At 35.7% G+C, this 57,671-nt stretch carries 45 protein-coding genes, 3 tRNA genes and 1 pseudogene (1 of these 49 running past the window's edge); 30 read left to right on the plus strand and 19 right to left on the minus strand.

Annotated elements, in window-relative coordinates; all coding sequences use genetic code 11:
• Nucleotides 1-1,430: carboxypeptidase regulatory-like domain-containing protein (locus K0B81_04980; protein ID MBW6515958.1), on the plus strand; the 1,430-nt coding region annotated here is incomplete at its 5' end.
• Nucleotides 1,431-1,509: 79 nt separating this feature from the next.
• The gene (gene priA / locus K0B81_04985) at nt 1,510-3,957 is read left to right on the plus strand and encodes a primosomal protein N' (protein MBW6515959.1); all 2,448 of its coding nucleotides are present in this window, start codon (nt 1,510-1,512) and stop codon (nt 3,955-3,957) included.
• 157 nt (nt 3,958-4,114) lie between these two features.
• Here priA and K0B81_04990 read toward each other — a convergent pair whose 3' ends face one another.
• Entirely contained in the window at nt 4,115-5,563 is a 1,449-nt protein-coding gene (locus K0B81_04990) for an MBL fold metallo-hydrolase (protein ID MBW6515960.1), read from the minus strand.
• 12 nt (nt 5,564-5,575) lie between these two features.
• Nucleotides 5,576-6,775, minus strand: coding sequence for an MBL fold metallo-hydrolase (locus tag K0B81_04995; GenBank protein MBW6515961.1), 1,200 nt, complete (start codon nt 6,773-6,775; stop codon nt 5,576-5,578).
• Between the two features lie 454 nt (nt 6,776-7,229).
• Here K0B81_04995 and K0B81_05000 point away from each other — a divergent pair, with 454 nt between their 5' ends.
• The 11 genes and pseudogenes from K0B81_05000 (at nt 7,230) to K0B81_05050 (ending at nt 17,109) form a co-directional block, all read left to right on the plus strand.
• Entirely contained in the window at nt 7,230-8,111 is an 882-nt protein-coding gene (locus tag K0B81_05000) for a CDP-glycerol glycerophosphotransferase family protein (GenBank protein MBW6515962.1), read from the plus strand.
• 150 nt (nt 8,112-8,261) lie between these two features.
• Entirely contained in the window at nt 8,262-9,326 is a 1,065-nt protein-coding gene (locus tag K0B81_05005) for a M42 family metallopeptidase (GenBank protein MBW6515963.1), read from the plus strand.
• The gene (murI, locus tag K0B81_05010) at nt 9,323-10,159 is read left to right on the plus strand and encodes a glutamate racemase (GenBank protein ID MBW6515964.1); all 837 of its coding nucleotides are present in this window, start codon (nt 9,323-9,325) and stop codon (nt 10,157-10,159) included. The genes K0B81_05005 and murI overlap by 4 nt, the downstream gene beginning before the upstream one ends.
• A 12-nt stretch (nt 10,160-10,171) precedes the next feature.
• Nucleotides 10,172-11,119 (plus strand): hypothetical protein, encoded by a 948-nt coding sequence (locus K0B81_05015; protein MBW6515965.1) that lies wholly within the window; start codon nt 10,172-10,174, stop codon nt 11,117-11,119.
• A 12-nt stretch (nt 11,120-11,131) separates the two neighbouring features.
• The gene (locus K0B81_05020; GenBank protein MBW6515966.1) at nt 11,132-11,293 is read left to right on the plus strand and encodes a glycosyltransferase; all 162 of its coding nucleotides are present in this window, start codon (nt 11,132-11,134) and stop codon (nt 11,291-11,293) included.
• Entirely contained in the window at nt 11,290-12,015 is a 726-nt protein-coding gene (locus tag K0B81_05025) for a glycosyltransferase (GenBank protein MBW6515967.1), read from the plus strand. The genes K0B81_05020 and K0B81_05025 overlap by 4 nt, the downstream gene beginning before the upstream one ends.
• A 46-nt stretch (nt 12,016-12,061) precedes the next feature.
• Nucleotides 12,062-13,905, plus strand: a pseudogene (locus tag K0B81_05030) (glycosyltransferase).
• Entirely contained in the window at nt 13,892-14,896 is a 1,005-nt protein-coding gene (gene waaF / locus K0B81_05035) for a lipopolysaccharide heptosyltransferase II (protein ID MBW6515968.1), read from the plus strand. Before K0B81_05030 ends, waaF begins: the two are co-directional and overlap by 14 nt.
• 144 nt (nt 14,897-15,040) lie before the next feature.
• A complete protein-coding gene (locus K0B81_05040; protein ID MBW6515969.1) occupies nt 15,041-15,364 on the plus strand; it encodes a hypothetical protein in 324 nt (107 codons plus the stop codon).
• Between the two features lie 30 nt (nt 15,365-15,394).
• Nucleotides 15,395-15,811: a nucleoside-diphosphate kinase gene (gene ndk / locus K0B81_05045; GenBank protein ID MBW6515970.1), complete on the plus strand. Its 417-nt coding sequence runs from the start codon at nt 15,395-15,397 to the stop codon at nt 15,809-15,811.
• A gap of 89 nt (nt 15,812-15,900) precedes the next feature.
• On the plus strand, nt 15,901-17,109 hold the full coding sequence (locus K0B81_05050) for an acetate kinase (protein MBW6515971.1): 1,209 nt from the start codon (nt 15,901-15,903) through the stop codon (nt 17,107-17,109).
• A 28-nt stretch (nt 17,110-17,137) separates the two neighbouring features.
• Here the strand turns inward: K0B81_05050 and K0B81_05055 are convergent, their stop codons facing one another.
• From K0B81_05055 to K0B81_05090, 8 genes are all read right to left on the minus strand, one after another.
• On the minus strand, nt 17,138-18,478 hold the full coding sequence (locus K0B81_05055) for a diguanylate cyclase (GenBank protein MBW6515972.1): 1,341 nt from the start codon (nt 18,476-18,478) through the stop codon (nt 17,138-17,140).
• Between the two features lie 166 nt (nt 18,479-18,644).
• Complete coding sequence (gene trmFO / locus K0B81_05060; GenBank protein MBW6515973.1) at nt 18,645-19,970, minus strand: methylenetetrahydrofolate--tRNA-(uracil(54)-C(5))-methyltransferase (FADH(2)-oxidizing) TrmFO; 1,326 nt, start codon at nt 19,968-19,970, stop codon at nt 18,645-18,647.
• A 20-nt stretch (nt 19,971-19,990) separates the two neighbouring features.
• Nucleotides 19,991-20,656: a 7-cyano-7-deazaguanine synthase QueC gene (queC, locus tag K0B81_05065; GenBank protein MBW6515974.1), complete on the minus strand. Its 666-nt coding sequence runs from the start codon at nt 20,654-20,656 to the stop codon at nt 19,991-19,993.
• Nucleotides 20,657-20,678: 22 nt separating this feature from the next.
• A complete protein-coding gene (locus K0B81_05070) occupies nt 20,679-22,202 on the minus strand; it encodes a DUF814 domain-containing protein (GenBank protein MBW6515975.1) in 1,524 nt (507 codons plus the stop codon).
• A gap of 3 nt (nt 22,203-22,205) precedes the next feature.
• Nucleotides 22,206-25,769 carry a tetratricopeptide repeat protein gene (locus K0B81_05075; GenBank protein MBW6515976.1) on the minus strand — a complete coding sequence of 1,188 codons (3,564 nt, stop codon included), beginning with the start codon at nt 25,767-25,769 and terminating at the stop codon, nt 22,206-22,208.
• 30 nt (nt 25,770-25,799) lie between these two features.
• Nucleotides 25,800-26,207, minus strand: coding sequence for a VOC family protein (locus K0B81_05080; GenBank protein MBW6515977.1), 408 nt, complete (start codon nt 26,205-26,207; stop codon nt 25,800-25,802).
• Between the two features lie 25 nt (nt 26,208-26,232).
• The gene (locus K0B81_05085; GenBank protein MBW6515978.1) at nt 26,233-26,703 is read right to left on the minus strand and encodes a ferritin family protein; all 471 of its coding nucleotides are present in this window, start codon (nt 26,701-26,703) and stop codon (nt 26,233-26,235) included.
• An 11-nt stretch (nt 26,704-26,714) separates the two neighbouring features.
• Complete coding sequence (locus K0B81_05090) at nt 26,715-27,632, minus strand: ChaN family lipoprotein (GenBank protein ID MBW6515979.1); 918 nt, start codon at nt 27,630-27,632, stop codon at nt 26,715-26,717.
• Between the two features lie 117 nt (nt 27,633-27,749).
• Between K0B81_05090 and argF the strand changes: the two genes are divergently transcribed.
• Together argF and K0B81_05100 are read left to right on the plus strand one after the other, a co-directional pair.
• The gene (gene argF, locus K0B81_05095; GenBank protein ID MBW6515980.1) at nt 27,750-28,748 is read left to right on the plus strand and encodes an ornithine carbamoyltransferase; all 999 of its coding nucleotides are present in this window, start codon (nt 27,750-27,752) and stop codon (nt 28,746-28,748) included.
• A 61-nt stretch (nt 28,749-28,809) separates the two neighbouring features.
• Complete coding sequence (locus K0B81_05100; GenBank protein ID MBW6515981.1) at nt 28,810-29,574, plus strand: phosphatase PAP2 family protein; 765 nt, start codon at nt 28,810-28,812, stop codon at nt 29,572-29,574.
• A 209-nt stretch (nt 29,575-29,783) separates the two neighbouring features.
• On the opposite strand, the gene K0B81_05105 is transcribed toward K0B81_05100, so the two are convergent.
• The 8 genes from K0B81_05105 to K0B81_05140 form a co-directional block, all read right to left on the minus strand.
• Nucleotides 29,784-31,175, minus strand: coding sequence for a hypothetical protein (locus K0B81_05105; protein MBW6515982.1), 1,392 nt, complete (start codon nt 31,173-31,175; stop codon nt 29,784-29,786).
• 15 nt (nt 31,176-31,190) lie between these two features.
• The gene (locus K0B81_05110) at nt 31,191-31,733 is read right to left on the minus strand and encodes a biopolymer transporter ExbD (protein ID MBW6515983.1); all 543 of its coding nucleotides are present in this window, start codon (nt 31,731-31,733) and stop codon (nt 31,191-31,193) included.
• Between the two features lie 15 nt (nt 31,734-31,748).
• Entirely contained in the window at nt 31,749-32,258 is a 510-nt protein-coding gene (locus K0B81_05115; protein MBW6515984.1) for a biopolymer transporter ExbD, read from the minus strand.
• A 3-nt stretch (nt 32,259-32,261) separates the two neighbouring features.
• Nucleotides 32,262-32,993: a MotA/TolQ/ExbB proton channel family protein gene (locus K0B81_05120; GenBank protein MBW6515985.1), complete on the minus strand. Its 732-nt coding sequence runs from the start codon at nt 32,991-32,993 to the stop codon at nt 32,262-32,264.
• A 27-nt stretch (nt 32,994-33,020) separates the two neighbouring features.
• Complete coding sequence (locus K0B81_05125; protein MBW6515986.1) at nt 33,021-33,290, minus strand: hypothetical protein; 270 nt, start codon at nt 33,288-33,290, stop codon at nt 33,021-33,023.
• Between the two features lie 11 nt (nt 33,291-33,301).
• Nucleotides 33,302-37,198 carry a hypothetical protein gene (locus K0B81_05130; protein ID MBW6515987.1) on the minus strand — a complete coding sequence of 1,299 codons (3,897 nt, stop codon included), beginning with the start codon at nt 37,196-37,198 and terminating at the stop codon, nt 33,302-33,304.
• A gap of 8 nt (nt 37,199-37,206) precedes the next feature.
• Entirely contained in the window at nt 37,207-39,240 is a 2,034-nt protein-coding gene (locus K0B81_05135) for a hypothetical protein (protein MBW6515988.1), read from the minus strand.
• Between the two features lie 177 nt (nt 39,241-39,417).
• Nucleotides 39,418-40,338 (minus strand): hypothetical protein, encoded by a 921-nt coding sequence (locus tag K0B81_05140; protein MBW6515989.1) that lies wholly within the window; start codon nt 40,336-40,338, stop codon nt 39,418-39,420.
• A gap of 627 nt (nt 40,339-40,965) precedes the next feature.
• On the opposite strand from K0B81_05140, the gene K0B81_05145 reads away from it, so the two are divergent.
• The 13 genes from K0B81_05145 (at nt 40,966) to K0B81_05205 (ending at nt 51,805) form a co-directional block, all read left to right on the plus strand.
• Nucleotides 40,966-41,040, plus strand: a tRNA-Lys gene (locus tag K0B81_05145).
• 7 nt (nt 41,041-41,047) lie between these two features.
• Nucleotides 41,048-41,123, plus strand: a tRNA-Glu gene (locus tag K0B81_05150).
• 11 nt (nt 41,124-41,134) lie between these two features.
• Nucleotides 41,135-41,210: transfer RNA gene (locus tag K0B81_05155), tRNA-Glu, on the plus strand.
• A gap of 275 nt (nt 41,211-41,485) precedes the next feature.
• Nucleotides 41,486-42,424, plus strand: coding sequence for an ATP-binding cassette domain-containing protein (locus tag K0B81_05160; protein ID MBW6515990.1), 939 nt, complete (start codon nt 41,486-41,488; stop codon nt 42,422-42,424).
• Entirely contained in the window at nt 42,424-43,140 is a 717-nt protein-coding gene (locus K0B81_05165) for an ABC transporter permease (GenBank protein MBW6515991.1), read from the plus strand. Before K0B81_05160 ends, K0B81_05165 begins: the two co-directional genes overlap by 1 nt.
• Before the next feature lie 10 nt (nt 43,141-43,150).
• Nucleotides 43,151-44,821, plus strand: a complete 1,671-nt coding sequence (locus tag K0B81_05170) for a GldG family protein (protein ID MBW6515992.1) — start codon at nt 43,151-43,153, stop codon at nt 44,819-44,821.
• Entirely contained in the window at nt 44,808-45,728 is a 921-nt protein-coding gene (locus K0B81_05175) for a DUF4340 domain-containing protein (protein ID MBW6515993.1), read from the plus strand. The genes K0B81_05170 and K0B81_05175 overlap by 14 nt, the downstream gene beginning before the upstream one ends.
• A 105-nt stretch (nt 45,729-45,833) precedes the next feature.
• A complete protein-coding gene (locus tag K0B81_05180; GenBank protein MBW6515994.1) occupies nt 45,834-46,505 on the plus strand; it encodes a DUF4159 domain-containing protein in 672 nt (223 codons plus the stop codon).
• A gap of 14 nt (nt 46,506-46,519) precedes the next feature.
• Nucleotides 46,520-47,266, plus strand: coding sequence for a UDP-2,3-diacylglucosamine diphosphatase (locus tag K0B81_05185; GenBank protein MBW6515995.1), 747 nt, complete (start codon nt 46,520-46,522; stop codon nt 47,264-47,266).
• A gap of 205 nt (nt 47,267-47,471) precedes the next feature.
• Nucleotides 47,472-47,750 carry an integration host factor subunit beta gene (locus tag K0B81_05190; GenBank protein MBW6515996.1) on the plus strand — a complete coding sequence of 93 codons (279 nt, stop codon included), beginning with the start codon at nt 47,472-47,474 and terminating at the stop codon, nt 47,748-47,750.
• Nucleotides 47,751-48,049: 299 nt separating this feature from the next.
• Complete coding sequence (locus tag K0B81_05195) at nt 48,050-48,697, plus strand: SagB/ThcOx family dehydrogenase (GenBank protein MBW6515997.1); 648 nt, start codon at nt 48,050-48,052, stop codon at nt 48,695-48,697.
• Between the two features lie 20 nt (nt 48,698-48,717).
• A complete protein-coding gene (locus K0B81_05200; protein ID MBW6515998.1) occupies nt 48,718-49,416 on the plus strand; it encodes a protein-L-isoaspartate(D-aspartate) O-methyltransferase in 699 nt (232 codons plus the stop codon).
• Nucleotides 49,409-51,805: a hypothetical protein gene (locus K0B81_05205; GenBank protein MBW6515999.1), complete on the plus strand. Its 2,397-nt coding sequence runs from the start codon at nt 49,409-49,411 to the stop codon at nt 51,803-51,805. The genes K0B81_05200 and K0B81_05205 overlap by 8 nt, the downstream gene beginning before the upstream one ends.
• Nucleotides 51,806-51,810: 5 nt before the next feature.
• Here K0B81_05205 and K0B81_05210 read toward each other — a convergent pair whose 3' ends face one another.
• Nucleotides 51,811-53,490, minus strand: coding sequence for a T9SS type A sorting domain-containing protein (locus K0B81_05210; GenBank protein MBW6516000.1), 1,680 nt, complete (start codon nt 53,488-53,490; stop codon nt 51,811-51,813).
• 367 nt (nt 53,491-53,857) lie between these two features.
• On the opposite strand from K0B81_05210, the gene K0B81_05215 reads away from it, so the two are divergent.
• Both K0B81_05215 and K0B81_05220 read left to right on the plus strand, forming a co-directional pair.
• Nucleotides 53,858-56,824 (plus strand): PD-(D/E)XK nuclease family protein, encoded by a 2,967-nt coding sequence (locus K0B81_05215; protein ID MBW6516001.1) that lies wholly within the window; start codon nt 53,858-53,860, stop codon nt 56,822-56,824.
• Nucleotides 56,824-57,671: the 5' portion of a UvrD-helicase domain-containing protein gene (locus K0B81_05220; GenBank protein ID MBW6516002.1), read on the plus strand. 2,464 nt of this gene lie beyond the right edge of the window; 848 of the gene's 3,312 nt are visible here — the first part of the coding sequence; its start codon is at nt 56,824-56,826; its stop codon lies off the right edge, out of view. Before K0B81_05215 ends, K0B81_05220 begins: the two co-directional genes overlap by 1 nt.

Consider the following 57,671-nt stretch of genomic DNA (forward strand, 5'->3'; position numbering starts at 1 on the left):
AATTATATCCGGCTAGAGGTGTAACAGACGATTATGCTTATGGTATGCATGGTATTTTTTGCTATACTTTTGAATTAGCAACAGAATTCATTCCACCTCCTGCAGCTGTACAACAGATCGTCTCCGATAACATGGAAGCTGCTCTTATTCTACTCCGTAGAGTACATCACTCTACACTGACCGGGATTGTTACCGATGCTGCAACAGAAGAACCGATTGTGGCAGAAATTTTTATCACGGGTATCGATGATACCGGAGAATTTCGTCATCCTTATACAAGCAATGAAGCTTTTGGAAGATATTATAGGATGCTTTTACCAGGAGAATATGAAGTTACTTTTTCTGCTTATGGTTATGTTGATTCTGATCCATATACTGTGATTATTACTGATGACGGACAGACCGAACTCAATGTTGAACTTTTTCTTGCTGGAACTGGCTCACTTAGCGGACTAGTCATCTCTTATAATGATCAAGATCCTATAGAGAACGCATCTGTTTCTTTACTTAATACACCTTTAGATCCAGTTTTTACTGACGAGGAAGGTCTTTTTTCATTTGATAATGTATCTTATGGTACCTATCTGTTACAAATAAGAGCAGAAGGTTACGGTACTTTGACAGAAGAAATCTCAATATATGATGAAGAAAACTATTTTTCATTTAGTTTATATACTCCATATGCACATGATTCTTTTGAAGATTTAGAAAACTGGATCACTACAGGGCATTGGGGTCTATCGAGTTATTACTCATATTCAGGAGAATATTCCTTAGCTGATAGCCCACAGGGTGAATATCAAGCAAATATGAGCAGTTATGCCAGATATATCCCTATAATTGACCTGACAACAGCTACTAATGCTTCGGTTGCCTTTATGGCTAAATATGCCTTAGAAGCCGGTTATGATTACTGCTACCTGCAGATAATGATAGAAAATAATAACTGGATAACCATTGGAACATTTAATGGGATCAGTGACTGGACACACAAAGAGTTTTCTCTGAATGATTACCTCGGTGAGGAGATAACTCTGCGCTTCTTCTTTACTTCGGATCAAGCTATTGAAGACGAAGGGATCTATATAGATGATTTCACATTGTTCATAACAGATCCGGTATCCAATATCAGCGATGATCTCAGCACTTTGCAGCAAGATACACTATTCCAGAATTATCCCAATCCTTTTAATGCTGAAACAACGATCAGTTTCGCTATCATAGAAGAGGGACAGGTTACTCTCGACATCTATAATATTATTGGACAAAGGGTTAGAAGACTCCTGCAAGAAGAATTGCAGCCAGGTTTGCATTCTATCATCTGGGATGGCAAAAATGACAGCAAACAAGAGATTAGTAGTGGTATCTATTTTTATAGATTACAACGTAATGACTCCTCAGTGGTTAAGAAAATGATCCTACTCAAGTAAAATTAATGTAATTCTGGTAATCAGCACAAAAGAAATCGAGTATGACTCGTTAAAATTATTAATATAGGTATAATTGCTAATGCCCTGTTACGGAATTGCATTGCCGTTGAATATTTCTAATCTCTATACTTACAAATGTGAGAAAGAATTACAACGTGGATGCAGAGTTCTGGTAAATTTTAACAACAACCAGCTGACAGGTTTTATCTGGACAACAGAAGACCTCCCCGGAGATAGCAAATCATATAACATCAAAGATATTTTAGAGATCATTGACGATCAGCCGGTACTATCTCCTGACTTATTGTCTTTAGCAGAATGGATGAGCAATTACTATCAATGTAGCTTAGGCACAACTATTCTGGCTATGTTACCAACTGCCATACAGATCCAAATAGCACAAGAGATCCGCCTTAGTGAAAAATATCTTCAAAGAAGAGAAGATTCTCTATTAACTACTCAAGAGCAAAAGATCTTGAAGCTGATCCATGATGATAAGTGGACTAATATAGCAACCTTAAAGGAAAAATTAAAGACCATACCAATTTTAAAAACTTTAGAAGAACTGGAAGATGCCGGAATAATTGATATTAAGCGAACCTACGACAGTAAGATCAAAAAAAAATACGCCAATTTTATTGTTATAAATGATCCTATTGCAGAATCTCCCGATCTAACTCCAAAACAAGAAAATGCTTGGAATCGGATCAAGGAGCTTGTCGGCATTTTTTCAGACAAAGACGCAAACTCTGTTCCTCTGGCAAGGTTAGCCGACGACTTTAGTTACTCTATCATTAAAGCTCTACGAGAGAAGGGGTTGATCAAAATTGAATCTCGAGAAGTAAAAGATCAGCCGGTACGAGCATCTTCAACGAGAATAGAAACTAACTTTACCCTTACCGACGAGCAACAAGCTGCATATAGCAGAATCAAAGAGCAGATAGAAAGTACTCGTTTTATGACCTTTTTATTATATGGAGTCACCGGAAGCGGTAAAACTGAAGTTTATATCAGATTGATCAGAGACTGTTTAGCCCTTAATCGTAACGCTATGATCTTAGTGCCGGAAATAGCTCTCACCCCTCAGATGGAAGAGCGGTTTTACAACGCTTTCGGAGAAAATATTGCCATCTTACACAGTCACAGAAACGACCGGGAACGATGGGAAGAATGGAAAAGGATCAAGAGGGGTCAATGCCGAATAGTTTTAGGTGCTAGAAGTGCTCTCTTTGCACCTCTGGAAAACATCGGAATAATTGTAGTCGATGAGGAGCACGAAAGCAGTTATAAACAGGATAAGAATCCGCGTTATAATGCCCGTGATCTTGCCGTCTTGCGTGGCAAACAAAACAATGCTGTTGTCGTCTTGGGAAGCGCTACACCTTCACTGGAATCGTGGTTCAACGCCGCTAATAATAGATATCAGCTACTAAAACTTACTCATCGCCCGTTATCGATACCAATGCCTCAAGTTAATATTGTAGATATGAAAGAAGAGGATGGTGATAGCCTTCTCTCCGATCTATTAAAAGAGAAGATCTTGGAACGCTTAAGCAATAAAGAGCAAGTGATACTCTTCCAGAACCGAAGAGGTTACGCCTCTTATGTCATCTGTATTACTTGTGGTAAGATCCATCGCTGCACTAAATGCGACGTTAGTCTGATCTATCATTCGAATGAACATATTTTAATGTGTCATTACTGTGGTTATCGGGAGAAAATGTTCCGTAAATGTCCCGATTGTGGTTCTTACGTCTTGGAATTCGGGATTGCCGGTACACAGCAGTTGGAGAAACAGTTACAGATCATGTACCCTTCAGCAAGATTGTTAAGAATGGATACAGATACTACTTCAGGTAAAGATAGCTATAATTCCATGTTCAAAAGGATGAAAGAGGGTACGGTTGATATTCTGTTTGGTACACAGATGATAGCCAAGGGTTTGGACTTTGCAAATGTCACTCTGGTAGGGGTTATCTCGGCAGATAATAGTCTTAACATCCCTGATTTTCGTTCTACAGAACGAACTTTTCAGCTTTTAACTCAGGTTGCTGGCAGATCAGGAAGAGGCGAACGAAAGGGTGAAGTGGTTATCCAGACCTTCAACCCTCAACATTATGCGATCTTAACGGCGCAAAAACAAGATTATGAGAGCTTTGTCGATTTAGAACTGGAAACAAGAAAAACACTTCTCTATCCTCCCTATGTCAGAAATGCCCGGCTCGTATTCTCTCATAATAATGAAACTTACTTACAAGATCAGATGAATTCCGTCAGACCTCTTATCAGCAGCTTAAAAAAGTATTATAGTAAGGATAGTAATTCTGATTCACAAACCAGATTCGATGTTCTGGGACCGGTTCCTACACCCATCCATAAAATCAATAATAGGTACAGATACCATATCATTCTTAAATCTGATTCGGTAAAACATCTACAATTAGCAGTCCAATACCTACAGAAAAATATCAAGATAAGCAAATCAGTAAAAATCGATATCGATATCGACCCTTCTTCATTAATGTAGTTTTTCCCTTTACAGTGAACAACAGTTCCTTCTTGTGTTTTTCATTTAATTATGGAATATCTTTAGGGAGTACACGAGTCGGATAGAGCCGACTCGTAGGGTGACTATTGATATAATTAAGATTAGTGGAGCTAAAATCAGTGGTTGGTATTCTATTCTAATAACTGACTATAATGATGTATCCGTCTGAATAGGTCTGAACATCACCTGTATTGAAGTGATAATTATCACCCTGATAAGGATTAGATGGTTGCCCTGTGCCAAAAACCTCGTAATCACTAAAACGATCCAAGCTATGAGGATGATTGTAAGGATTACCGGTGCCAAAGCTCATTACTGCTATTTGGGCATAGCGATTGAAAACAGCTTCAAGAAAATACTGCCGGGAAGATGTCTGGCTTCCGTGATGAGCAACTTTCAAGACATCAGCTGATAGATTAAAACCCTCATTAACAAGATAGTTTTCTAACACAGCTTCCATATCACCGGTAAAAAGATAAGCGATCTCTCCATACTCTACCCGTAAAACTATAGATCGGTTATTCTCATTGGTCGTATTGAGTCCCGGAGGAATATCAATATTCAGGATCCTAAATCTGACAGAAGAACTAATATTAAGATATGAGCCAACTGTATAATCCAGAGGTGTGTCGGGAGATAGATAATAATCATAAGGAATGCCTGCATCAATTATATCAGCCAAACCACCCCAATGATCCATATGATTATGAGATTCGATCAGAAAACGAAAGCGGGTAATATTTTCGTTGATCACGTAATTTAACATAAAGGGATGACCGGCACCATTCCAATAGGCGGGTTGTGAAAAACCGGGAACACGGCTACCATAACCACCATCTATAGCTATTGCTTGCCCCTCTGGGGTCTGAATCAAAGCTCCATCACCCTGCCTAACATCGACAAAATCTACCCTTAAAAGAGGATACTGACTACTTGTGGAAACAAAAGTCAATATAGTGTCTTTAACAGTAGTTTCGGTCTCTACTTGTAGAGTAAGCTCATAATCTAACCCACTACTTTCAACAATTAAAGGAAAATCAAGATAACTCCGTTTATTAGTTGCCGAATAGCCAAAATATTTAGTACCGGATTGACCTGCTCGCTGATATTGAAAATTCAAATTTACCGGAGAATTAGTTGTCATAAACAAACGGTTATTATGAATCAATAGATCATCTATCAGGTTGGAGGTAGGTTTATACAGAACCGTTATGAAATGATTGTGCTCATTACTTGTACTGATCATACCGGCTCTGTTTCTAACAGTGACACTGATTGTGAAATTTCCACTGTTACTATAAGAATAGGGCATCTCTAAAACCGAACCACTCGGTGCAAAATCTGTATATTCCGAATAAAAGCCATTACCCCAGTCAAATCTGGCTTGAACATCTAAACCCTGAGGATCTTCTACAGCGATAGAAGCTATAAAAAAAATTTTGCTACTCACTGTGTCGGGTGCACTGATAACTCCGATTATCTCCGGTGGCTCAACGTTGTTGTTAATACGATTATCCTGTCCACATCCAAATATCAGGATAAACAAGCTAATCGTTAAGATTATACTATATCTTTTTATTATCATCTATTGAACTCTTTAATATTTTACTATGATAACATTACCGTCTGAAAAGGTCTTTATTGTACCAACATCAAAATGGTAGTTACTACCTGCATAACTCAAACTGGGAATATTTGTTCCAAAGGTCTGGTAATTTTTAAATCTGACAAGATTTCGAGGATGATCATAAGGATTATCTGTTCCAAAACTTATAGTCGCGATCTTAGCAAATTGATTCAAAACAGAACCTAAAAAGACATTTGTAGATGATGTATTGCTCCCGTGATGACCAACCTTAAGTACATTAGCTGATAAATTATATCCACTATTTACTAAAAAAAATTCAACTTCTCTTTCAGCATCTCCGGTCAGTATATATTCAGTTGAACCATAAGTGACTTTAAGCACTATAGAGGTGTTGTTAGTTCCTGATCCTGCATCATTAGGGGGATAACCTATATTCAATATTTGAAAACTAACTGCTGAATCCAGATCGAGATAATCACCCCGATAATATCCCAAAGCATATAATGGTGATAAATAATAATCATAACCTATGCCGTCATTTATAATATCAGCTAAACCACCCCAGTGATCAGAATGACGATGTGTCTCTATCATATACGAAAAATGATCAACACCAACACTTTGCACATAGTTAAGCATCAAGGGTTCTCCCGCTCCGTTCCAATCATGATTTGGTGCCCATGAAGGAGAGAAAGTACCATAGCCACCATCAACAGCTATGGCATGTCCTTCTGGAGTTCTGATCAATGCTCCGTCACCTTGGGCAACATCAACAAAATCTATGCGTAAGAACTCATCATCTACCGCTTGGCTGTAAAAATATACTAATGTGTCTTTATAGGCAACTTCACTATAGACAATGATTTCCATCGAATACAATATACCTGCTGAAGATATCGGTACTGTATATGTCTTTATTCCGGTCTTACTATCTGTTGTATATCCTATATATCTTTCTTTGTTGTCATAAGTATTGAAATATGTGAACTTAAGGTCAACCGGATCTGTAGTTTTTACTTCAAAAGAATTATTATGGATGTTTATGTAATCAATTAGATAGGGATCGTAATTAGCTGAAGGGGATAGAAAGCTATTATTGCTACCACATGAAGTTATTATAAAAAACGATAACAATACTAACGAGAACAGGATTGTTACCTTTCCCTTCTTTATCAAATCTATCTTATTGATCCTTCTTACAGAAATCATTATCATCTTCCGTCTGAGTAATAACTATAACATAATTCATTTCGAAATAATTGCGAATTTTTATGACTTTATACCACTCTTTTTCTGTCAACTATTTCATTAATATATGGATCGTCTAAGTTTGAAAAATCTTTCAATAATTTTGCCTTAGTTTGAGACTTTTGATTAATATTAGATATCTCTGGAAAAAGTTGTTGACTACTATCGTTGATCCTAAAGAAGTTAATAGATAACATAATAAGTTCTGGGAGATAAATCTTTATTAGAGAAGTTAACTATGGTCATTTCATACTATCTAAGCTACTTTCCTTATCAACTAATCTGGAGAATTTTAAGAATACTCCGAAAGAAGAAGATAATAGTATTACATGTAGAAAGTGAGTTTGATTTATTCTTGTTTAAAAATATTCAAAAACATCTCAAGTCTATAGATATCGTAGTTTCAAAAAGAAACTTGATTAGTAAGATTAAAGATCAAATAGATCCTAACGCTTCAATATACTCCTATCCGGTTTTTCCTGATGCTATAATTATGTTTCGCAATGCAGCTTGGAAATACCCGGTAAAAAAAATAATCAAGATTGGATTAACTCATGGTGCCTATAGCTTTAAAAGAACTCCTAAGAGCTATTATTACAATATGTTTGATCTCTTCTTAATGACCAGTGAAGCAGATGTGTTAAGATCCAGAGAAAAAGGTGTTTATACAACAAAAACCATTGGATATCCGAAAAGTGATACACTTTTAGATGACACATATAATAAAGATATATTAACTGAACTCCGCACTAAGATCAACCTTAATGTAAAAAAATTAACTCTTTTATTTACAGCAACTTGGGATGGATCTGGAATGAGTGCTATTGATAAATGGTTTAATAGATTACCTGATCTGTATGATAATTACAATATACTGGTAAATCTTCACCATAAGATGAGTTTATACTATATTAACTACTTAAGAAGTCTTCCCGGTATCTATTTTATAGATCAATTAGACATTTATCCTTACCTTTTAATATCCGATGTCTGTATTAGTGATACCAGCAGCTTGATAGCTGAATTCTGCGTAGCTGATAAACCCATTGTGACCTTTACAGTTAGAAAAACTGACCGCACTACAGATGATATCTCATCAATAATTGATAAAGTATCGGTATCCATAGACAATTTCGAGCAGTTACCAGCAGCTATTAATGAATCTATTGCGAAAAAGAAGGAGATGTCAATAATTAGAAAACAAATTGCAAATATGCTGATTTCCCCTTTAGATGGTAAAGCCGGGTTCCGGGCTGCTAATGAGATTACAAAACTGATCCCGGATTTGAAAAAATAGCATGATCTTAAGAATTTATACTACCTATAGTAATCTTTCTATATTGTTCGATACTGCAGAAAAATTAGCAAGATATGTTAATCTTGACAAAAAAGATGATTGAGACGATTCATTTGTTTTATTAATGATAATCTGATAAAGGAGAAAAAAATGACCTCTTTAGAACTATTGATGAAATTAACCTTAACCCCTGGTGTATCTGGTTTTGAAGATAAGATAGCCGGAATCATGATCGAAGAATTAGGAAACAATGTTTCATACCAAAGAGATAAGCTTGGATCGATTGCATTTGAGTATATAGGTAAAAGTTCCGAACCTAAAATAATGGTTGTCGGTCATCAAGATGAGATAGGATTTATAACAACTAGGATAGAAAAAAACGGACTACTGCGCTTTCATAATCTTGGTGGTTGGGACTGGCGAACTCTGCTCTCCTCACCTGTAAATGTCATAAATGACAAAGGCGAGCTAATTAGTGGAGTTATCGGTTCTATACCGATTCATTATATAAAAGGTAATTTGAATGAGTTAAAATTAGAAGAGATGTTTATCGATATCGGGGCTAAATCAGACGAAGATGTTGTTAACAAATACGGTATCTCTCCTGGTTCTCCAATAGTTCCTACTACACATTTCGTTCACGAAGAACATAACAATCTTATCTTTTCCAAGGCATTTGATGACCGTGTAGGCATTGCCATAGCAATTGAAACAGGAAAATTTCTCTCTGAGAATGATCATGCTAATGCTGTGTATTGCTGTGGAAGTGTCCAGGAAGAGGTTGGTATCAGAGGTGCTCAAACATTAGCAAACATGATCAAACCTGATCTGGCAATAGTTGTGGAAGGGGTACCTGCAGATGATTTCCCCGGTAATGAAAGTAAAGCACAAAATAGACTGGGTGGCGGTGCTCATATTCGTCTTTTCGATCCGACAATGCTTGTTAAACCAAAGTTAACAAATTTAGCTATCGAAACTGCGAAGAAGTATGATATCCCATATCAAACATCGATTCGAACATCCGGGGGTACTGATGGCAAAGTCATTCATATCAGTAATATCGGAGTGCCTACAATAGTTCTGGGAGTTCCTGTAAGGTATGCCCATAGTCATAATGGCATCATATCTCTCGATGATTATAAAAACTGTCTGGAGTTAGTGAGAAGATTGGTTATGGCTCTTGATATAAAGACCTATAAGGAGATCCTCAGTTGAATAAGAGACCAATAGGCATTTTCGATTCTGGTGTTGGTGGACTAACAGTATTCTCTGAGATACGGAAAAAATTCCCTAATGAAGATTTGATCTATTTCGGCGATACTGCCAGAGTCCCCTATGGACCTAAGTCAAAAAATACGATAATAGACTATTCCATACAAAATACAAGATTTTTGAACAGTTTTCAAGTTAAACTCATCATCATTGCCTGTAATACTTCATCTGCTTTAGCTATTGAACAGCTTAAAGATCTATTTCCTGTTCCCATAATAGGTGTTTTAGAACCGGGTGCTGAACAAGCTGTTAAGACAAGCAAAAATGGGAGAATTGGTATAATCGGAACAGAGGGTACTATCAGTAGCATGGCTTATCCTAAGGAGATAAAGAGATTAAATACCCAAACAGAGACGTTTTCTGTGCCTTGTCCTCTCTTTGTACCTATAGTTGAAGAAGGATGGCATAATCATCCTGTAGCTCTTACAATAGCTAAGGAATATCTCTCACCGCTTTTAGCAGAAAAGATCGATACACTTGTCTTAGGTTGTACTCATTATCCGATGCTGAAAAAAGTCATTCATCAAGCAGTTGGAGAAGAGATTACTTTGATAGATAGTGCGGAAGCCATTACAAAAAATCTGGAAAAATTTTTAGCTACCTTAGTTGATGAAGTTAGTATTACAGGGTTTTATGAAAACAATAATATTACGGGAAAGGACTACTTCTATGTCAGTGATAATGAAGACAAATTCCAAAACATTGCTTCCCGAATATTAAATTTGGAGATCACTAACTTGAAACGAGTTAAATTAGCTGAAAGCTGGTTTATTTAAGAGGATCTATTTATGAAGATCAGTGGTTTCTCCTTTGTTCGAAATGGAATAAAGCTCTACTATCCTGTAGTTGAATCAATACTCTCCATACTTCCGATTTGCGATGAATTTGTTATTGCTGTAGGAAAGGGTGATGAGGATGATACTACCCGTCAACAGATTGCTCAATTAAACAATCCAAAAATTAAGATAATTGATACAATCTGGGAAGAAAAGTATTTCAAAAAAGGAATTATCAATTCTATTCAGACCGATATCGCAAAAGAAGCCTGTTCAGGTGATTGGTTATTCTATTTACAGGCAGATGAAGTGGTACACGAAAAGTATTTACAAATAATCAAACAAAGGTGTGAAGAGCTATTACTTAAAAAAGAGATTGAGGGCTTGCTGTTTAGTTATAAACACTTTTGGGGTGACTATGATCATTATCATAACGGACACGGATGGTATCCATTTGAGATCAGGATCATTAGAAATTTACCAGAAATACACTCCTATCAAAGTGCTCAGTCTTTCCGCTTTTTTTCCTATTATGATAACCCCAGACAACCGGAAGGAACTAGAAAATTGCGAGTTGCAAAAGTAGATGCTGAGATATTTCATTACGGTTGGGTTAGACCTCCACATTTAATGCAGAATAAAAGTCGGGCTTTGAATACTGTTCATTGGGGTAAAACCCGAGCAGAAGAATACTATGAAAAGGCACCCAAAGAATTTGACTATGGTCCATTAGACAGATTAGCTTTTTTTAAAGATACTCATCCCGAAGTAATGAAGGAGATGATTTCCAGAATGAACTGGCAAGATAGACTCCAGTATCAAGGGAAACCAAACCGCTATCGAGCTCTACATAAACATGAGACTTTCAAATACAGGTTCTTGAGCTTGATTGAGAAGATCTTCAACAGAGGTAAGCAGATCGGATATTTCAAAAACTTTGTCTTGATAAAGAAACCTTAAGATTTTACTATAATGACCTTTTCTGTTATAATCCCCTTTTACAACGATATAAAAGCGTTACTGACAACACTTAAGAGCATAAAACTGCAAAGAACTCAACCCGATGAAATAGTGATATCTGATGACGGTTCAACCGTCTCTATAAATGAAGTAATCGATTTTGCAAAAACATGAAACCGGCTATCAAATACGTTAAACAGGAACATAGAGGTTTTCGGGCTGCTAAATGCCGGAATAACGGTATAAAGTTAGCAACGTCTGACTATTTGATTTTTAATGATCAAGATATTGTCGGGACAGTCGATTATTATTCGACTTATCTTGATTATGCCAGTAGAGGAGAGTTCCTTGTTGCTTATCCCATACGTTTAGATGATAAAGAAACAAATACTCTAAGGGCTTTGATTGAAAATAGATCAATTGTATCAAAATCTTCGCTAGAGACGGATAAGTACAATAGATTAGTAAAACAGTATAGAAAAGAGAAACTCTATTATATTCTCAAAAAGTATTTGCGGGAGAAGGGATATCATCCAAAGTTACGAAGTGGTGTATTCGGTATCTTTCGTGAGGATCTGCTCAAAGTGAATGGTTTTGACGAATCATACCAGAACTGGGGCTATGAAGATGATGATCTGGGACGAAGATTATATGCTTCGGGAACTATCGGGAGAAATGTATTTAAGCATGATTTCCCCTTTCATCAATACCATGTTTCATTGGCAATAAACAGAAGCAAATCTAATCAAGATCATTACCGTCAAAGAATGCAGGAAGTATCAAAAAATAATTATCAGGCAGTAATAGGTATTAATAACTCTAATACAGTTGATATTATAACTACTCAGACCATCAAAGAAAAGACTGATGAAAAAGATATACTTTTTAAATCTTGATTTGATATATCAATTTTGATCAATAATCAGTAGCATAAAGATAATCATGAATAGCAATAAACTATCGGTCACTATCATAACAAAGAATGAGGAATTTAACATAGCAAAATGTTTAAATTCAGTTTCTTGGGCTGATGAGATTGTAGTAGTAGATTCGGGATCAACAGATAATACTCTGAATATTTGTCAGGATTTTAAATGTAAGATCATTCAAAGTGATTGGCTTGGATTTGGGAAAACAAAGCAATTAGCAGTCGATTCTGCTTCCAATGATTGGATTCTTTCTGTTGATGCGGATGAGGAATTAACGCCAGCTCTGCAAAAAGAGATTCAGAGTTTATCTGTGTGCAGTTATAATAATATAGCTTACAGAATCAGACGTAATTCGTTCTACTTGGGGAAGTTGATCAGATATTGCGGATGGCAATTTGATGCTCCATTACGCCTTTTTAATAGGGAAATGAGTAGATTCAACGATAAACCTGTTCATGAATCGGTTGTTACAAAACAACCTGTTGCAATATTAAAGAACAGTATGAATCACTATACCTACCCGACGATAGAGTCTCATTTCAAGAAAATGGAATTTTACGGAGAAATAGCTGCTCAACAAATGCTGACCAAAGGGAAAGGATCTAACTTATTGTATGCCTATCTTCGTGCTTTAGTTAAGTTTATTAAAATGTACTTTTTGCAGTTCGGTCTCTTGGATGGTGTTATAGGTTTTAAACTCTGCAAGAATTCTGCTTATGGTGTTTGGTATAAGTATAAACGCTTAAGAGATTTGAGAAGATGAAAATATTACATGTGGATACTGAAAAAAGCTGGCGTGGTGGTCAACAGCAAGCTGTATATCTTTATGAGGCTATGATAAAAAAGGGTATAGATTCTGGGTTTGTTTGTCCGAAAAAAACCAAAACTTATCAGTACTTAAGAGAAAAAAATCTTCCGGTTTATCCTCTTTCTTTTTTAGGTGAGTGGGATTTCATTCATGGTATCTCATTAGCTAAATTGGCTAAGAAAAACCAATATAGAATATTGCATCTCCATTCTGGTCATGCTCTCTCTTGGGGATTATGGGCTAAATTATTCCTTCCATCTTTGAAGTTAATAGCAGTCAGAAGAGTTGACTTCTCAATTAACAAAAACCCTTTCTCCCGGATTAAATACAATAACTCATTGTTAGATATGATTGTGGCAATATCAAACAATATTCAGCAGGTATTAAAAACTGATGGTATCCCAGAAGAAAAAATCTCAATAATTCATAGCGGTATAGATCTAAAAAAATATCATAATGTGGAAGTACCTTTTGATTTTAGAAGAAAATGGCATATTCCAGAAGATGCTATTATCATTGGTACTATTGCTGCTTTTGTCGGACATAAAGATTATCCGACATTAATACAGGCAGCATCAATAGTTGTTAAACAATGTCCTGAAGCATACTTTATAGCTGTTGGCAGTGGTGAGTTATATAAGCATATAAGAACCCTTGCAGAACAATCAGGTTTAGCGAAAAACTTTGTATTTACCGGCTTTCAAAAAGAGGTGGGAGTTTTTCTGAAATCCTTTGATATATTTGTTATCTCATCTAAGTTGGAAGGTTTAGGAACATCAGTTTTAGATGCTCAAGCAGCAGGTATACCAGTAATAGGCACGAGGGCAGGTGGTATTCCTGAGATGATTGAGAACGAAATAAATGGTTTGCTTGTCTATCCTCAATGCCCTGAAAGAATGGCTGAAGCAATAATCAGACTTGTTAGTGATAAAGATCTAAGAGAAAAGTTGTCAAAAAAATCGCTGGAAACTGTTCAAAAGTTTAGTATCGAAAACACTGTAGAAAAAAATATCGCTTTATACAAGGAGTTATCTATTGAGAGAGATTAAAAGAATTTTGATAGCTCAGACAGCTTTTATTGGTGATGTAATACTAGTTACTCCATTAATTCGCGAAACAAAAAAACAATTTCCTGCTGCTAAACTGGATGTTCTTGTAATACCCGCAACTAAAGCAATTTTAGCTAATAATCCGCACCTATCCGAAGTATTGGTCTTTGATAAAAAGGGAAGCAAAATTAGATCTTTCTTTTCAGTTCTGAGAAAAATAAAAGAGAGAGATTATGACCTCGCACTGATACCTCATAGTTCATTTACTACAGCTCTTATTGCTAAATTAGCAGGGATAAAAGAAAGAATAGGATTTAGCAAAAAATTACGCTCTCTGTTAATGACAAAAACTGTGACTCCGGAAACAAATATATACCGTATTGATAAAAATCTATCTCTGTTACAACCAATGGGAGTTCTGAAAGGAGATCGCCAAACTGAATTGTTCCCTTCGAAAGAAGATAAGAAGATAGCTGATGATTTAATACAAAGTGTTTATAAACCACTGGTAGCTGTAGCACCAGGTTCCGTTTGGAAAACTAAATGTTGGCCTAAAGAGTATTATATAGAGTTAATCTCATTAATAAAAGATAGAGCAAATTTTGTCTTTATAGGTTCTCAAGAAGAGAATGCTTTATGTGATACAATATTAAAGAACTCAGGGTGTGTAGGTATTAATATTGCCGGTAAAACAACTATTTTGCAATCTGCTGCTGTGATAGATAAATGCAAATTTATCCTCTGTAATGATAGTGGTGCTCTTCATGTTTCCAATGCTGTGCAAACTCGGGTTGTTGGCTTTTTCGGCCCTACAGTCAAAAAATTTGGATTTTTCCCCTTTAGAGAAGGCGATCTTGTTTTTGAAACCAATCAGGATTGTCGACCCTGTAGTCATCATGGTCCTATAAAATGCCCCTTAAAGCATCACAACTGTATGAGATTGATTAAACCTCAAGAAGTTTTTGAGAAAATTAATAAGTTTTTATCTTGATTCATATCTCGATATTGAGTAGCTCTAAAAGCACTTAACTAAATAGAATATTTATACACAAAAAACTAATCAGAGCCAAAAGAAAAAATTGTTTGCCAATAATAGCGAGACCATTTTTATGTCTCGGTTATCAGGAGGTTTGATATGGACAAAAATGAAGTAGTAAATGAACAGATTAACTTCGAAAATCTCTTAAAGAACGGATATGCTGTAATCGATACCCGTTTTATGCAATATGAAGTATGTCCGAATTCTGCTAGTAAGTACGTAATAATAAAGGTCTCTAATCGAGATACCTTCTATCAGGAAATGATGAAACAATATTTTGGCATTGATATTAAAGAAAAAGATATCTATGCTCTCTGGCAGAATATACTTGATCACAAATTAAAAATGAGTTCTGTTCTGGGTCGTGATGTCTCAATTAAAGTTGCTGCTCTTGATTATTTCAATATATACGGTATCTAATTTAATAATTTAATGGAGTCTAGTTCGAAAATGATTGAAAAAACGCTTATGATCATAAAACCAGATGCTATTAAAAAAAGAAAAATTGGGGCAATCCTTGATATCATCGAATCTAATGGTTTTGATATAATCGAATTGAAGATGTTTCATATGAATAAGAACATGGCTGAACAACTCTATGCTGTACATCAAGGAAAGTCATATTATAATAAACTTATCGATTTCATGATTACCAGTAATGTAGTCGCTGTTATCTTACAGAGAGAAAACGCAATTTCTAAACTGAGATCAATTGTTGGTAATACTGACCCAGCAGAAGCTGCAATGGGAACTATTCGTCATATCTATGGAAATACAGTGTCCTATAATGCTGTTCATGCTGCCGACTCTCCAAAAAATGCTGAAGAAGAAATCACTATAGTCTTTCCTGAGCTTAAGCAAAGCTGATTTTTTGGATTAATTTATTCTACTACTTTTTTTGAGTCAATTCACGTAGCTAGATATTGTTATAGAATTATTAAGTTAAAGAGGAATATATGAAGATTTTGACAATCAACTGTGGTAGTTCATCTATCAAATTTAGTTTTATCGATACAGAAAAAGAAATTGTTCTTGCAGAAGGAATCGTTGAAAAGATAGGAGAAGATATTGGTCTTTTTACTTATATCAGTGAAAAATACACTAAGAAAAAGAGAGAAATAATTGTAGATGACCATGAGAAAGGAATTCAATTAATACTTGATGCTTTATTAGATAAAATTCACGGTGTGATAGAGAATGAGTATGAAATTGATGGTGTTGGACACAGACTGGTTCATGGTGGTGAGTTTTTCTCTGACTCTGTTATCATTGACCAACGAGTAGTAGAAGTATTAATTCAATGCTCAGATTTTGCTCCACTACATAATCCCGCCAACATCAAGGGTGTTGAAGCTATAACACATCAATTACCGAGCTTACCACAGTGTGGTGTCTTTGATACCGCTTTTCATCAAACAATGCCTTCTTATGCGTATTTATATCCGCTACCAATGGAATTTTATACAGAACATCAAATACGAAGATATGGGTTTCATGGCACATCGCATAAATATGTCTCTTTGAAGGCAGCAGAGTTTATGAAAAAAGATATTTCCGAACTAAAAATAATAACTTGCCATATCGGTAATGGAGCTTCAATTACAGCAATTGATAAGGGTAAATCTGTTGATACTTCTATGGGATTTACACCTTTAGAAGGTTTGATGATGGGAACTCGTTGTGGTGATATTGATCCTGCTATCCCTATCCTTTTGATACGCCAATTCAACTATTCGGTAGATGAAGTTAATTCCATTATTCATAAAAAAAGTGGTATGTTAGGTCTCTCACAAATCAGCAATGATATGAGAGAGATTGAAGAGGAAATTCTTGAGAAGAAGAATCCTAAAGCAATTCAAGCTTTTGAGGTTTATGCATATAGAATTAAGAAGTATATTGGCGCTTATGCTGCTGTGATGGATGGACTTGATATTCTTGTCTTTACCGGTGGTGTGGGTGAAAATATGCCTATTCTTAGAGAAGAGGTCTGCAAGAATATGAATTACTTGGGTTTGAAGCTGAATTTAAAAGAGAACAATCAGTTTACTAAAGATTTCTTAGTCTTAAATGAACCTGATTCTCATGTTGCTGTTTATAAAATACCTACTAATGAAGAACTTATGATTGCTTTAGAAACAAAAAGACTTCTATCAGAGAGGAAATAAGAAAAGATTTAATAGGATAAACTAAAGGTTACCGGCTTTCTCCATTGATTCTCTTGGCATTCTTCTCTTCATACATTTTCTGATCGGCGATCTTTAAGAGAGTATCTATTTTATCTCCATCGTCGGGATAAATACTAAATCCTAAACTGAATTCAATAGTTATTTCTTGATTGTTTATATTAAATGGTTCAGTAATTCCTTTCTTAAGTCTTTGAATTATCAAATTCAATTCATCAGATGACTGTATGCTATTAATGGCTAACATAAACTCATCACCACCAAAACGAGCTATAACATCCATTGGTCTGATCAGACTCTTTAATCTCTGAGCTACATCCTTTAGTACTTTATCACCAACTTGGTGTCCTAATGAATCGTTAACAACTTTAAAACTATCCAGATCTAAGAAGAGTATGCCTATTTTCTGTGAAATTCTCTGAGTAGCCGCCATCATTTTCTCAGTGAAATCATAAAATAATACTCTGTTTGGCAAACGGGTGAGATTATCATACAGAGCCATTTTCTCAAGATTCATCAACTGCTGCTTATGATCTGTTATATCAGTATGAATGCCGATCAATCTGATTGCTTTCCCTTCTTTATCCCAAAGTGCGTGCCCGCGATATAGAAACCAACGATAGGTACCTTCCTTACATTGCAACCGTACATCGGATTTGAATTCTGGCTCAATTTTGTTTAGATAATCACTGATCGATTTACGAAACCTCTCTTTATCAGCTGGATGTATCAAAGCAAAGAAGAAAACTAGTTCATCATCTATTTCCTCATCTTCATATCCAAGAAGTTCCTTCCATTGACTCGAAATGTGAATCTTATCCTCTTCTAAGTCCCAATCCCAGATACCACCAACGATGTAATCAAGAATAACTTGCCATCTTTCTTCCTGTTCACTTAACTCTTTACTCTGTATAGTTACTTTGTTCTTCAAAATATCTCGTTCATAACGGAGTTGATCTTCTGCCTGCTTAAGTCTTAACAAGGCTCTAATCTGAGCAATTAACTCAGAATCATCGAATGGCTTATTGAGAAAGGCATCTGCTCCCATTTCCAGAAACTTTATTTTCAAATCCCTATGGTCACTTAACCCAGTTATTACGACTATCGGTATATTTGCTAAGTTATCTTGATTCTTAATAATCCGACATACTTCACAACCACTCATATCCGGCAATTTAATGTCTAAAATAATCAAGTCCGGTATCTCTTTTCCAATTAACTCTAATCCTTGTTTTCCTGTGAAGGCTTCTATTACTTCAATACCAGGTTCGTAAGCAGTGATAAGTTGGTTGATCATTCCGGTAACACTAGCTTCATCATCGATCACAACAATCTTCAAATCCTTAAACATCAAGACCTCTTTTTGTCCTTTTCATTACTTTTCTTTAAGTATTGCAACTATATTTAATGACACAATTATATAACAATTTTGTCAAGATTTCTTTTTGCATCTCAGCTTAGATATCTTCAAAGTAGAACAAAAATTAGCAGAAAATCACAAAATTATTTAGAGACTATTAAGAGCCAAAGAAATCCTTCAATGCTTTTATTGATCTTGCTGCTAAGAGCTCTTTCTTCTTCTGTTTACCCTTAATAATCTCTTGCATGGGTGGTAATAAACCATAGTTAGCATTTATAGGAACGAAAGGTTGATTTTCTTCATTGGTCAATCTTCTCCAAAGCTGACCGATGATTGTTTCTTCAGGTAAAGAAAAAAACTTCTTGCCTACAATAAGAGATACAAGTAGACCTGAAGCAATAGATTCTACATATCCTTCCACTCCTGATAACTGTCCTGCAACATAAATACTACGTTTCTGCTTTAGAGTTAAATCATCAGCCAGTAAGTGAGGTGAATTGAGATAAGTATTGCGATGTATGGAACCAAATCTATAGAATTCAGCATTTTCTAACCCCGGAATAAGCCGAAAGACATTTTTCTGACTGGCTTGAGTCATCATGGTCTGGCAACCGACAAGATTATAAGCTGTCCTATCTTTGTTTTCTATTCTTAATTGCAGTACAGCATAAGGTCTCTTACCAGAAGCAGGATCCTCCAAACCAACAGGCCTCATAACTCCGTATCGGAGAGTATCTTCTCCTCGTCGGGCAAGTTCTTCTATTGGCATACAATTCTCGTAAAACTTTAAATCCTTACTCTGCCTTAAATCGTTAAAATACTCTCGCTCAAATTCTTTACCGATATACTTTTCGCTAACTATTAATGCTTCTACAAATCTTTGATACTCTTCTTTAGAGAATGGACAATTAAGATAATCAGCTGATCCCTTATCATATCTCGCTTTATAATAGACTTTATCAAGATCAATACTCTCAGTTGATATGATAGGAGCTATCGCATCGAAAAAGAACAGATCTTCTGATCCAACAATTTGCAGTAGACTTTGAATAAACCAATCCGAACTCAACGGTCCGGTAGCAATTATAGTCAGATCATCATCTAAAGTTGTTACCTCTTGATAAATAACTTTTATATTGGGGTTATTATTTATTCTATCAGTTACTTCAGAAGCAAAAGCATTTCTATCAACAGCTAGAGCATTACCGGCTGGTAGTTTGTTATTCTCAGCAATTTTTAACAATTCACAGTCGAGTAGTCTTAATTCTTCTTTTAATAATCCGGATGCAGTACTAAGTAGTTCTGATTTTAAGGAATTACTACAAACCAGTTCAGCCAGAAATGGTGTTTGATGAGCTGACGTCATTTTATTAGGTCTCATCTCGTATAAATCTACCAGCCAATCTAATTTTGCTAATTGTAAGGCAGCTTCACAGCCTGCTAATCCACCACCGATGATCTTTATACTCTTTTGTTCAGACATTTGAAAATGTATTGACTGTATTACCTATAAGGTAATGGATCTTTCACGTTTGCTTCGTGAAATGCTTTTAATCTTAGCTGGCAACTAGCACAGATACCACAGGATAGTTCATTATCCTGATAACAACTCCAGCTATATTGAAAAGGTACGTTTAATTTACAACCTTTAAGAACAATTTCTTTCTTGGTCAGATGTAAGAGTGGTGCTTCTATAATAATTGGTGTTTTCTTTTTAGTCCCTAAGTGAACAGCTTCGTTAAAAGCCGTAAGGAAAACTTCCCGGCAATCGGGATATCCTGAACTATCCTCTTCAACTGCTCCTATATAAACTCTATCTGCTTCTATCGAATCTGCCCAAGATACTGCAATAGCTAATAAATGAGCATTTCGAAAAGGTACATAGGTATTGGGTATTTGACCAGATCTTATCTGGTTATCTAAGATCATTGTCCTGTCTATCAAGCTCGAATTTCCAATCTGTTTTAAATACTCAATATTACATATCATATAATCAACAGGATTATAATGGTCTCTTATCTTGTGAAAAGACTCTAATTCTCTCTTTTCAGTTCTTTGCCCGTAACTTACGTGCAGAAAATAAGTTTCAGAACACTCCTTAACAGCAACTGCTGCTGTTACCAAGCTATCCATACCACCACTGACCAATACGATTCCTTTATTTTTCATACCAATGCCATGTTTTATTTTTTTACTGCCAAGTTCCCACCAACTTAACTCCTTCTCTAAGAGACAAAGGATTAACATATATGGTTTTCTGGTTTTTATAAATAACATAACCTGCTGGACTTCCATGCGGTTTAGTCACATAACGTATTTGAGTATAATCAACCGGTACGTTCTCTGAATTCTTTGCTTTGCTATAATAAGCAGCTAAACGAGAGCACAAGTTAATCAATTCGGGGGTAATATCCAGCTTGCTATAATTTCTTAAAATTATATGAGCACCATGAAATATTCGTGAGTGAAACCACCAGTCATCAGGTCGTGCCATTCTACAAGTCAGTTCATCATTTTCTTTATTAGTTCTTCCAATAAAAACTTCCCAATCTTTATTAATCTTTAGTTTTCTATATTTATCACTCTTTCTGATTTTTTTTGATTTCATAGTAGAAGTTTTTTGATTGAGAGTTTGCTCTTTATAATCTTTGATATCAATAGTTCTATTTTCAATATCAAAAATCTCTTTATCGATTTTTTCTATCACTTCTTCGGTTTTATTTATTTGCTGTTTAATTGCCTCTTTCCCTTTGATCCCTTTACGATACTTCTTAAAAAGGAGTTTCATATTGTCTATCGGTGTAAGTTCTTGTTGTAACGGGATAATGATCTTGCTTTTATCTTCTGAGTAATAATCAATTACCTTAACACTTTCCATTCCTTTGCGAACATGATGCAAACTCACCTTAAGTAATTCTGCCATTCTTTTATAGTTCTCGAATTCTTTGCTCTCCTCATATTCTCCGATGAGTTTTACTAATTTCTTCTCTTTCTTAGTCTTCTCTTTGTTTAACAGTTTGATTCTATCACTTATGATTCTGTTCTGTTTTGGGGGGAGAATATACTCATAAAAAAAGGTCTCAAAAAGTGAATTAATATCGTCAAATTTCCTGCTGATAATATTATCAGCAAAATCTTCTTTTTTTGATATCAGTGATTCAATTTGCAGTGGATATTTCACGGCAGATAGATATTTTGTATTCTGTTGTTTTGATTCTATTACTTGCCGAGTTGGAAGAAGATAAACCGAACCGGGTAAAATTTGCCGGGAAGTCTTATCAGCCAATGTAAAATATTTCCAGCAATCGATTACAACTTCTTTTTCAGCGCTCTTTTTTGTCAGGATCATATTTGTCTTATGGGGTATAAATTCGCAGTAAAGTCTATATATTTGAATTTGGTTATAAATATCGGTTTTTTGTGTTTCAAAGTAAATAATACGCTCTGATTCTATTATTCCTATGCTACAGATAAGAGAATGATTGAGGTGTTGATTAAGAACATCGACCTTTGAGTCCTTTTTTGAAGGCAACATTTTTATTGTAGTAAAAAAGAGAAAAGGATTTGAACTATCGAGTACTATCTGGAGTTGTTCTAATTCACCTTTAAAACCGATGAATATATTCTCCTGATATCTCTTTACATCTGATATAATAAGTCTATTGTTAGTTTTTTGGTTATGGTCAACCCATTCCCTAAGATACCTGTAATCCATTAGTTATATCTGTTCTAAGTAGATTAATGCCTGTTTACCCCAATCACTATCACGACCATACTTTTCTATTACTGTATTCAGAACACCACGAGCATTTTCATATCGTCCCTGACGAATATATGCTTCTGCCAGTTTAAGCTCTGAAATGGCATTCCATTGCACAAACTCAGGATAGAAATATCCGACCTTTAGATATTCTGTGGCAGCATTATCAAACTGATTCATGCTGAAATAACTCTCCCCTATCCAGTATTGTGCCTCTGCTTTCATCTCCCTATCAGATATAAGCGGTAATGCACTTTCAAAGGTTCTGATAGCATCCAGATACTTTCTATCCCTGAACTGACAATAGGCAATATTAAAGAGAGTTTCTCCTGCCTCTTCTCCATCTCCCCAACGCTCAAGAATTATCTCATATGCTTCGATCGCTTGTTGCCAATCCTCTATTGTTTTACAAACTATAGCATAGTTCTTTGCGGCATCGTAAGCCAAATTACCGGTCATATCGGTTTGAATTACAATATGATAATGCTCCAATGCCTGTTGAAATTGTTGCTCGGAGAAATTAATCGTTCCAAGTTTGAGATGTGCCTGACTTAATAACTCTTTATCTGTAGTTCGTAAAACATTTTGAAAATCAGCTTTTGCTTCATTGGTTTTTTTGTTTTCTAAATGGTTCACACCTCTCCAGAAGTATGCCCGCATTCGCAAATTTTCAGGGAGATTATGATTACGAATTATATCACTAAATCCTCTCTCAGCTCTACTTCGATTAACAGTCATTTGATATATTGATTCATTTAACTCTATTTCCGCTAATACAGTATTATCTGTTCGCAAGATGTTTTGAAAACGTTGTTTGATATTATCTGCTCTTGGTCGGTTTTGTACTCTATAGTTAGAGATAACAGACTCTTTACTGATTTGAACAAGATCTAGATACTGATATTGCTCAATATTAATATTATCCCCAAGTTCATTGATAACAGGATCATAATAGTTGATGGCTTCGCGCCAATTTTCACGAGTAAAGTAAATATGAGCAAGTCCTGATTGAGCTCTTAAGCGATCTTCTTTATTTATCTGATTTTTTAGAATCTCTGTATAGGTTAACTCTGCCATGAATAAATCGCCTGTCTGATAATGTAACTCGGCGAGGTTTAAGAGAACCGGGGTATCTTTGTCGGTAATATGCATTAAAGATTCTTTTGAACGAATTCTGTCACCAATCTGCAGATAATCATGAGACAATTGAACAAAGTAATCTCTATCTCTTTCTGATTCAGGGTACATAAGCATATAGGTAACTACTGTTTCATATGCATCTAAAGTTCTATAATGATCTGTTATTATATCAATAGAACTGCTTTTACTGGCAAATATTGAACTATTTTTAACTAAAAATTCCAATTTGTTTAAGCCATGTGTTGTTTCTCCTGTATTAATTAAGGAAACTGCATAGCGGTACATTTCCTCTGCTCTGTTAATAGTTATACCACTGTCTATCTTATTGAAGTAATTTATTACCTGTTCATATTCTTCATTATCAAAAAAATAATTACCCATCATGATCAATGCTTGTTCATATTGAACTAGAGGTAATTCTCGATCCTTAACTACTCGACTTAAATATTGATCTGCTTCCGCATAATTTGCATCTCTAAGATAATATTGACCTATCAAGAAGCGGAAACGATTGGTTGCAGATGCTTCTGGATAGTCACTAACAAAACTTTCTGCTTTTGTTAGATTTTCAGCAATTAAAGTGTAATTATTGATGATATAATCCCTATCTATCTCCAATTCTTTGACATACATAGGATGAAGTTGCCTATTAATACTGCTTATCTCATTGTTCAGCTGATCAAAATAATTTCTTCTATCACTTGTTCTCTTTTCAAGGTCAGCTCTGTGAAGTAACTTAACATTAGCTCTACCCCGCAAATACGTTGCTTTAGCAGTTTGATCTTGTTCAAGGAGAACTAATACTCCCTCAGCATCCTTCATATCAACCAGCATAGTAGTTATCAATCTATCACGTAAGTTGTCCTTATCATTGGTATCAATATATTGATAGAGGGAACTTATCAGTTTAGAGGTTATCGTCTCATAATCAACTTTCTTGAATTGACTTAGTATCTCAAGTCGTCTAATTATTTCATTTTTTGTCATTTCATTATCGATATAATCTAAGTTTATCTGTTGTAGTGTGTTATACGCTAAAGAATAGTCGCCTAATAATTCATAACAGAGCGCAGCTTTATACAATGCTGTCCAATGATACTTACTGACAAAGCTAACACTGGTGCTAATTTGATTATAATAATTTATTGCCGTCTGATACATCTGCATCTGTTCGAAATAGATATCTCCAATTCTCATCAGAACTTCATCCTTCTCCACTAAAGAAGGATAGTTAGTAATCAACTGATGATAACTATTGATGGCATCTAATAATCTCCCCTGTTGTTCTTTCAATCTGGCATTCCAATAAACAACAGCATAAACATGATTGTCTTCCTGAACATCAAATAAATATTCATTAATAATCGTATCAGTGGCATCAAATTTATTGAGATAGTAGAAAGCTCCTGCAACTTTGATCAAATAGTCATAGTACAAAGGTGTATCTATTATATCAAGAATATCGGTTTTTTCATAAGAATCAACAATAGGTTGATATCTCATCAGTTTTGTATTAGCATAAGAAAAATAAAAAAGATACTCGGCTAACTGCGGAGAACGATCATACTTGTTGATAAGTAATGATAATGGGATAACTGCTCTAATATAATCATTGCTCGTTAAATAGAGTGTAGCAAGTTGATATTGTATCTTCTCTTCGAACAAACGGGGAATAACATAGTTCATTTGCTCATTATAATGATCTATCGCTGCTTGGATTCCCCTCTCTTTTTGTATGATATCTCCCTTAATTATAACTGACTGCCAACGAGCATCTGATTGAGGGTAATCACGAATAATCATATCAAGAGTATTATAGGCATCATTGATAGTATCTGATCTCACATAAGAAAGTGCCATGAAATACATTATATCCGGCACAAGGGAATTATTAGGAAACTCTCTTATAAATCTTTGCCCCTGGCTTATTACAGATTGATGAGCAGATATATTATGGTAGCTATTCATCAAATAATAGTATGAATTGGCTTTATTTGTCGAATTTGGATAAGCTTCGATGAATCCATTAAACAGCTCTATTGCCAAAGAATATTTTTCCTGTTTATATGTACTAAATGCCCAATAATATAAGGCATTCTCTCTGAAAGGACTGACTTGATAAGCTTCATAGAATCGCCGATAATGGTTCTCAGCTTCTAAGAATTTATCCTGCATCCGATAAATTTCTCCTAAAAGATAGAGAGATTCTTCTGATTCAGGGGATTGTGGGGCAACATTTGTTATCCTTTCGAAAACAAGTAGGGCTTCTTGATAGAAACCGTCTCTATACATCCTTTTACCAAATTCAAAACTCTCTTGTTGACTGGCTGTCAATCCTATTGTTATTAACAATAATATCAAAGTTGTTATTCTCTTTATCATATGTCCCTCTAGTTTTTATATATTACTGATTTATATGTGTTTATCATGACTTGCTTTGGGCGCTAATACTACTTCTAATTTGATTCTATCCGGATCCTCAAAATAGACGGCATAATTATCTTCTCCACCGGCATAAGGATGTCTTTCTTCATAGAGAATTGGAATCCCTTTTCTTCTTAACTCTTTAGTAAATCTATCTATGTCAGTTTTATCGTCAGCAAAAAAAGCTATATGATTAAGACCGGTATGACATCTATGATAGGGATATTTTTGGTATCTGTGCTCAGTTTGTACTAATACTATATAAGTCATGCCTTTAATCCAGCTTTTACCCCTCTCCCATTCTTGATGAACCTTATAACCCCAAAACGCTAGAAACCAATCCCAAAAAAGAGTTGATCTCTTTAGATCACTAACATAGACCTCTATATGAGATATCGTACCATGCAAAGAACTCGGCAAATCAGTATTCCATCAATCCGGTTAGTTCCGATTCGTCAAACCAGATTGCAGTACCGTGGATTCTATCCATCTCTGTTTCAAGTAGTTCTTTATGGTCTTTCTCTTCCTTGACTAATTTTAGGAAGAAACTTCGTAATTCATCGTCTTGACATCCTGCTGCCATATCCTCATATTGATCAGCCATGGCTAATTCCCGATCCATAGCAAATTCCAAAATATTTTTAGGATCTGATAAGTTCCTTCTTATATCTATCTTTGGAGGCATATTAGTATCAAAAGCAGTTTCGGAGATATTAAACTCCTTTTTCAATGCTTCGATCAGTTTTTCTTCATGTATCTTTTCCAATGACTCAAGAAGATGAAAGGTTTTTACAATCTCTTCATTTTTAAAGCTTCTAGCTAATATCTTATAGAGATTCTTTGATTTAATCTCGTTTTCTATTGCAAAGATATATGCTTCTTTTCGATTCATTTATCATCTCCTTAGTTTTTATCATCCTGATCATGTATAACGATCAGGAAATTACTTATATTACTCATTTCTCTCTTATATGAGAATTTTTCATCACTTCCAACCTGATAAGGGCTGATTACTGCAATCCTCAAATCCGGATTTAATCTATTTAACTTCGTTACTACACCCAACCTGTATCTGCTATGGAAATCTCCATTAAAATGGATTACTTTAGTGTCAGGTACATTGTTCATAAATTCGATTATACTTTCAGCCATCGTATCATCCTTGAGTGATTGAGCTGCGTAGAGATTAATTAGTCTCTGCTCTAATGTATTAGGATCAATTAAATCTAAATGGGGTGTATCAAGTATTGTTTCATAAAATTTATCTTTGTAGTCATCTTCAAGAATGACTAATTCTCTAGCCAGATATACCTTTTCATCTTCCGGTATCATATCTAAAGAATCTGTACCAAACCTGCTGATTGCTGCTGCATACATTCTCGGCACATTAGAAGCGATGACATAAATTTGATTTTCTTGGGCAAAGTCAACGATCGGTTTATAGTCAGACTTATAATTTGGCCAAGCTCTGGCATTTGATAAAAATTCCTCTTCATCAATATTACCTTCTAAAAAATAATCCAATAATTCTTGATCATCCCGTTCAAACATCTCCATAGAAATAGCAATATTTTCAGCATAACGCAAATAATATGGTAATAACTCTGCTTGTAGTTGGTGAATCATTGCGTTACCGTGATATTCTCCAAACATTACAATATCATAATTAGATAATTGCTCTGCCATCCTACTTAGAGATATTTTCCGTCCGGTTGTGGTATCATATATTGTGTAGTCTTCACTTTGCTTCGAGCAAGAAACAATATTGAAGATAACAAGTAATATCATTAATAATCCCAAGATCAGTCTTTTTTTTATCATATTTACCTCACTTCAAAGTTTAGTAACAAAATCTCGGTAAAGTTTTTCAGTCAATAAAAACCTTGCTATCAGAACTGTTTGGGAAAAAATGACGCAAAAATCAAAAAGGAGTATCAAATGGCTTTTAATCTTAGAAATCGAAACTTACTTACCTTGCTCGATTTTACACCTCAAGAAGTTAATTTCTTATTGGAGCTTTCCGCAGATCTGAAAAAAGCAAAGTATAATGGTACAGAAAAACAACTACTTAAGGGTAAAAATATCGCTCTGATCTTTGAGAAGGACTCAACCAGAACCAGATGTGCTTTCGAAGTTGCTGCTTATGATCAGGGAGCTCATGTGACTTATCTCGGACCAAGTGGAAGTCAGATCGGTAATAAAGAGACGATGAAGGATACGGCTCGTGTATTAGGAAGATTATATGATGCGATAGAGTATCGTGGTTTCGGTCAAGAAAAGGTACAGGAATTAGCAGATTATTCCGGTGTACCTGTTTGGAACGGCTTGACTAATGAATACCATCCAACACAAGTCTTAGCGGATTTCTTGACTATAAAAGAACATATCAAGAAATCTCTAAACGAAGTCGTTTTAGTATATGTTGGTGATGGTAGAAACAACATGGCAAACTCTTTAATGATAGGTTCAGCTAAACTCGGTGTCGATTTCCGTCTTTTAGCACCAAAATCTGTTCAACCGGATAAGAACTTAGTTAGAAAATGTCAAACTATAGCAAAAGAAACAGGAGCAAAGATAACAATTACCGATAAGATCAATGAAGGTCTGAAGGGAGCAGATGCGATCTATACTGATGTTTGGGTCTCTATGGGAGAAGCCGACAGTGTTTGGGAAAAGAGAATTGCTCTATTAAAACCATATCAAGTTAACAAAGCTATGATGAAGAAAACCGGCAAAAAAGAGACCATATTCCTGCATTGCTTACCTTCCTTCCATAACAGAGACACAAAGGTCGGAGAGCAGATCTTCAAGAAATTTGGTATCCCTGAGATGGAAGTAACAGACGAAGTCTTTGAAAGCTCACAATCTGTTGTTTTTGATCAGGCAGAAAACCGTATGCATACTATAAAAGCTGTTATGGTAGCTACTTTAGCTTAAATAGATCATGAAGAGCAACTTTTGATCAGATAATTAAGGGTTGCTCTTTTCTTATCCACTAATGAAAAAACCAATCATCGGATTTATTCTAATCGCTCTCTTAACTGCAACCCAGATGTCTGCTCGTGTATTTTACATCAACGATAATAAAGCTTATACTAATATTGCTTTGGGAATAGCACTCGATCTGGCTAATAGCTATTATAACAGTAAAAATGTCAATAGTTTGACAGAGGATCAGATTATAAAATCTGGCTCTTCAGATGTACCCTTTTTCGATAGATGGGCGATAAATAATGATAACCAACAATTAACCGATGGAAGTTCTTACCTGACCTTAATCTCCTTAGGTTCTACAATCTTATACAATGCGTGGGATGATCCATATACTTGGGATAATTTGCTTGTCTTGAGTGAGATCCTTGTAGTACAAAATGCTCTTAACGGATGGAGTAAGAGTTTGACTCTCCGGAAAAGACCTTACGTTTATGATGAAGATACCGTCTTAGAAACCAAATTAGATAAAGATGCCAGATTCTCCTTCTATTCCAACCATACCTCTTTCGCCTTTGCCCTTGCTGTTTATAGCCATTATTATCAACATCATACCCTGAAAAACCCTTATGTTGTTACCGGTTCCTACGCACTCGCTACAATAGTCGGAGCAAGCAGAGTAGCTGCAGGTCAACATTTCCCTTCTGATGTAATCGTCGGTATGGTCGCCGGCAGTGTAAGCAGCTATCTGATCTGCAGATCACACCGAGTGAGCAGAAGAACTGACATTTATCTGGGAGTAAATTACTTGCAATTCACGATCAATTTCTGATTTGTTCGCTACTGCTTTTAGAAAACTTCTCTTTTATCTTTCTCATACCATAAGGGAGCACACGAGTCGGCTAGGACCGACTCGTGTGCTCCCTTATGGTAAAACTCAGTTAAAAAATACTAAATCAAAATGAGTTAAATTAGATTTAAGTGAACAAAGTTAAAAACTAAGAACTCAACCCACAGTTAAAAGACTATTCTAACTTGAAGTTAATTTCTAATAAATCTTACCTGGAATGAGTAAGCAGGCAGCTGCCTAGTAGTTGGTACACGCCATTGCATCATGATAGCTACTGCCTGAGCTATAAAACTGTCAGTAAAGAAGCTGCCAGGTCTGGGATCTATATTAACCCCCTCGACTTGTCCATTAGGTCGAAAGTAGAGAGTAACTTGGATAGATCCATAGATGTTACGAACTTGTGACTCTTTGGCGAAGAGTTCATGAAGCTGCCGAATATTCGGTTCAACATATTGTCGGATATTTATGGCATCTTCTCTTAATCCTATTGGAGTAGTATCAATTGCTTGTTCATCAACTGTTTGTATCCCCTCTGATAATGCTCTTCTTCTGGCTCTGGCTAAAGCATTGAGCTGCTCTGTGGTAGTTATTTGAGTAAATTCAATATCACCAGTTTGTCCACCTAAGATACTTGGATCGATATCTCTCATTGATATACGATCCCTTACTGCATCAATATCACCCCTGAATATATCACCCGGGGTGACTGAGCTCTGATGAACATCGCCAACACTAAAACTCTCCCCTGCTCTACCCCCGCTTACCGGTCCATCTGTTCCCGGACCTGTACCGGGACCACCACCAGTTCCTGTTGCTACTATTTGCTCACTGTAGGTAATGCTGGCTGTACCTTTCGGTATTTGCGCAATTGGTCCGGATACATCACCCGGATCAAACCCAAGAATATCCCTTGCTCCACCGGGTACACCTACTATATCGACTTCACCCTCTTCAACAGGTATATCTTCAGGCATAATCCGCTCTTCAAATACTAGTGTCTCTTCAGGAATAATGGGTTCAATTTCAACTCGGTGGGATAATGTTCTAACATAAACCGGAGGAGTATAGAATTTTTCAAAGAGATAAGCACCAATTAAAGTTAATAAAATTACAAGAATGATAGAATTTCTACTTATCTTTTGCTGACCTGTTAAAGGTGGACGACGATGATACGTCTGGATCATTCTTCTATCTTCTTCAGTCAGGACCTTTGGATGTGCTTTTACATATTCATAGGCTATACTCCAATCACGAGCACAGGTTACATATCCGGTTGTCTCTTTATCAAGAAAAAGCTCATTTCGCTTCAGTAAATTTTTAGACCGCAAAGCTTCTTCAGTCAAGATCTGATTCCCTTTCTTTACCGTCAACTGCATCCCTTTTAAAAGAAATAACTTGAATCCGTCCTTTGCTTTCTTGATCAAAAGATGCTTTTTGGGAAATGTTTTGTCCAAGATCTGCCATTGGATGTACTTATCGCTACCAATTACAAATTTATCTTTTATATCCCTAATTTCTTTAGCAGTATCTAAATTCTTTCCTTTGTAATAAAACCTTAAGCTGAGTATCGTATCTTGTGTCATCAAGCCTCCCTTTTATTACAATCCATAAAGAAATTGCGGATCATCAACTTTGATAGTCGAAAAATAGATATTGGAAAAGCCAGCTGTAGCACCTAAAGCAACTATATCGGTAATATATCGACAGTAGATACCTGAGTCAGCTTGAAGAAGCAAGAGTGGTGACAAATCGGGATTTTGAATGACTATCAAATCTGCTTGTTCTCTCATATAATAGAGTAGCTGGCTTCTGACTTCTTGATTCGTCATAAAATCTTCCGGTGTTCCGACCAATATGTTATCTGTTCCGACAAGAATTTGATCAGGAAAGACTTTGAGGATAACCGACATACCGCTTCGTTCCAGTTCTTCCGTAATGAATGTTGCCGGCAAATTCATTTTCTCCGGAATAGTCACCCTTTGAGCATCAATCGAGACATTTTTTATCAGGAAAACAAGCAGAATCGTAAGAATATCGACCAGAGAAGTTATATTTAAACTTTTAACTTTTTCTATGCGGTTTCTTGCTTTTCTCGGTCCTTCATTGTATGCTCGGTTAACTTTATTTGAGATTCTTTTCATTATATTCTCCCAATTCTATATTGTGCCTACTCTGATGCGCTCATATTTTACTTCCGGAAACCCTCGTAATTTACAAATGTCGATGGCACGGATCAGTGTCCCATAATAAACATCAGGATATGGTGCTATCCGAATTTCATTAATGTCCATGTTTCTATTTTTGATATCCTCAATAAATAGATCCAAAGCACGATAATCATGTCTTAGCTCTCCATCTTCGAAAATACCTGCTGGGATCACAATCGGTTCTACATTCCCTTCCTCGAATAACTCAAATCGATCAACATAAAGAACAAGTTTAATCTCCTTTACCTTATCTCCGGTTCCTGAAACTCCTGACCCCTCACCAGTACCGCTCATGCCACTTGCTGTTAGATTAAGTGATAATAATGCCATATGTACTGTCACTGTTATCATCAACAGCATTGGAATTATGGTTATAAAGAGATTCATTATCGGTATGAGATTAATCTCCTGAAGATGAGAACTCTTTTGAATTCTTCTTTTTGATGCTCCGAAAGCCATTTTTTATCCCTTGATTGTGTTACTGATTTGATTGATCATTTTCACACTATACTCATCTATATCATTAATGATCTTTTCAGCTCTAGATGATAAGAATCCTTTGATGAACATAGTTGGTATAGCGACGCTTAAGCCCATAGCTGTAGTTCCCATTGCTTGTTGAATACCTTGAGTAAGAACTCTTTGCTGATCAACTGGAGCAGCAACAGCTAATCCCTTAAATGCTACCATTAAACCCCAAATTGTTCCCAACAAACCTAACAAAGTAGCAACCTGAGCAATAATATCGAACCAGAAAAGTCCACCATCAATTTTATGTATTGTTTGTAAGCCTGCTTCATCAAAAGCGTTTTGCAGTGTATTTTTTAAATCCATGCCCTTGACACCAGTCTTGCGTGAATCATTGAAAACTGACAATCCGCTCCAGAAGATAAAGCCCAAAGTTGAGTTTTTAAAATGCTGGCTAACATTTATTGCTTCATCAAAACTTTCGTTTTTGATATATCCTTTTAATTTCAAGTAGAAGGCCTTGGCATCTAACTTCTCTCTGACGGCTAATTGGACGAATCTTATAATTCCAAGAACTATTGCACATAAGAAAAGAAAAGCTATAAGATGGGAAAACCACCCACCATTCTTATAGATTTCAGCTACACTTATTCCAACATCATTCGTCTGAGCGAAAAGTGAAACCCCAATCAGGGTGATGCTCAAAGTCATTATGGTTTTTTTCATATAAAACTCCTTCTTTCTTTGATCTTTTTAATAAAGCTGTTTATTAGATTCAACTATCAGTAGTCTAAGATAATTGAGGGTAAAATCAATCTCTTCTGTTCTTGTGCGAGGCTGAATTGATGCTTCAGGCACCCTGATTATTACTTCAGTATCAATAATATCATCATCAATAATTATATCAACAACCTCTGTTTCTTGGGTTGACGGTTGTCCTGAGGTCTGCCCCATTATAAAAGGGATAAATAACAATGATAGGACAATTATCATTGCAAAATTCTTGGTTAACTTTATCATCATCTTTAGTCCTCTTATTTTACCTTCACTATCAGATCAAGGTTTAAGACAATCGCTTGATTATCAGCCGAATTTTCAGATCTAATCAGTATAATGTTATCGCCGTTAGTAAAGTAGTTGGCTGCGATGCTGACATTTCTGGCATAATAAATGGTATCATTCTCTTCTGTTAAAGAATCGGTATATAAATTTACCGGATTACCGTTTATCCAGATAGAACTATTGCCATATGAAACAAAACTTAGCATGGCATCTCTGACTTCCCCATCTAATCTGAATCTACGCATAAAAAGAGTATCTTCGATAATTGGCTCAATTTCAGTGTATAAAGTATCTGCAACTACAGTTTCCTCTTGGGGTATCATTAACCAAATAGGTGCAACATTAGTTCTATCCAAGCCAATCAAATCCTTCAGTCCGTCTTTTTCATAAACTATCGACACTGCACTCCAATCCAATCTATTCAAGTTTTCAGTATAAGTAGAACGGGTAGCTAACCACTCGGAATTTGTATAAAACGAGATTTTTTCAGTCAATAAGCCCCAATCAGCAAGACGATTTTGTGCAGCTATAGTATAGCTATCATGATGATCGAGATTATGCACAAAAGTAGTTACCAGCAGATCATACCATCCGGCACTTTCCGTCCTCAGATATGTTGCATAAGGTACTTTATAACTCTCATTAATAAAATGAACGATACTCCAGTATTCATCTTCATCATAATTTCGTAATTCTACGAGTTGATTAGAGACTTCAAAAAATCTATCCAGCTGAATTTCAATAACGTCAGCTGTATGATCGTAAACTTTAGCAATTAAAAAGAGAGCTTTCGTATTTAGCTCGATCTCAATACCCTGTTCATAACCTCTTGCTTGTTGTAACATTTTTACTATATCATCGCGATAACCATCTGCTCTATTTACTATTCTTTCTAAACGATTATCTCCCCCCGCTAAATTTTGCTGCCACCTCGTTAGTGGATTAACTCTTAAGAGTTCTGCAGGGTTAGCGTTAATAAAATTTTCTTCCATTTCATTGAGTTTGGTTTCCAAATTTGCTATTAATCTTCTATATTCTAACACTCTGTTGGCTGCATATTGATAGTCCTCGAAATCAAGGTAGAATTCATCTAATGGCAAATAGAGGTTTTCTTGCTGATATGCTCTGTCTAATTCTTCAAATTCTCTTATCTGACTGAACATTTGATCGTATTGCTCAGAAAGGAATAAGTCGGTTATGTGATTATACTTCTCTAATACCTTATTTCGGGCAATGTTTTCATAAAGTGTTGAAGATGAATTTCTTTGATATATATGCCGGGCTAATCTTTCAAATTCATCATTTCTACCCATATCGGCATATTTCAGTGCTACTAATTCAAGTATATCGAGAGTTCTGGGATCATTGGGATATCTATCTGTAAATCCCAACATTACTGATACTAAGAACTCATTATCATAATGATCATGATACAATTCTAAGGCATCATAATATATATTCGCTGTACTGTCTTCTCCATAATCAATTCTTCCTGCTTCAGCATCCTCGTGCAGTTCAAGTAGAAGCTCTGATGCTAAATACTTCGTTGCCGGATTTCGAGCATAATCTTCAATAATACTATAACGTGTATTGTATGCTTCGTATGATGAAGGATATTTAGCTATATATTCGTTTTTAAGATCTTTCGTAAGTTGCTGATCATACATTAGTGTATCAGCAATATTCCAAGCTCTGGAGTATAATAGATACGCTTCTTCAGGACGTGATCTGTAAATAGATAACGCTGTTAGGTGTTGTACCGCTCTCTCATAGTCGTGTGCTTTAATATAAGCATCTATTGCTTCCCTTGTAAAGCCGACGTATCTCTCAATATCGGTTTCACGATATTCATACGCTAAACGCAGATACTCTGCTGCTGCCTCGAGATAAGCATTATCTATAACCAAAAGGTTGGCTTTTGCTTGCATTTGCGAACGGTAGTGGTTCTTTATATTCTCGCGGTCAGTTTCGTCTATAGAATAATCTGCAGCATTGCGGTAATATCTTTCAGACAGAGTATAATTATCTAATTTCTCATTGATTTGAGCTAAATATATATATACGGCTCTTCTTAAATCATTGGAAACGTCAAAATCAAGAATAAGTAACAGATCTCTTTCTGCTTCAGTAAATTGTTCATCTTCAATATAAACAAGACTTCTTTTATAGAGAGCTCGTACAATATCTTCAGTATAATACTCAGAAAACTCTGATTCAGAAAATAAGGAGAGGAATTGATTCGTGTTTTGAATAAACAGATTTTTCAGTTCTGATTCGGTAATGATCAGATCATGGGTCTCATCTCGGTACGGTTGATCTTTTAGATCAGTGTATATTTGATCAAAGAGGGTTTCAATTGCCAAAAACTTTCTAAACTCATAATCAAGATGATTATTATTATCCGGATATTTCTCATTAAAATCACTGATCATTTCATGCGCTTTCAAGTAATAATACGGTTGCTCCCTAACTTGTGCAATCTCAATAATAAAATCTACTTTGTTTTTACTTTTGGTTCTAACCCATACCAGACCATCTGTATCCATAAATTCCGGAAATTCACTATATTTGGTTACAAGGTCACTATAAGCATTAAAATTATCATCACTTTTATCATTAACAAAGCGGTTATAATATCTTGGCTCCATAAATTCGTATGCTTCTTTGATTATCTCCAATTGCTTGCTAATATCATACTGTGAGTTGTACTGATACCACTCTGATTTAGCATGGAAATGCTCTATCATCTTCTCTTTTTGAGCTACCACGAGATCTCTGACCTTTTCTTCGTCAGAAAGCATAAAGGCATAAACTCGATAAATTGTGGCGGTTGTGTCGACAATGGTGGGATTATCTATGCTTAAGGGAAACATTGTCAAATAAGCTTCATAATAATCTACTGCCTGAAAGGGAGCATTAAGATCCAATTTCAAGCTTATAGCTCTTTGTATTATCCTTTTAATATGTTGTTCACTTTCAAGCATTTCTGGTAAATTATCTTTAGCAAAAACTACTGATCTGGATGTAGATAAATAATCCCCTTCATCCATTCTTTCTAAACTATAAGCAATATTCTCTAAAGCATCTTCTTCGAAATAAGCTCTTAGTAACCTCTCGTCTTTAACCAGATTAAGTATTTTGGAAAAATCCTCTATCGCATTAGCATAACGATTAGTGCTGAAGTACGCCCAACCTCGCTGATATAAACCTAAGTATTGATAATCATCACCTTCATGACCAGCAATAAAATCTAACAGATCTTTAGCTTTTTGATAGTAAATTATCGGTTCCTCAGCATCAAGACCGATCTCATAATACAAAACCGATAATCTGTAAAGCGTTTCTGAATAGTACCTTGATTCAGGAAAATCTGTTAAAATTTCACGATAGGCAGATATCGACTCCGCTAAAGCATCTTCAGTTAAGCGAAACTCATCTCCCCACCTAATTATTGGCTCTGTGGCTCGATCTGATATCATGCGCTGAATATAGTCGTAACGCCTCTGGTCTCTCTGTTTCTTAACATAGTCCGCTGAATAATAACCAATGTTATAAAGCACAATATCCCGTAATGGATATTCCGGATTGAACTCAAGAACTTTTCTGAAATTGTTTAAAACTAAATCAGGTTCAGAAATAAATAGTTCTGCACTCAATTCTGCTAATTTGAAGTAAAGATCATCTAATCTATAAAAATCAGGATTACGCTCGATAAAAAGTTGCATCGATTCATAGAGATTGCTTTTATATGCAAAATTTTCTTCATATAGTTCTTGGAGATCCCCATTTGATAAGATCCCTAAAATAAAAGTTACATAGAATGATAATAAAAAAGCTAATATGAGGAGAACTATTTTTCTCTGGGTCATTTGTCCCCCTACCTATTGCCTTCATCTTCTAACTGCTGTATCAATGAGCGATATTCTCTATCTCTTCTGACATTTTCTTGGAATAAAATATCCAACAAGGCATAATCATATTTTCTGTTTATTTGATCAAGATCCCTTCTGGTCTTGTTCATTAATTCAACCGTTAATAAATATGTAATATCACCACCCTGAAATGAATTTCTGTTTGATCTTTTCATTCTTGTAGCCACTTTTTCATGAAAACTGCTGGCAACCAAACCCTTGATTCCTGACAAACCATTACGAAGTTGCGTTAAACTTGCCAATTCTTCATTCAGTAGAATCAAATACTCATCTTCTTCATCTATAGTTCCAAACTCTCTCTCTACTTCATTTAGTAAATAAACAATTCTGTTCCTAAGTTGAGCTTTTTCATTAGTGGTCAATCCAGTAGCAGGATCTTCTAATTGATTCTCTTGCCTAACTATTTCTCTAGCTATATTAAGAGCTTTCATATATTGATCCGATCCTACTCGATAGGACTCAATCATATTCAGATATCTTGAATAAAAGCTGTATTGGTCTCTTCTTACATCCTGCTGCTGAATAGTGACATTTGTTAAACTATAGAGAAACTTTGAAGTAAGAAGATCAACTCTCAGAGTATCAATATCGGATATTTGCCTTTCAATTTGTGCAACCCGTCGATCATTTGGTAAACTACTTATCCTCAGTGCTACATCATTTATATCTGTAATCAGTTTCAACAACATGACATACTCTTCATTGATCAACTTGGTATATTCTTGTTCTTCTCTATTCAAACTCGAGAAATCAAGTAAGAGATTCCTGTCTAATAGCTCTTGTAATTCATTATACTGCCTGTTTAGCTCTATCCTCTTGTTCGCAGTTGGTTCATTAATATAACTCTCAACATCATTTCTGAACTTTGCTAATAACTGCTGTTCATATTCTAATATCCCACCATAAGCTCGGTTTGCCCTTAAAACATCATTGATCAAAGAGAATGAACTATCGTATCCTGTTTGATTGGCCTTTATACTAGCTATCATTACTATCGCATCATCATAAAAGATACTCTTCTCAGGCATCTCAATAATCTGATTCAAGTAAAACAACGCCATCTCATTGTCACCAAAAGCTCTATTTATTAAAGCAATTTCATAATACAATTCATCTGTAACTTCATTCGAAGTTATATCGAGATATTCATTGTAATATAGTAAAGATGATTGAAAATCTCCACTTTGCCCTAAGATGCGAGCCAATGAGAGAATTACAAAATCATAATAAGGGAGCAAAGAACTGGTATTCAAGGACAGTTCAATAAAATGATCAATTGCTTTCTCTGTTTGAAAACTACTGAATAAAATCAACCCGATCATTATTCTGGATCTTAGTCCATAATCATAATCATGGATCAACCTTTCAAATAATGACTTCGCCTCAGCTAATTCTCTGATGTTATAATAAGCTTGCCCTAAATAAAACCTGCTTCTGGCATCTGCATATTGAGAAAATTTATTATGTAGAAAGATGTATTCTCTATTGTGACCATTCATTATATAGATAGTTCTTAATAGTGCTACACTTTGTCTGATCTTTGCTGAACTGGCAAAATTTTCCGTAAAATATTCCAGTTTCTCTCTCGACCTGTTAAAATCTCGCCGGTAGTAATCATACATGGCATCATAAAACAGATAGTGATCTCGAACTATTACTGTATCTTTAAAAATATACCTGATCTCTTGATGTTTGACATCTATTTGATATGTGTCGGATTCAAGGTATGCGGACTCAAGTTCAGTAACTTTCTCATTAAATAAATCCCAGATGAGATCATTTTGATTATTTTGCTGAAATAGATTTATCTGTTCTTTTTGCGAGATTATCTCTTTCAGACGCTCGAGCTCTTCCTCAATAAGAAAGAGTAATGCTCTTTCTTGTGCAATGTATTCTTCTATCGTTTCGGAGTAAATAATTACCGGCATTAATACTAATCCTAATAATAGGATTGATACTAACATATATATGTATTTCATAGATTGTTCCCTATGGAAAAATTGTTACTGATGAATATGATAAGCTATCTGACATAAATTTAAGTCCTTGCATCAGTAAAATAGAATCTATCAACCAGAAAGGCTCAACGATTGATGTATTGTGTTGAAGGATTGATTGGCATCATTAACTATAGTCTCTACTTTATTATGAGGCAATTATTCTTCCTCTAACAACTTCCTGATCTCTTCTAGTTCCTGTTCAGCTCTTTCTCTCTGTCGTCTTATTCTCTGTAGTTCATCCAATGATGTCCCTTCCCGTACAGGGATATATTGACGGTCGAGAGATCTAAAAGGAGATAGGTCTCTTCTGTTTTCAGGAGAAACAAAATTATCAAACACATATGAGAGTGTTAACCCAAACTTCGGATCTCTTCGATTCCACTCTTCCATACGGTAGAGGTCAAATCTGCCTGAAAAGTTATGATAACGGTATTCAAATCCCGTGTTCCAATTGTGTCCATCGATCTCTGAAATAATAGTAAAATTACGTGCTGGTTCAAATTGCAGAGCTCCAAAGATACCTTCAAACTGTTCAGAGATCTGTACCGAACCATGAAAACGATGAGAGCCTGCTCCAACGGTTATTCTCGTTGGTAGATCTCTGAATTGGGGGATTCCACTAATTATTGTGGTTTTTGAAAATGCAATATAAATTGAATTCTGCCGATAATTACCAACATCAACGATATCAGGATAATCGGGTTTAAATGGACCCTTTGATGGTATTTTTGAAAAAAGGTTATCAACTCCTACAGCCATATCGGGTAATGTACTTGTCTCAGTTAGTAGTTTCACTTTTACATGAGCATAGTATATCTCGTCCCCTGAAGCAACAAAACCGACCTCTCCATAATTGAATAACCCAAAATTAATTCCAGTTGCCCAATTGTAGCTATAATTATCGTTCTTTCTGTCGTTTTCAGGATAAACGTAATTATTTATCGATACTTTACCCATCAAGTGAGGCATTACATAAGCATCTGGTACTCTAACATTGCCATAATTAATAAATGGAAACGCTATTAAGTAACCGGATAGCCCAAATAGCAACACACCTATTGCTAAGTATTTCTTCATTATTACCCCCAATTTGCTTCAATTTTATTGTTATTCACGTATCTACTGATTTTTGATATTATGATTAAGTGAGCATAAACATTGCTATGCGTGGATAGTTAGTATTAATCTTTATTGATTTCAATTCATCACTCCATGACTCATCTTTATCAATTAGATTTATGATTAGTTTCATGTTATCTATATTTTATCATACTATAAGATATGTCAAGCTCTATTTCATTTTACTGTTATATTTCTTGATATCTTAAGTACTATATCCAACAATAGTTAACTTAAGCCCCAGCTATTGTTGATCTATAAAATATGCTTTAATTCTGAAAAAACATGGTTTACAACCGACTTTGATATAAATTTGATAACATGAAATAAGAGCTTAAATCTATCAGTTAACAGGATATTGGTATTACATTATTATAAGGGATAATTTTTATTAATGTATAAAGCATCCTGGTGAATCAAATCTATCTTCACTCGGTATCTGGATATCTCTAACATTTTTTTAGTCGATCCTAAATAATTTCATATACTGACTTTCCTTTTCCCAAGGAAGCTTAAGTAAAAAAATCAAAGAAAGGTTGACAAAAAAAAGGTATTTCTAAGTTTGACGGAACAGATGAATTCTGTGGGCCTGTAACTCAGCGGTAGAGTATCTGCCTTTTAAGCAGAGAGTCGATGATTCGAATTCATCCAGGCTCACCATTTTGATGGCCCCTTCGTCTAGTGGCCTAGGACTCCAGATTTTCATTCTGGCAACAGGGGTTCGATTCCCCTAGGGGTCACCAAAAATTCATCTGACCCATTCGTCTAGTGGCCTAGGACTCCAGATTCTCAGTCTGGCAACAGGGGTTCGATTCCCCTATGGGTTACCATTTAATAGTCATTACTGCTATGTAATGACTTTTTTTTTAAAACAGTATATAGTTAAGCGAAAAAATTGACTTGTTAATCAGAAGAGAATAGTTTGTAATAAATTGAATTATCAATACGTTAGAGAAAAGAGATGACCATTAAGTCAGGAAAGGAGATGTATAAGAGAGGTCTTGGAGAAAATGAGCTAACTGTTTTGAGAGTTTCCATCATTAATTAAAGTAAAATTGTATCGAAATAATAACTAATATACACTAACATAAATGAAGGAGCTTATATGATCCGAATAGAGAATTTAACCAAGTATTATGGTTCTGTAAGAGCAGTAAACCGTATTAATTTTCAAGTCGGAGAGGGTGAGATCCTCGGCTTTTTAGGACCCAATGGAGCAGGAAAATCAACAACTTTAAAGATCCTGACCTGCTTTCTTACTCCAACAGATGGCAACATTTTTATTGATCAGTATAACATCTATGAGCATTCAAAAGAAATTAGAGAACTAATTGGTTACCTCCCCGAGAATAATCCGCTTTATCTTGATATGGCTGTCTATGATTATCTTCTATTTATAGGAGAATTGCGTGGTTTAAATCAAAAAGCTTTCAATAAAAGTCTTCGTAATGTTATTGATAAGTGCGGTTTAACCGGAGTAGTATCAAAACCAATTCACACATTGTCAAAAGGTTATCGTCAACGTGTAGGTTTAGCACAAGCAATACTTCACGACCCAAAAATACTGATACTTGATGAACCAACTGCCGGTCTCGATCCTAATCAAATTATCGAAATAAGAGATTTGATCAAGGAATTAGGAAAAGAGAAGACTTTGATCCTCTCCAGTCATATATTACAAGAGGTTCAAGCAGTCTGTAGCCGTATTGTAATAATCAATAAAGGGGATATAGTAGCAGATGGAACACTGGATGACTTAAAAGCCAGCTTACAAGGTAAAAACAGATTAAATCTTGATCTAGTTGCAGATGATTTTGATGCACAATTATTGAAAGCCAGCATCCCTGAACTTGATATAGTAAACATTACACCGAAAGAAGGTTTTTTATCGCTGGTATTAGAATATAGTTCTGATAGAGATCTAAGGAGCGATATATATAATTATATTAAAAAAAAGGACTGGGTTATTCTGGAAATGCATCGAGAATTTATGAGTCTGGAAGACCTGTTTAGAACATTAACAATTGAAAAAGAGGTTGCCTGATGTTAAGTAAAACAGCTATTCTCGTAAAAAATGAACTTAGGAACTACTTTCATTCTGCTTCGGCTTATGTTGTATTAGTAGTTTTTTTACTAATTACAGGTTGGTTTTTTGCCAGTCCGCTCTTCATAGTAGGACAGGCAGAATTACGCTCATTATTCGGTACAATTCCCTGGATTTTCCTTTTATTTATACCGGCTATAACTATGGGGAGTATTGCCAAAGAAAAGACAGCTGGTACATTGGAAACATTAACTACCCTTCCTCTAAAAGAAAGCCAAATCATTATGGGTAAGTATTGGGCAGCTCTGTTGCTGACTTTGGTAGGAGTAGTTTTCACATTAGTTCATTTTGTAACAATTGTAATGCTAGGTAGTAACATTGATTATGGTGCAATATTTTGTGGTTATTTAGGGTTAATCCTCATTGGTGCGGTTTATTCATCTATAGGGATTTTCGCATCGACCCTTACTAATAATCAGATCGTTGCCTTCATTGTTAGTTTCCTATTCATTTTCTTCTTTGTAATTATAGAGTTCATACTCATTTTTCTACCAGGTAGCTTAGTTGAGATTTTCCAGTATTTAAGTATTGGATATCATTTCTCTAATATTAGCCGAGGAGTTATAGATTCGCGCAACATCATCTATTTCTTGAGCTTAATAGTCTTTTTCCTTCGCTTAGCTGTTATCTCGATGGAAACAAGGAAATGGAAGTAAGGGGGAGGATATGAAAAAACAAATTAATGTTAATAATGATCCCAAAACAACTCATTTAAAAAACAAGAATCGTGGTGAACGTCACCGCTCTATGATGTTTAATATAATCATTGTACTTGGTATTTTGATAGTCATTAACCTGATTTCTATTAATATTTTTACTCGTTTTGATCTGTCACGCGGCAAGATCTATTCTCTTTCCAGATCCAGTAGAGAGACAGTTAGAGAGCTTCCAGATCGTTTACTGATCAAAGCATATTTCACCAAAAACTTACCTGCCCAATTAGCTGATGCTCATAGATTTACCAGAGATATACTTTCCGAGTATCAAGCATATTCACGTGGTAGGATTAGATTTGAATTTGTTGATCCGAGTGATGAGGATCATCTTCGACAAGAAGCTCAACGCAATCAAGTAATGCCAGTCTCAATGCGAGTTGTTGAAGATGATAAACTAGAGATACGAGAGATTTTTATGGGTCTTGTTTTTCATTATCAGGGTAATACAGAAACAATCCCCTTTATTCAGAACACAAGGGGATTGGAATATGATATCACCAGTTCAATAAAGAAGATTACTGATATTGGAAGAAAGACTGTTGGACTTTTTAAGATCGAAGAACCAATGCCGCCTGCTATGCCTGGTAGGCAACAACCTCAAACAAGGTTTAGTTTATTATCAGATATGATCTCTGATCATTACAATCTCGAACAGCTTGATCTAACTGAACCGGTTAGTTATCATATCAATACAATGATCTTTGCTGGAGTTAAAGATTCACTTCATATTGAACAGATTTACAATCTAGATCAGTATTTAATGAGAGGTGGTAGATTACTGCTCTTTCAGGAAAGGGTTGATGCCAATTTACAAACAATGACAGCGAACCCGATTCGTTCAAATCTCTTTGATCTCTTGGAGTATTATGGTATCAGAATAAAAGAGAATCTGGTAACTGATGCCAATGCAGGTCAGATTCAAGTACAAAGACAACAGGGGATCTTTAGTTTCGCTACGCCTGTAAGTTATCCACCATTTCCCGTTATATCGAATGTTAACAAGGATCATGTAGTAACCAGAAATTTGGAAAACTTGCAGATGATCTTTGTCTCTGAAATTGATAGAGTAGCTAATCCAAGTTTAGATTTCGTTGAATTACTAAAAACCTCAGAAAACTCAGGGGAGATAAGAGGACCACAGTTTGATATATCTTTCGAAAAATATATGCAGCAGAGAGATCTTCGTCGGATGTTCAACTCTCCAGCGAAGATAGTAGCCGGGCTATATACCGGCTATATAGAAAGCTTTTACTTGGATATGTTCCCTGAAGAAGATGATTCGTTAGCTGAAGATTTTTATTATCGCACCAATGATGCTAAGATCATTTTAGTCGCAGATTCTGAGTTTATTAAAGACGGTGCTGGTGCTGGAGCACAAGCAAATCTAGATTTTGTTTTGAACTCAGTTGATTATTTAATGGACGATACAACGCTGATAGAGATCAGAGCCAGAGAAACCGTTTTTAAACCTTTGCGAGAACTGAGTACTTCTGGCAGAAAGTTTGTCAGGTGGCTGAATATTCTTTTACCATCATTTCTATTATTGATTTTTGGTGCTTTTAATTATCAAAAACAGATACGTCAAAGAAAACTAATAAGGAAGATCTATGAGCAAGAATAACAGAATACTAATTGCAATATTTGTACTTTTAATTATCGCATTTCTTGTTGTCAGATATACAAAAGACCCCAGAGAAAGAAGAGAAAAATTCTTCAAAGTGAATATTGAGAATATAGCTTCTATTGAGATGAAAACTGTCAGAGATACATTAGTAATTTCTAATGACGGCTTTGACTGGTATATTGATTACCCTTTTCACTTCGAGATAGAACAGACCAGATTAAATAACTTTTTTACTCAAGTGTTACCTGTCGAAACTTCCAGTACACCAGTGGCATTATCTGAAGAGTCTTTTCCAAACTATCAAGTTACTGAAGATAGGGGAACTGTACTAAAATTCTTTGATCGAAATGCCCAACTGATTGATAGTGCAATAATAGGAAGAAGCGGAACATTTGCCTATGCGCGAAGATCAGAAGATAATCGAGTATATCAGTTATTTGATAACATTTCGTTTATGGTAAATCCAAACCTTAATCAATGGCGATCCAATAATATCGTCTCTATACCTCGAGGACAAATTTCTTCAATTGATGTAACCTATGAGCTGAATCAGTATACTATTACAGCTACAGATACTCTTTGGTTATTTACCGATCAAGAACACACATTCTCTATTCCTGAAAATAATAACAACCTAAGGAGAATCTTAACCAAGATTGAACGGATGAATTTGATTAATTACATAGATTATCAATACGAGGATTACATGTCACTCTTACTTGATCCGCAACTTATTCTCACTATTAGATTGATAAACGATACTGTGACCTCTCTCATTTTTGCTTTTGATATAGATAATGAGAATTTTATAGTTCAAAGAGATGATATGACAGATCATCTCTTTATTATTGATACTGATACCGTTGATCTTTTTACTAGATCACCACAACATTTTGAGGACTAGTTTGATTTAGTATTATTTATCAAAACATAAGTATAGATTATCCAAGCACTTATTGTCTTGACAAAATAGTTTGCTTAACGGCTTATTAAATCTATGATAGATAAAATGGAAATACTAAGAATAGTTGTATTAACAATTGTTTTTGTCGGAGTTTTGATACTATCGAACTTAGTGTTCGCTTTAACAGAAATGCCGCAACTTGCTCGCCTTCATTACGATGGTGGTGGAGACTGGTATAATGACCCTGATGCTTTACCCAATCTGGTAAGATATGTCAATAATACTCTTAACACAAACTTTTCTACTGTTCAAGCAGTAGTAAGACCATCAGATGCGAATCTTTTTGATTATCCTTTTATCTTTATGACCGGCCATGGTAATATTACTTTTTCAGATAGAGAAGCGAGAAATTTAAGAGATTATTTACTGAAAGGCGGTTTTCTTTATGCCGATGATGACTATGGTATGGATGAAGCATTTAGAAGAGAGATTCGCAAGGTTTTTCCAGACAGAGACATGATCGAACTCCCGGCAAATCATCCTCTATTTCATTGTTATTTTTCTTTTTCACAAGGCATACCAAAGATTCATGAACATGATGGTAAACGACCACAAGCATTCGGTATCTTTGATGACACCGGGAGATTGATGGTTTTATATACTTATGAAACTAATATCAGTGACGGTTGGTCTGATGCACATGATAATCCGCCCGAAGTTTCAGAAGAGGCATTTAAAATGGGAACAAATATGCTTTATTATATTATGACTCAATAGACTGAGGGAAAAACTTGCGAGTCTATATAGTATCAGATTTTCATCTTAGTTTTTTGCCTAAGAAGGAAGAAGAGAAGCAAAGGAACAAGAAAGTAATTGATTTTTTAGGGAGTCTGGTTAGCAAAGCAGATGTTTTGATATTAGCCGGTGATATTTTTGATCTCTGGTATGATTGGAGCAACACTATCATTAAGGGATACTTCCCCGTCCTAAAGAAGTTGGCAGACCTGAATGAAGCAGGCTGTAGATTGATCTTTATTGCCGGTAATCATGATTTCTGGTTTGGTAATTTTCTTAAATCCTACCTCAATTGTGAAGTATATCTAGATAATTTCACTGAAACTATCGATAATACAAAGGTCTTTGTAGCCCACGGAGATCTTTATACTTCCAACGATTTCCGTTATAAACTCTTTCGCAATTTGCTCAGACATCCGATAGTTAGATTTTTATTTTCGATACTCCATCCTGAAATTGCACTTAAGATTGGCAGATTGATATCACGTACCAGTAGAGCAAGAAACCCACTACCAGATAATAATGAGACTTTACGTACTAATGGTTTGGATCGGTTCGCCGCTTCATTGGCATCCTCGTATGATTTGATAGTCATGGGGCATTCTCATACCCCTAAACAGAAAAACATTAATAATGCTATTTATATCAATACAGGCGATTGGGTAATCAATAGTTCTTATGTTCTTATGTCCGACGGCAAAGTTGAATTGCTTCATTATCCCAATGATAAAGTATCAGGATAACTTTTTGTTACTTTTTTGTAAGTTGTTCTACTTTCTTGACTTGACTAAATCTTTAGAGAAAAATAGTTTGTAACGACTAGTGACTTACTAAGTTTAAATATAGTAAGTAGATAAGTCAAAGGAATAGTTTTAAGTAAAAGAAATTAGTTCTTTGACTAAAATAAATAAATAGAATTGATAAGATAGAAACTTGTTAGGAGGAAATATGACAAAAGCTGATATCGTGCAGATCATTTCGGAAAAAACCGGATTCGTAAGAGATGATATAGCTACTATAGTAGATTCATTTCTGGAGACTGTAAAAGAGAGTATCATAGAAGGAAAGCACATTGAAATCAGAGGTTTCGGTACAATGAAAGTTAAAGACAGGAAAAAGACTGTAGCCCGCAATCCCCGTACCGGTGAAAAGGTTAACATTCCTGCAAGAACCGTTCCTACATTTAAGTTTTCCAAAGAATTCAAGAACGCTGTAAGTAAAAAATAGTTAATTTTTACCCTGTGATATTGTTTTGTAAACTCTTCACAGGGTAAATACATCTAATACTCATAATACTTGAAGTCTGCTATTACTTCAACCAATAGCTGACTGATTAATCTGCTTTTTTTTCATTGTATTGAAAAATGTTATAAAGATACATCGCATTTGATATGCTTACACAAAGTCCATAAAACATAATGTGTTGATCAATTATAAACTAAGAAAAAGGAGGTATCATGTTATTAACTCCCTTAAAAAATACAATAATACTCTCTATCTTGTTTTTTATGCTATTCACGATCCCTATGACAATTTCCTGTGCTGAAAGAACAGATACTAAATCAATAAGTTCTGGAGAAATTATCAATCTACCAGAACCTGCTTTAGATAGCGACCACTCCATTGAGCAAGCACTTCAAAACAGACGGTCTGTTAGAAGATATAGTGATAACCCGGTTGATTTGCAGGCTGTCAGCCAAATTCTCTGGTCAGCACAGGGAATAACTCATGAAGATAGAGGTTATAAAACTGCTCCATCTGCTGGAGCCACCTTTCCTTTGGAGATCTATGCTGCGGTTGGCAATGTTGAAGGTTTATCAGCCGGTTTATATCATTATGTTCCTGACAATCACCACTTGGTAAAAATTCATAATCAGGATCTTAGGGCTGAACTATCTTCTGCTGCTCTTCGTCAAACTTCTATAAGAGACGGAGCATTTGTTGTTATTATTGCAGCTATTTTCGAAAGAACTACCGGTAGATATGGCGAACGTGGTATTAAATATGTTCATATGGAAGTGGGTCACGTAGGTCAGAATATTCATCTTCAGGCAGAATCTTTAGGTTTGGGAACAGTTGTTATAGGTGCATTTAATGATGAAGAGATGAAAAGAGTTTTAGACTTACCCCCCGATCAGATCCCGCTCTACTTAATGCCCTTAGGACATAAATAAGTGAACTGTTGTCTGTTATTATGAAGTATCTCATTTTTTTTTCGACCTGTCTGCTTGCGGTTACCTTCTTAACAGCACGAGATTCTCGTCAGCGTGAAAGATATAATATGGTCAGCAGACAGATTGAAGCCCGTGGCATTACTGATCAGGCAACATTACGAGCCATGAGAAATGTTCCCAGACATCTCTTTATCCCTGCAAATCGTAGAGGGCAGGCATACGCTGATTCACCAGTACCGATCGGTTATGGACAAACCATTTCTCAACCCTATATAGTTGCTTACATGACAGAGATAATTGAGCCCAAAGAGGATTATCGGGTTCTGGAAATAGGTACAGGATCAGGATATCAAGCTGCTATCTTAGCTGAAATCGTCTCTGAGGTTTACACCATTGAGATCATTCCCGAACTTGCTCAGTCAGCTACTAAAGTCATTAATGATCTTGAATACGATAATGTACTTATCAAAGAGGGTGATGGTTATTACGGTTGGGAAGAATTCGCTCCTTTTGATGCTATAGTTGTAACTGCTGCTACGGAACATATTCCACCACCATTGATCGCTCAACTAAAAGATGGTGGTAAAATGATCATTCCCGTCGGATCACCTTTCATGGTGCAGAATCTAATGCTGGTTGAAAAAAGTAATGATACTATAACAACCAAGTCCTTAATGCCTGTTAGATTTGTCCCCTTCACCAGACAAAGTGATGAGTGATCCTCATTTCTCCCGTCTCTATTCGGCTCTTTTTCTTGTTTCTATCTCCATAATTGCCTATCAGCTTCTGCTGATCCAGGTTCTTTCTCTCATCCAATGGTATCATTTTGCCTATATGATTATATCGGTTGCTCTACTTGGATTTGGAGCAAGTGGTACTATCCTGACACTCTTTAGGCGATCACTACTAAAAAACTCGACGCCGATATCCCCTATTCTCTTATTGTTCTGTGGACTATCAATAGCTTTTTCATTACGGTTAACCCAATCACCCTCTCTTGCTTTCGATTCTTATTTGGTGTTTCATGAAGTATCTCATATCGCCAGATTGCTACTTACATACTTGATTTATTTCTTCCCCTTCTTTTTCGGAGGACTTTTTATCGGTTTATCTTTCAGAAGCTCTCCCCATATAATCGGAAAACTCTACTTTTTCAATCTGCTCGGCTCGGCTATTGGTGGTTTACTGATCATTATACTACTCATGTTTACTCCTGCCCAACAGGCAATTGCTATCATTTCTTTTTTGCCGATCGTAGCTGCGGCAATGACAATCCATAAAAAGAGACTCCTTTGGTTTACTCTGCTTGGCTTGGTTTCTCTTTTTGCACTCTATGGAATAATAAAACCACCAGAATTATATCTGTCCGAATACAAGGGTCTCAGTAAAGTGCTCAATATGCCTGATACGGAAATAATAGCAGAGAAAACAAGTCCTTACGGACTGTTACAGGCGGTTAGATCGCCTTATTTAAGATATGCACCCGGTTTATCACTCAACTTTCAAGATGAAATTCCCTTCGAATTAGTTATCTTCAACAATGGGGACTTTATTGGTCCGCTCTTCCCTCTGCATATTGAAGAACAGGAACACTATTACGATTACTCTACTATAGCTCTCCCCTTCATCCTGAATGATATAGATAAAACTCTTATTCTTGACTCAGGTAGTGGAGACATGGTCTCTTATGCCACTGCTCGTGATGTTAAGCAAATCGTCGCTGTTGATGGAAATCCTCAACTATTCAGTTTTATCAAGGATGATCTTACTGAACTTGGCTTTCAGAGTAGTTATCACAGTCCAGATGTTGAAATAATACCTCGGGATCCCTATTCCTTCTTGCTGACCGATAGAGAGGAATATGATCTAATAACCCTCCCCTTAACAGATGCTTTCGGTGGTTCTGCCGGTATCTATGCTATGAGAGAAAAGTACTTGCTCACTAACCAGGCATTTCAACTGATGTGGGATAGATTATCTGATAACGGGATGATCACGATATCAACCTGGATTGATCACCCTCTTCGATACCCATTGAAGACCTTGGCAACTATTGTAGAATTATTAGAAAACAATGATATTATAATCCCTGAACATAATATAGCTGCAATCCGTAACTGGTCGATGATAACTTTCGTCGTGACAAAAAAACCTTTATCAGAAGATAACTTATCTAAAGTAAGAGATTTTGCTACCGATATGGGTTTTGACATTTTGTTAATCCCCGGTCTGGCTCGAGAAGAGAGAAGCAGATTCAATATCCTTGCTGATGAGTCACTTTTCCATTATACGGGTCTCATACTTAGTCCCGAACGGCAAGATTTCTATGAAAACTATCCATTCAATATTAAACCAGCGTCAGAAATCCGACCTTACTTCTTCCAATTTCTGAAAGTTAATAGAATATCAGAATTGTTAGAGGATTTTGATCTGAGAAGTTTTCCCTTTCTGGAACTGGGATACTTTCTCGTTTTGCTGACCTTCCTCCAGATTACTGTTCTGACTGCCCTGTTTGTTATCTTACCATTATTAGTTAAGAAATGGAAATCTACCGGTAAATCATGGACTTTCTTCTATTTCTGCTTTCTTGGACTCGGTTTTATGATGCTGGAGATCGTCCTCATACAACGATTCATCTTCTATCTTGGAACACCTCTCTATTCAACTGCAGTTGTCATATCTGCCGTTCTGTTATTCTCGGGATTAGGTAGTAACCTTTCATCAAAGTTATCTGGTACTAAAATTAATTTCTATTTGATTCTGTCTTCAATTGTCCTTCTTATTATGATTTACGGTCTGTTCCTCAGTCCACTATTACACAATACCCTGCAAATAAATCTTTTCTTCAGAATTCTGCTGACCATTCTTTACTTAGCTCCCCTTTCAGTTCTCTTAGGTTTCCCCTTTCCTTTGGGAATAAAATCCCTAAATTTTCAGAACGAGAATGACAATATCTCCTGGGCTTGGGCTATTAATGGTTCTTTTTCGGTTGTCAGTACTGTCTTAGCAACAATAATCGCTGTAGAAGCAGGATTCTTTGTTGTTATGCTTATAGCTGCCGGCTGCTATCTTTTGGCTCTTATTTCTAATCTAATACTACGATTTTGATAAAATTACTTTACTTTGACCATTTTGTTAAATACAGATTCTTTTGCTGTTAATAATCTGTAAAGATACACTCCGGAGGACTGAATAGTTCCTTGATTGTCTTTACCGTTCCATTCTATGCGATGTTCTCCAATACCTCTGTAATCATTCAATAATGTAGCAATCTTTTGCCCTTTAATATTGAATATCTCTAGTCTGACCTCAGTAGCCTGCGGTAATCGAAAAATAATGGTTGTTTCTGGATTGAACGGGTTGGGATAATTATAAACTAACAGTTCTGTTGGGACAGGGAGAACATTACTAAGAAAAAAATACCCGGCAATATAGATATCTGTCAGACCTACACTATGATATGTTTGACCACCAAATTGAACACTGCCACTAAATATACCTGTCACAAGAATTAGTATATCCACATGTTCTGGTACCGAACTGGCTGAGTACCCTTGAAGAGTTGAAGAGTTTCCAATTCTTTGTGCATGAAGCCAATCACCGGAGTCAGTGTTTATTAAAGCAATAAAACTACCGCTATCATGCAATTCGAAATTTCCAAATTGAACATCATTCCAGTAGTTTCCAACAATAACTAGCTGTTGTACATTCTGATACGAACAAATAGATCTTGCAATGGATGCTGCAGTACCCAAAGATTGTTGTGCCCAGAGCCAGATTCCCTCTCCGTCTATTTTAGCGACAAAAATATTGGGCAAATAACTACTACCACTAATAATGATATCTTCACCGAGATGAGCTGTACCTCGAAATTCACCGGTAATATAAATTACATCGTAACCACTATCGTATGAATAGGAATAAATATCATGACTGATATCCAGTTGTTCACTGCCGGCTCTTATAGCCCATATCCATTTACCATCACTATCTAATTTGGCAACAAATACATCTGCCCAACCGGTACTGGAAAGAGAAACCTCGTTATCCTTTGTAGCAAACTCTATTGTTCCTGAGAAAAAACCAGTAATGTAGATTTCATCATTTTGACTAATAGAAATAGCGGTACTCTCTGCATAATCTTCTCCACCAGCATTTGTTGCCCAGAGCCAGCTGCCGGTAGATGATAATTTTGCTATAAATATATCCGCACTACCCGAGCTTATCAGTTCAATATTCCCAAAATAGGCAGTTTCATAAAATCTCCCTGTGATGAGAATGTTGTCGTTACTATCTATAGCTATTGAGTTGCTGTAATCATTACTTATCCCTCCAGCTCTTTGCGCCCAGAGCCAATTCCCATTATAATCTAATTTTGCGACAAAGATATCTTTTTCACCGATACTATTCAAAGTAATATCTCCAAATTCTGCTGTTCCTGAAAAATATCCGGTTATATAGATATTGCCTTGACCGTCCATTGCTATATCTTGGCCAGAATTGATACCTTCTCCACCCGCTCTGACTACCCATTCAATTTGACCCCAAAGAAAATCATAACTTAGTACAAAAATATCCTGTTCACCCTCACAGGTCACAGACATATTACCAAAGATGGCTGTATCTTGAAAACTACCAGTTATAAATGCTATATCGCTCACAGTAATGCTATTTGCTATATCCCAACCTATGCCCCCTCCTGCTATAAAGCTATTTTCCTCAACTTGTGCCGATAGATCAGTAATGAAAAGATAGAATAACACTCCTACTAGAAATATTTTTTCCCAATTCATGTGTCCTCCAAAAATTTTGCGAAAGATTCAAGCTGATTTTATATCCTCTAACCTTGTTGAAATATCTATTCCAATAGTCCGATTTGTCAACTTTTTTATCTGTTAGGTAATAGTCTGAATTAATATAATTCCTTCAATCTTGAATCCTTAGGGAGCCAACGAGTCGGCCCTAGCCGACTCGTAGCCTCCCTATTAGTATCTTAGAGAAAAGATAAGATCAAGTAATTAGATTAAAGTGGATTAGAAAGTATCTTTTTACTTGTCTAATAGATGACAATTCGAGAAATTAGTAACAGAAAAATACCTGAAGTAGATTACTGCTTGAATGACACCATAACAATACGTCCTTATAGTAAAGGGGTAGTAGATGATTGAACACCGGTTTTACGATTTTCAAGATGATCTGATAGAGAAAGTCTTGCAGGATCATCCGAAAGAGAGAGCTGTCTTTATATTTCCGACAGAGAGATCGAAGAAGGAAACACTCAGGTTATTTCAACAAAGCTCCGATTTCTCTGATAACATCTTTCTGACCATGGAAGAATTCAAAGAATGTCTCTTTGTTGATGATCTACCTTTATTGAGAGAAGAGAGAAGGAATATTGCCCTCTATTACTCATTGAGTCCTGAGCACAAGCGAGATTTGAAAATTCAGAACTATTTTCAATTTATTAGTTTTGCCGGTGATTTTTTCTCTTTTTGGGAAGAGTTTTCTGAAGAGCAGGTTGATATTGAGAACTGCCTTGAGGTGTTAGAAAATCTTGGTGAAGATGTGCTCGACTGGCAAAGAAAAACCTATGTAATGTTGTGCGAAATTAGAGAAAGTTACCGGCTATATCTGGGAAAGAAGGGTTGGACTGATAAAATATTTCTGATTGATGATACCAAAGTGATTTTCGATTATTTTAGAGATAAGAAGAGATTTGTGTTTATCAATCAACACTACTATACGAGATTAGAAAACAGATTGTTAAATATGCTGGAAGAAGAAAATTTCGAGATAACTGTCTGTTATCAGCTACCCGAAAGCTTAGTCGATAAAGAAAAAAATTGTCTGATAGAGCATCCCCTCTTCCCCATTTCTGATCTGAATGATCATCTGACTGAGAAGATCGAGATCTTTACCGCTCAAAATGACTTTTCAATGTATCAAAGATTCTTAGATATACTACAGACAACAGAGGATCTAAAGAATGCCTTCGATAGTAAATTCTATAGAAGCTCCTATCCCCGTTTTCTCTCTCCCAGTCATTTTTCGGGTGTGGATAATGAACCTTTGATCAACTCCCGTGTATCTCTTTTTCTAACAAGTTTAGTAGAATTATTGGATAGCATAATCATAGAGCATACAAAGAAGAATGAGCTGATACCAATTGTTGTTTTAAAGAAACTTCTATCTGAAGATGTCTTTTATAGATACTTCGAGCAAGACCTTTCTAATCAGGATAAGATCTTGGCTATTCTTGACTTCTATCTACGAGAGAATTATTGTTATCTCGATTTGAACCTAAATTGCCTAATTGTTTTTAAGAAAAGCAAGACAGAGATTAACATTGAGGTTTTTAAAACTTTCCTGCACAAAATCTTCTCACTTCTTAACCGCTTAGTTGAGGTGAGATCGATAAAAGACTTTATTGCATCAATTGACACAGAACAGGGCTTCCAACTCAACAGCTTAATATCGGAAGATGAAAGAACATTCAGCGATTTGCCGGAAACTTTTTACAAGAGCTTAGCAGATTTTGCCAATATAGAGGATTTGGGGATTATCAATAACGAGATCTTCTGGAATGAAGGACAAAAGAGGACAAGGTTTACCGATTGTTTAAGTATTTTGAAGCTTATGTTGCTCTATATGCGACCAAAGAGATATAAATTGTATTACCATCGAGATAAAAGGCAGATAGAGATCAGTTCGTTAATGGATAGCCGTAATCTCTCATTTGAGAAAGTTGCTGTTCTGAATGTTACTGAAGGTGTATTGCCTGCAGGTCGATCAACACCTTTTCTCTTCACCGAAAGTCAGAGAAAAAAGCTCGGGCTGAAGACTTATGAAGACATTAGGTTATGGGAAAAGTATTATTTTTTCCGCTTATTGCTCAACTCCCGTCATGTCTATCTTTTCGCCCAAAGAAATGTTAATATAAACAATGAAGTTAGCTCTTTTATAGAAGAATTAAGATTAATGTTCAGTAATGAAAAGAGAGCAAATTCTTTGGAAAATGTTATCGAAATAAAAGAAGAAATAGTACCTGATCAGGGCTATGAAGAGTTTTACCGGCAGGTAATTCAGCCGGATGACAAATATCTACCTGATAGAACTCTGATAAAAGACCCTCATTTCTATATTATACCTTATCATAAAGAAAATGATCGTGAACACAATAAACTCGTACTCAGCTATTCTTCTTATAAGATCCTGCATAATTCCCCGTTCTCTTATTATCTGAAATATTTGGGAATAATTGATGAAGAAGTTATCTATAAACCTCTGTCTCCTCTCTTGATCGGGACAATAGCTCATGAGATAATCGACAAGATCTGGCATATTGTGCAAATCCCCTCTGAAGAAGATCTGACAGAGTTTTTTGAAAACTTGCCTATTAAAGTCAGTGGGATCTTAGAGCAGTTAAGTAATCATATCCTGAATTCAGAAGAGCTGTATTACAAAATACCACATACCTATAGTTACCGCTATTTCAAAGAGATCTTCCTACCGATCGTCGAAGATGGCATTGAATCTTTTTTCTTCTTACTGCAAGATATTATTAAACACAAGAATTCCCGCTTCAACAAAGAACCAGAAAAATGGGGAGATAAATGTAAATTCCCATTACCGATGGGGATAGATCTGGACCTAAATCTGCGTGGTAAGGGTGATTTAGTTGTCACGGAATATGATCTGGATAATCAACAGGAATTTTTTAAAATCTTTGATTATAAGACCGGCTTTCTCAGTGACAGCAAAGAGTTGGTTACCCAGTTAATATTTTATGAGTTACTCTTCTACTATCTCAAAAAGGATAAGTCAACAACTCTACCTGAATTAGTAGAAAGCATTTCTGAATCTGACAAGATAAGATCATATATGTATTCTCTCACCGATAAGAAGATGAAAGAACTCAATGAGTTCTATTCTCGTAAAACAAAAAAGGAACTTTTCTGTGAGTTTATTAATACTCTAATCATAGTTCTGCAAAACATACTAGACAGCGGATATGCAGGAATCAGATCCCGCTCTTCACTCTGTCTGTTTCCCGAAATAGTGAGAACCGATCTGCTGAAGAAGAACATCTCGATCGATAGTTTTACGGCTGATAAAGGGGGTATTTAATGCCTGATTCAATTCGTAAAATCATTACTGCCAGTGCTGGAACAGGAAAAACCTACCGCCTTTCTTTGGAATATATTAACCTACTTCTTAAGTACCGAAAGCAGAATATCAGTTATGATGAAATATTGGTCATAACTTTTACGAGAAAAGCGACGTCTGAAATAAGAAATGCCGTTATTAAACATATTGAATCTTTACTTGCTCAGAATGAAAAAGGGAGAGAATTAGCCGAAAATTTAGACAAATTGTATGGGATCAAAATTACTGAAAACGAGTTGGCATATCTGCAGAATGTGTACGAGCAGATGCTTGTGAATAAACATAAATTGCAGATCAGTACTATTGACTCTTTTGTCCATACAATCTTTAAAGCTGTAATTGCTCCTTATATCGGAATCAGAGATTTCCAGATAGATAATGAGATCAACAAAAAGTATCTGCAGGATATCTATAATCAGATCTTTTCTGATGAACACGATTCTGCTTCTTTTATCAAAATCTTCCAAACAGCCGGTAGAAAAACGATCGAACAATATGATAATCTGATCCTCTCTATCATTCATAACCGCTGGCTTCTTCAGCTAATTAAGGATAAGGGGGTAGAATTTAGGAGTGATCTGCAGGAATTTGCTCATAATTCATTGCTCACTTTCCAGAGTAATTTCAAAGAGCTTATTATAATAATAAAGGAACAATTTACTCTCAACAATAAACTCACTGAACCGGCAAAAAGCAACTTTATGTCTTCTTACTGTAAACTTCTTACTACATCAGATACAGAAGAATTTTTAGATGAACTGGAGCTTAGGATTTCTGATGAGAGCTTTCTACATAAAAGAAGAGACAC

Source organism: Candidatus Cloacimonadota bacterium (assembly GCA_019429305.1).
GTDB lineage: Bacteria > Cloacimonadota > Cloacimonadia > Cloacimonadales > JAJBBL01 > JAHYIR01.

What these genes read in the sequence shown, in the direction of transcription:
- priA (MBW6515959.1), top strand. Translation starts at nt 1,510, where the DNA reads ATGCCCTGTTACGGAATTGCATTGCCGTTGAATATTTCTAATCTCTAT.
- K0B81_04990 (MBW6515960.1), bottom strand. Translation starts at nt 5,563, where the DNA reads ATGATAATAAAAAGATATAGTATAATCTTAACGATTAGCTTGTTTATC.
- K0B81_04995 (MBW6515961.1), bottom strand. Translation starts at nt 6,775, where the DNA reads ATGATTTCTGTAAGAAGGATCAATAAGATAGATTTGATAAAGAAGGGA.
- K0B81_05005 (MBW6515963.1), top strand. Translation starts at nt 8,262, where the DNA reads ATGACCTCTTTAGAACTATTGATGAAATTAACCTTAACCCCTGGTGTA.
- K0B81_05015 (MBW6515965.1), top strand. Translation starts at nt 10,172, where the DNA reads ATGAAGATCAGTGGTTTCTCCTTTGTTCGAAATGGAATAAAGCTCTAC.
- K0B81_05020 (MBW6515966.1), top strand. Translation starts at nt 11,132, where the DNA reads ATGACCTTTTCTGTTATAATCCCCTTTTACAACGATATAAAAGCGTTA.
- K0B81_05025 (MBW6515967.1), top strand. Translation starts at nt 11,290, where the DNA reads ATGAAACCGGCTATCAAATACGTTAAACAGGAACATAGAGGTTTTCGG.
- K0B81_05040 (MBW6515969.1), top strand. Translation starts at nt 15,041, where the DNA reads ATGGACAAAAATGAAGTAGTAAATGAACAGATTAACTTCGAAAATCTC.
- ndk (MBW6515970.1), top strand. Translation starts at nt 15,395, where the DNA reads ATGATTGAAAAAACGCTTATGATCATAAAACCAGATGCTATTAAAAAA.
- K0B81_05050 (MBW6515971.1), top strand. Translation starts at nt 15,901, where the DNA reads ATGAAGATTTTGACAATCAACTGTGGTAGTTCATCTATCAAATTTAGT.
- K0B81_05055 (MBW6515972.1), bottom strand. Translation starts at nt 18,478, where the DNA reads ATGTTTAAGGATTTGAAGATTGTTGTGATCGATGATGAAGCTAGTGTT.
- trmFO (MBW6515973.1), bottom strand. Translation starts at nt 19,970, where the DNA reads ATGTCTGAACAAAAGAGTATAAAGATCATCGGTGGTGGATTAGCAGGC.
- queC (MBW6515974.1), bottom strand. Translation starts at nt 20,656, where the DNA reads ATGAAAAATAAAGGAATCGTATTGGTCAGTGGTGGTATGGATAGCTTG.
- K0B81_05070 (MBW6515975.1), bottom strand. Translation starts at nt 22,202, where the DNA reads ATGGATTACAGGTATCTTAGGGAATGGGTTGACCATAACCAAAAAACT.
- K0B81_05075 (MBW6515976.1), bottom strand. Translation starts at nt 25,769, where the DNA reads ATGATAAAGAGAATAACAACTTTGATATTATTGTTAATAACAATAGGA.
- K0B81_05085 (MBW6515978.1), bottom strand. Translation starts at nt 26,703, where the DNA reads ATGAATCGAAAAGAAGCATATATCTTTGCAATAGAAAACGAGATTAAA.
- K0B81_05090 (MBW6515979.1), bottom strand. Translation starts at nt 27,632, where the DNA reads ATGATAAAAAAAAGACTGATCTTGGGATTATTAATGATATTACTTGTT.
- argF (MBW6515980.1), top strand. Translation starts at nt 27,750, where the DNA reads ATGGCTTTTAATCTTAGAAATCGAAACTTACTTACCTTGCTCGATTTT.
- K0B81_05100 (MBW6515981.1), top strand. Translation starts at nt 28,810, where the DNA reads ATGAAAAAACCAATCATCGGATTTATTCTAATCGCTCTCTTAACTGCA.
- K0B81_05105 (MBW6515982.1), bottom strand. Translation starts at nt 31,175, where the DNA reads ATGACACAAGATACGATACTCAGCTTAAGGTTTTATTACAAAGGAAAG.
- K0B81_05110 (MBW6515983.1), bottom strand. Translation starts at nt 31,733, where the DNA reads ATGAAAAGAATCTCAAATAAAGTTAACCGAGCATACAATGAAGGACCG.
- K0B81_05115 (MBW6515984.1), bottom strand. Translation starts at nt 32,258, where the DNA reads ATGGCTTTCGGAGCATCAAAAAGAAGAATTCAAAAGAGTTCTCATCTT.
- K0B81_05120 (MBW6515985.1), bottom strand. Translation starts at nt 32,993, where the DNA reads ATGAAAAAAACCATAATGACTTTGAGCATCACCCTGATTGGGGTTTCA.
- K0B81_05125 (MBW6515986.1), bottom strand. Translation starts at nt 33,290, where the DNA reads ATGATGATAAAGTTAACCAAGAATTTTGCAATGATAATTGTCCTATCA.
- K0B81_05130 (MBW6515987.1), bottom strand. Translation starts at nt 37,198, where the DNA reads ATGACCCAGAGAAAAATAGTTCTCCTCATATTAGCTTTTTTATTATCA.
- K0B81_05135 (MBW6515988.1), bottom strand. Translation starts at nt 39,240, where the DNA reads ATGAAATACATATATATGTTAGTATCAATCCTATTATTAGGATTAGTA.
- K0B81_05140 (MBW6515989.1), bottom strand. Translation starts at nt 40,338, where the DNA reads ATGAAGAAATACTTAGCAATAGGTGTGTTGCTATTTGGGCTATCCGGT.
- K0B81_05160 (MBW6515990.1), top strand. Translation starts at nt 41,486, where the DNA reads ATGATCCGAATAGAGAATTTAACCAAGTATTATGGTTCTGTAAGAGCA.
- K0B81_05165 (MBW6515991.1), top strand. Translation starts at nt 42,424, where the DNA reads ATGTTAAGTAAAACAGCTATTCTCGTAAAAAATGAACTTAGGAACTAC.
- K0B81_05170 (MBW6515992.1), top strand. Translation starts at nt 43,151, where the DNA reads ATGAAAAAACAAATTAATGTTAATAATGATCCCAAAACAACTCATTTA.
- K0B81_05175 (MBW6515993.1), top strand. Translation starts at nt 44,808, where the DNA reads ATGAGCAAGAATAACAGAATACTAATTGCAATATTTGTACTTTTAATT.
- K0B81_05180 (MBW6515994.1), top strand. Translation starts at nt 45,834, where the DNA reads ATGGAAATACTAAGAATAGTTGTATTAACAATTGTTTTTGTCGGAGTT.
- K0B81_05190 (MBW6515996.1), top strand. Translation starts at nt 47,472, where the DNA reads ATGACAAAAGCTGATATCGTGCAGATCATTTCGGAAAAAACCGGATTC.
- K0B81_05195 (MBW6515997.1), top strand. Translation starts at nt 48,050, where the DNA reads ATGACAATTTCCTGTGCTGAAAGAACAGATACTAAATCAATAAGTTCT.
- K0B81_05200 (MBW6515998.1), top strand. Translation starts at nt 48,718, where the DNA reads ATGAAGTATCTCATTTTTTTTTCGACCTGTCTGCTTGCGGTTACCTTC.
- K0B81_05205 (MBW6515999.1), top strand. Translation starts at nt 49,409, where the DNA reads ATGAGTGATCCTCATTTCTCCCGTCTCTATTCGGCTCTTTTTCTTGTT.
- K0B81_05210 (MBW6516000.1), bottom strand. Translation starts at nt 53,490, where the DNA reads ATGAATTGGGAAAAAATATTTCTAGTAGGAGTGTTATTCTATCTTTTC.
- K0B81_05215 (MBW6516001.1), top strand. Translation starts at nt 53,858, where the DNA reads ATGATTGAACACCGGTTTTACGATTTTCAAGATGATCTGATAGAGAAA.